Annotated in this window: 51 protein-coding genes and 2 pseudogenes (2 of these 53 cut by a window edge); 24 read left to right on the top strand and 29 right to left on the bottom strand. The window is 71.3% G+C overall.

The window, feature by feature from the left end; all coding sequences use genetic code 11:
- Positions 1-399, bottom strand: the start of a protein-coding gene (locus ACFWPQ_RS30200) for a hypothetical protein (RefSeq protein ID WP_384041522.1). Its footprint begins 435 nt before the window's first position; 399 of the gene's 834 nt are visible here — the first part of the coding sequence; it begins with the start codon at positions 397-399; its stop codon lies beyond the left edge, outside the window.
- A gap of 71 nt (positions 400-470) precedes the next feature.
- Complete coding sequence (locus ACFWPQ_RS30195) at positions 471-1,205, bottom strand: hypothetical protein (protein WP_384041520.1); 735 nt, start codon at positions 1,203-1,205, stop codon at positions 471-473.
- Positions 1,206-1,293: 88 nt separating this feature from the next.
- On the opposite strand from ACFWPQ_RS30195, the pseudogene ACFWPQ_RS30190 reads away from it, so the two are divergent.
- From ACFWPQ_RS30190 to ACFWPQ_RS30175, 4 genes and pseudogenes are all read left to right on the top strand, one after another.
- Positions 1,294-2,197: pseudogene (locus ACFWPQ_RS30190) on the top strand (LysR family transcriptional regulator).
- 91 nt (positions 2,198-2,288) lie between these two features.
- Positions 2,289-2,837 (top strand): PDZ domain-containing protein, encoded by a 549-nt coding sequence (locus tag ACFWPQ_RS30185; protein WP_384041517.1) that lies wholly within the window; start codon positions 2,289-2,291, stop codon positions 2,835-2,837.
- A gap of 220 nt (positions 2,838-3,057) precedes the next feature.
- On the top strand, positions 3,058-4,182 hold the full coding sequence (locus ACFWPQ_RS30180; protein WP_384041514.1) for an aminopeptidase P family protein: 1,125 nt from the start codon (positions 3,058-3,060) through the stop codon (positions 4,180-4,182).
- A gap of 62 nt (positions 4,183-4,244) precedes the next feature.
- The gene (locus ACFWPQ_RS30175; protein WP_384041511.1) at positions 4,245-5,192 is read left to right on the top strand and encodes an aminoglycoside phosphotransferase family protein; all 948 of its coding nucleotides are present in this window, start codon (positions 4,245-4,247) and stop codon (positions 5,190-5,192) included.
- A gap of 81 nt (positions 5,193-5,273) precedes the next feature.
- On the opposite strand, the gene treZ is transcribed toward ACFWPQ_RS30175, so the two are convergent.
- Positions 5,274-7,019 carry a malto-oligosyltrehalose trehalohydrolase gene (gene treZ, locus ACFWPQ_RS30170; RefSeq protein WP_384041508.1) on the bottom strand — a complete coding sequence of 582 codons (1,746 nt, stop codon included), beginning with the start codon at positions 7,017-7,019 and terminating at the stop codon, positions 5,274-5,276.
- A gap of 176 nt (positions 7,020-7,195) precedes the next feature.
- On the opposite strand from treZ, the gene ACFWPQ_RS30165 reads away from it, so the two are divergent.
- The 3 genes from ACFWPQ_RS30165 to ACFWPQ_RS30155 all read left to right on the top strand — a co-directional run bounded on the left by ACFWPQ_RS30165 (position 7,196) and on the right by ACFWPQ_RS30155 (position 9,697).
- Entirely contained in the window at positions 7,196-7,747 is a 552-nt protein-coding gene (locus ACFWPQ_RS30165; protein WP_361294852.1) for a DUF1707 and FHA domain-containing protein, read from the top strand.
- A gap of 145 nt (positions 7,748-7,892) precedes the next feature.
- Complete coding sequence (locus ACFWPQ_RS30160; RefSeq protein WP_384041695.1) at positions 7,893-9,281, top strand: M14 family zinc carboxypeptidase; 1,389 nt, start codon at positions 7,893-7,895, stop codon at positions 9,279-9,281.
- Positions 9,278-9,697, top strand: coding sequence for a subtilase-type protease inhibitor (locus tag ACFWPQ_RS30155; protein ID WP_384041504.1), 420 nt, complete (start codon positions 9,278-9,280; stop codon positions 9,695-9,697). The genes ACFWPQ_RS30160 and ACFWPQ_RS30155 overlap by 4 nt, the downstream gene beginning before the upstream one ends.
- Positions 9,698-9,760: 63 nt before the next feature.
- Here ACFWPQ_RS30155 and ACFWPQ_RS30150 read toward each other — a convergent pair whose 3' ends face one another.
- From ACFWPQ_RS30150 to glgX, 3 genes are all read right to left on the bottom strand, one after another.
- Positions 9,761-11,020, bottom strand: a complete 1,260-nt coding sequence (locus ACFWPQ_RS30150) for a M14 family zinc carboxypeptidase (protein WP_384041692.1) — start codon at positions 11,018-11,020, stop codon at positions 9,761-9,763.
- A gap of 274 nt (positions 11,021-11,294) precedes the next feature.
- Complete coding sequence (treY, locus tag ACFWPQ_RS30145) at positions 11,295-13,646, bottom strand: malto-oligosyltrehalose synthase (protein ID WP_384041501.1); 2,352 nt, start codon at positions 13,644-13,646, stop codon at positions 11,295-11,297.
- Positions 13,647-13,741: 95 nt separating this feature from the next.
- Positions 13,742-15,850: a glycogen debranching protein GlgX gene (gene glgX, locus ACFWPQ_RS30140; RefSeq protein ID WP_384041498.1), complete on the bottom strand. Its 2,109-nt coding sequence runs from the start codon at positions 15,848-15,850 to the stop codon at positions 13,742-13,744.
- Positions 15,851-16,046: 196 nt separating this feature from the next.
- Here glgX and ACFWPQ_RS30135 point away from each other — a divergent pair, with 196 nt between their 5' ends.
- The 4 genes from ACFWPQ_RS30135 (at position 16,047) to ACFWPQ_RS30120 (ending at position 20,463) form a co-directional block, all read left to right on the top strand.
- Positions 16,047-16,862, top strand: coding sequence for a Tat pathway signal sequence domain protein (locus ACFWPQ_RS30135; protein ID WP_384041495.1), 816 nt, complete (start codon positions 16,047-16,049; stop codon positions 16,860-16,862).
- Positions 16,863-16,920: 58 nt separating this feature from the next.
- Positions 16,921-18,237, top strand: a complete 1,317-nt coding sequence (locus ACFWPQ_RS30130) for a copper amine oxidase (RefSeq protein WP_384041493.1) — start codon at positions 16,921-16,923, stop codon at positions 18,235-18,237.
- Between the two features lie 103 nt (positions 18,238-18,340).
- On the top strand, positions 18,341-19,582 hold the full coding sequence (locus ACFWPQ_RS30125; RefSeq protein ID WP_384041690.1) for an SAV2148 family HEPN domain-containing protein: 1,242 nt from the start codon (positions 18,341-18,343) through the stop codon (positions 19,580-19,582).
- A gap of 161 nt (positions 19,583-19,743) precedes the next feature.
- Complete coding sequence (locus ACFWPQ_RS30120; protein WP_384041490.1) at positions 19,744-20,463, top strand: 3'-5' exonuclease; 720 nt, start codon at positions 19,744-19,746, stop codon at positions 20,461-20,463.
- A gap of 84 nt (positions 20,464-20,547) precedes the next feature.
- On the opposite strand, the gene ACFWPQ_RS30115 is transcribed toward ACFWPQ_RS30120, so the two are convergent.
- A complete protein-coding gene (locus ACFWPQ_RS30115) occupies positions 20,548-21,411 on the bottom strand; it encodes a phosphotransferase enzyme family protein (RefSeq protein WP_384041488.1) in 864 nt (287 codons plus the stop codon).
- Positions 21,412-21,608: 197 nt separating this feature from the next.
- Between ACFWPQ_RS30115 and ACFWPQ_RS30110 the strand changes: the two genes are divergently transcribed.
- The 3 genes from ACFWPQ_RS30110 to ACFWPQ_RS30100 are packed head-to-tail and all read left to right on the top strand — an operon-like array spanning position 21,609 to position 24,630.
- Positions 21,609-22,523, top strand: coding sequence for a carbohydrate ABC transporter permease (locus ACFWPQ_RS30110; protein WP_384041687.1), 915 nt, complete (start codon positions 21,609-21,611; stop codon positions 22,521-22,523).
- Positions 22,520-23,353: a carbohydrate ABC transporter permease gene (locus tag ACFWPQ_RS30105; RefSeq protein ID WP_384041485.1), complete on the top strand. Its 834-nt coding sequence runs from the start codon at positions 22,520-22,522 to the stop codon at positions 23,351-23,353. Before ACFWPQ_RS30110 ends, ACFWPQ_RS30105 begins: the two co-directional genes overlap by 4 nt.
- Complete coding sequence (locus tag ACFWPQ_RS30100; RefSeq protein WP_384041482.1) at positions 23,353-24,630, top strand: ABC transporter substrate-binding protein; 1,278 nt, start codon at positions 23,353-23,355, stop codon at positions 24,628-24,630. Before ACFWPQ_RS30105 ends, ACFWPQ_RS30100 begins: the two co-directional genes overlap by 1 nt.
- 77 nt (positions 24,631-24,707) lie before the next feature.
- Here ACFWPQ_RS30100 and ACFWPQ_RS30095 read toward each other — a convergent pair whose 3' ends face one another.
- Positions 24,708-26,963 carry an MMPL family transporter gene (locus ACFWPQ_RS30095; RefSeq protein ID WP_384041479.1) on the bottom strand — a complete coding sequence of 752 codons (2,256 nt, stop codon included), beginning with the start codon at positions 26,961-26,963 and terminating at the stop codon, positions 24,708-24,710.
- A 384-nt stretch (positions 26,964-27,347) separates the two neighbouring features.
- Here ACFWPQ_RS30095 and ACFWPQ_RS30090 point away from each other — a divergent pair, with 384 nt between their 5' ends.
- The 4 genes and pseudogenes from ACFWPQ_RS30090 to ACFWPQ_RS30075 all read left to right on the top strand — a co-directional run bounded on the left by ACFWPQ_RS30090 (position 27,348) and on the right by ACFWPQ_RS30075 (position 30,237).
- A complete protein-coding gene (locus ACFWPQ_RS30090; protein WP_384041476.1) occupies positions 27,348-27,899 on the top strand; it encodes a DUF1697 domain-containing protein in 552 nt (183 codons plus the stop codon).
- Between the two features lie 71 nt (positions 27,900-27,970).
- On the top strand, positions 27,971-28,993 hold the full coding sequence (locus ACFWPQ_RS30085; protein ID WP_384041474.1) for a ketopantoate reductase family protein: 1,023 nt from the start codon (positions 27,971-27,973) through the stop codon (positions 28,991-28,993).
- A 129-nt stretch (positions 28,994-29,122) separates the two neighbouring features.
- Positions 29,123-29,308, top strand: a pseudogene (locus ACFWPQ_RS30080) (TIGR03086 family protein); the annotation flags it as partial.
- A gap of 395 nt (positions 29,309-29,703) precedes the next feature.
- Positions 29,704-30,237: an RICIN domain-containing protein gene (locus tag ACFWPQ_RS30075; RefSeq protein WP_384041471.1), complete on the top strand. Its 534-nt coding sequence runs from the start codon at positions 29,704-29,706 to the stop codon at positions 30,235-30,237.
- A 109-nt stretch (positions 30,238-30,346) separates the two neighbouring features.
- Here the strand turns inward: ACFWPQ_RS30075 and ACFWPQ_RS30070 are convergent, their stop codons facing one another.
- The 15 genes from ACFWPQ_RS30070 to ACFWPQ_RS30000 all read right to left on the bottom strand — a co-directional run bounded on the left by ACFWPQ_RS30070 (position 30,347) and on the right by ACFWPQ_RS30000 (position 45,467).
- Entirely contained in the window at positions 30,347-31,093 is a 747-nt protein-coding gene (locus ACFWPQ_RS30070) for a sirohydrochlorin chelatase (RefSeq protein ID WP_384041468.1), read from the bottom strand.
- A gap of 5 nt (positions 31,094-31,098) precedes the next feature.
- Positions 31,099-31,977 carry an ABC transporter permease gene (locus ACFWPQ_RS30065; RefSeq protein ID WP_384041465.1) on the bottom strand — a complete coding sequence of 293 codons (879 nt, stop codon included), beginning with the start codon at positions 31,975-31,977 and terminating at the stop codon, positions 31,099-31,101.
- Positions 31,964-32,767 carry an ABC transporter ATP-binding protein gene (locus ACFWPQ_RS30060; RefSeq protein ID WP_384041462.1) on the bottom strand — a complete coding sequence of 268 codons (804 nt, stop codon included), beginning with the start codon at positions 32,765-32,767 and terminating at the stop codon, positions 31,964-31,966. Before ACFWPQ_RS30060 ends, ACFWPQ_RS30065 begins: the two co-directional genes overlap by 14 nt.
- 10 nt (positions 32,768-32,777) lie before the next feature.
- The gene (locus tag ACFWPQ_RS30055) at positions 32,778-33,890 is read right to left on the bottom strand and encodes an aliphatic sulfonate ABC transporter substrate-binding protein (protein WP_384041459.1); all 1,113 of its coding nucleotides are present in this window, start codon (positions 33,888-33,890) and stop codon (positions 32,778-32,780) included.
- 231 nt (positions 33,891-34,121) lie between these two features.
- Complete coding sequence (locus tag ACFWPQ_RS30050; RefSeq protein ID WP_384041456.1) at positions 34,122-35,459, bottom strand: sulfate adenylyltransferase subunit 1; 1,338 nt, start codon at positions 35,457-35,459, stop codon at positions 34,122-34,124.
- Positions 35,460-35,461: 2 nt separating this feature from the next.
- On the bottom strand, positions 35,462-36,400 hold the full coding sequence (cysD, locus tag ACFWPQ_RS30045) for a sulfate adenylyltransferase subunit CysD (RefSeq protein WP_384041453.1): 939 nt from the start codon (positions 36,398-36,400) through the stop codon (positions 35,462-35,464).
- Positions 36,397-37,023, bottom strand: a complete 627-nt coding sequence (gene cysC / locus ACFWPQ_RS30040; protein ID WP_384041451.1) for an adenylyl-sulfate kinase — start codon at positions 37,021-37,023, stop codon at positions 36,397-36,399. Before cysC ends, cysD begins: the two co-directional genes overlap by 4 nt.
- Complete coding sequence (locus tag ACFWPQ_RS30035) at positions 37,020-37,730, bottom strand: phosphoadenylyl-sulfate reductase (protein ID WP_384041449.1); 711 nt, start codon at positions 37,728-37,730, stop codon at positions 37,020-37,022. Before ACFWPQ_RS30035 ends, cysC begins: the two co-directional genes overlap by 4 nt.
- Positions 37,727-37,906, bottom strand: coding sequence for a hypothetical protein (locus ACFWPQ_RS30030; RefSeq protein WP_384041447.1), 180 nt, complete (start codon positions 37,904-37,906; stop codon positions 37,727-37,729). The genes ACFWPQ_RS30035 and ACFWPQ_RS30030 overlap by 4 nt, the downstream gene beginning before the upstream one ends.
- Complete coding sequence (locus ACFWPQ_RS30025; protein WP_384041444.1) at positions 37,903-39,600, bottom strand: nitrite/sulfite reductase; 1,698 nt, start codon at positions 39,598-39,600, stop codon at positions 37,903-37,905. Before ACFWPQ_RS30025 ends, ACFWPQ_RS30030 begins: the two co-directional genes overlap by 4 nt.
- A gap of 127 nt (positions 39,601-39,727) precedes the next feature.
- Positions 39,728-39,811, bottom strand: coding sequence for a putative leader peptide (locus ACFWPQ_RS30020; protein ID WP_309500612.1), 84 nt, complete (start codon positions 39,809-39,811; stop codon positions 39,728-39,730).
- A 92-nt stretch (positions 39,812-39,903) separates the two neighbouring features.
- On the bottom strand, positions 39,904-40,494 hold the full coding sequence (locus tag ACFWPQ_RS30015) for a GNAT family N-acetyltransferase (protein ID WP_384041441.1): 591 nt from the start codon (positions 40,492-40,494) through the stop codon (positions 39,904-39,906).
- Between the two features lie 101 nt (positions 40,495-40,595).
- Positions 40,596-41,930, bottom strand: coding sequence for a hypothetical protein (locus ACFWPQ_RS30010; RefSeq protein ID WP_384041438.1), 1,335 nt, complete (start codon positions 41,928-41,930; stop codon positions 40,596-40,598).
- A gap of 184 nt (positions 41,931-42,114) precedes the next feature.
- Positions 42,115-43,392: a GAF domain-containing protein gene (locus ACFWPQ_RS30005; RefSeq protein ID WP_384041434.1), complete on the bottom strand. Its 1,278-nt coding sequence runs from the start codon at positions 43,390-43,392 to the stop codon at positions 42,115-42,117.
- Positions 43,393-43,829: 437 nt separating this feature from the next.
- Positions 43,830-45,467 carry an acyl-CoA dehydrogenase family protein gene (locus ACFWPQ_RS30000; RefSeq protein WP_384041431.1) on the bottom strand — a complete coding sequence of 546 codons (1,638 nt, stop codon included), beginning with the start codon at positions 45,465-45,467 and terminating at the stop codon, positions 43,830-43,832.
- A 127-nt stretch (positions 45,468-45,594) separates the two neighbouring features.
- On the opposite strand from ACFWPQ_RS30000, the gene ACFWPQ_RS29995 reads away from it, so the two are divergent.
- Together ACFWPQ_RS29995 and ACFWPQ_RS29990 are read left to right on the top strand one after the other, a co-directional pair.
- Positions 45,595-46,737 carry a YihY/virulence factor BrkB family protein gene (locus ACFWPQ_RS29995; RefSeq protein ID WP_384041428.1) on the top strand — a complete coding sequence of 381 codons (1,143 nt, stop codon included), beginning with the start codon at positions 45,595-45,597 and terminating at the stop codon, positions 46,735-46,737.
- Positions 46,738-46,923: 186 nt separating this feature from the next.
- Complete coding sequence (locus tag ACFWPQ_RS29990) at positions 46,924-47,598, top strand: helix-turn-helix domain-containing protein (protein WP_384041425.1); 675 nt, start codon at positions 46,924-46,926, stop codon at positions 47,596-47,598.
- Here the strand turns inward: ACFWPQ_RS29990 and ACFWPQ_RS29985 are convergent.
- On the bottom strand, positions 47,584-47,982 hold the full coding sequence (locus ACFWPQ_RS29985; RefSeq protein WP_384041422.1) for a VOC family protein: 399 nt from the start codon (positions 47,980-47,982) through the stop codon (positions 47,584-47,586). The two genes, ACFWPQ_RS29990 and ACFWPQ_RS29985, sit on opposite strands and share 15 nt — an antisense overlap.
- Before the next feature lie 117 nt (positions 47,983-48,099).
- Here ACFWPQ_RS29985 and ACFWPQ_RS29980 point away from each other — a divergent pair, with 117 nt between their 5' ends.
- The 3 genes from ACFWPQ_RS29980 to ACFWPQ_RS29970 all read left to right on the top strand — a co-directional run bounded on the left by ACFWPQ_RS29980 (position 48,100) and on the right by ACFWPQ_RS29970 (position 50,070).
- Positions 48,100-48,687, top strand: coding sequence for a membrane lipoprotein (locus tag ACFWPQ_RS29980; RefSeq protein ID WP_384041419.1), 588 nt, complete (start codon positions 48,100-48,102; stop codon positions 48,685-48,687).
- Positions 48,688-48,961: 274 nt separating this feature from the next.
- Complete coding sequence (locus ACFWPQ_RS29975; RefSeq protein WP_384041416.1) at positions 48,962-49,828, top strand: oxaloacetate decarboxylase; 867 nt, start codon at positions 48,962-48,964, stop codon at positions 49,826-49,828.
- The gene (locus ACFWPQ_RS29970) at positions 49,825-50,070 is read left to right on the top strand and encodes a hypothetical protein (protein WP_217546969.1); all 246 of its coding nucleotides are present in this window, start codon (positions 49,825-49,827) and stop codon (positions 50,068-50,070) included. The genes ACFWPQ_RS29975 and ACFWPQ_RS29970 overlap by 4 nt, the downstream gene beginning before the upstream one ends.
- Positions 50,071-50,138: 68 nt before the next feature.
- Here the strand turns inward: ACFWPQ_RS29970 and ACFWPQ_RS29965 are convergent, their stop codons facing one another.
- Positions 50,139-51,011 (bottom strand): nucleosidase, encoded by an 873-nt coding sequence (locus tag ACFWPQ_RS29965; protein ID WP_384041413.1) that lies wholly within the window; start codon positions 51,009-51,011, stop codon positions 50,139-50,141.
- Positions 51,012-51,190: 179 nt separating this feature from the next.
- Between ACFWPQ_RS29965 and ACFWPQ_RS29960 the strand changes: the two genes are divergently transcribed.
- Entirely contained in the window at positions 51,191-53,353 is a 2,163-nt protein-coding gene (locus ACFWPQ_RS29960; RefSeq protein ID WP_384041410.1) for a tetratricopeptide repeat protein, read from the top strand.
- On the opposite strand, the gene ACFWPQ_RS29955 is transcribed toward ACFWPQ_RS29960, so the two are convergent.
- The 4 genes from ACFWPQ_RS29955 to ACFWPQ_RS29940 form a co-directional block, all read right to left on the bottom strand.
- Entirely contained in the window at positions 53,342-54,328 is a 987-nt protein-coding gene (locus ACFWPQ_RS29955) for a hypothetical protein (protein WP_384041407.1), read from the bottom strand. The two genes, ACFWPQ_RS29960 and ACFWPQ_RS29955, sit on opposite strands and share 12 nt — an antisense overlap.
- The gene (locus ACFWPQ_RS29950) at positions 54,249-55,121 is read right to left on the bottom strand and encodes a 5'-methylthioadenosine/S-adenosylhomocysteine nucleosidase (RefSeq protein ID WP_384041404.1); all 873 of its coding nucleotides are present in this window, start codon (positions 55,119-55,121) and stop codon (positions 54,249-54,251) included. The genes ACFWPQ_RS29955 and ACFWPQ_RS29950 overlap by 80 nt, the downstream gene beginning before the upstream one ends.
- A 260-nt stretch (positions 55,122-55,381) precedes the next feature.
- Positions 55,382-55,588: a hypothetical protein gene (locus tag ACFWPQ_RS29945; RefSeq protein WP_384041401.1), complete on the bottom strand. Its 207-nt coding sequence runs from the start codon at positions 55,586-55,588 to the stop codon at positions 55,382-55,384.
- A 30-nt stretch (positions 55,589-55,618) separates the two neighbouring features.
- A protein-coding gene (locus tag ACFWPQ_RS29940) for a LacI family DNA-binding transcriptional regulator (RefSeq protein ID WP_384041398.1) crosses the window boundary here: on the bottom strand, positions 55,619-55,868 show its 3' end. 815 nt of this gene lie beyond the right edge of the window; only the last 250 of its 1,065 coding nucleotides appear in the window; its start codon lies beyond the right edge, outside the window — the gene reads right to left on this strand; it ends in the stop codon at positions 55,619-55,621.

Genomic DNA, 55,868 nt, shown 5'->3' with positions numbered 1-55,868 from the left:
TTCGGCGCGCTCGGCGTCGATGCCGTGGTACTCCCGCATCTCGTCCTCTGTCTCGGCCACGCTCGCGAGGATCTTCTCCTCGCCGTCCGCCGGGGACAGGGACAGGTGGTCGCGCCAGCCCGGGAGGCCGATCAGGACCTCCAGCGCCTCGTCCACGGACGAGCCTATGATCCCGGCCGAGCCCTCCGAGTCCGCGTACAGCAACGAGCCGTCCGCGCACACGAAATAGGTGCCGCCGGTGTCGCAGCCCGCCACCGCCTCCAGAGAGCCGCCGGAGGCGAGACGGACCGGCTCGACATGGCCGTCGGCGGCCCGGGCCAGGTCGAAGTTGAAGGGAAACGCCGCCAGTTCGGCCAGGCGGCGGTGCTGCCGAAGCAGCCGCAGGCAGTGATCGGTCATGTCACAGAACGTAACAGCCGCCACTGACAACGGCCTCCGGCCCCGGGCGGGGAACCGCACGGCCCGCGGCCTCACACCGACGCGCGCACCCGCTCCGCGGCATGGGCGACCGCCGCCCGGGCCAGCGCCCGGACCACCGGATGCGGACGCGAGCCGTCACCGGACAGCTCCGGCTGGAAGAGCGTGGCCAGGAAGAAGGGATGGCCGGGCAGTTCGGCGACGCGGACATGGCCGTCCTCGTCGTGTCCCGACAGCCGCAGCCCGTGCGCGCGCAGGGTGTCGAGGTGGCGGGTGGGGCCGTACGAGCAGAAATAACGCTCGACGGTGCGCCCCGAGCCGATCGCCGACTCGGCCAGCGTGCCCGGCTCGACGTGCACCGCGGCCTCGTGACCCACCAGCGAACAGGCCAGCGGCTCGATGAGGAGGTCCTCGGCGTCGGGGTCGTTCTCGGCGTGCGCGACCCAGGTCAGGCCGCACACGTTGCGGGCGTACTCCAGGAGCGCGTGCTGGAAGCCCCCGCAGGTGCCCAGGAAGGGGATGCCCTCCTCACGGGCGGTGCGGATCGCCCGCAGCACGCCCGCCTCGCTGCGGTACGGGCTGCCCGGCGGCACCCACACCGCGTCGAAGCCCCGCACCGCGTCGGCGTCCTCGGCGTCCTCGGAGGGGATCCAGTAGGCGTCGAGCACCAGGCGGTCGCGCTGGGCGAGCGCGTCCAGCAGGAGCGGGATCCGGGTGTGCGACACGACGTTGGGGGAGCGGTCCCCGACCAGGGCGAGCGTGGCGGTCCCAGCTGCGGAGTTCGTCATGGGGTTCATCCTGGGCGCCCGCTCCGGTTCACGTCCAACGATGATTGGCGGACTCTCGATAAGCAACACTGATGCGATCCTGTGCGGCATGGACCCGCACCTCCTGCGCACGTACGTCACCGTGGCCCGCCTCGCCTCCTTCTCCGAGGCCGCGCGCCGGCTGGGCTACACCCAGTCCGCGGTCTCCCAGCACATCGCCGCCCTCGAACAGGACCTCGGCGCGCCCCTGCTCACCCGGCGTCCGGTGGCCCCGACGGCCGCCGGGTGGGGGTCCCCCCACGCCGTTTAGGCAGTGGGGGAGGCTCCTGGAACACGCCGCCCCGCTGCTGCTGCGCCTGGACGCGGCCCGCGCGGACGTCGTCCGGATGGCCGCCGCGCCCGTGCCGGGCCTGATCCTCGCCGCCACCCCGACCGCACTCGGCCCCGCCGTCCTCGCCGCGCTTCCCGCCGCCGACGTCACCCTGCGCGTCCTGCCCCGCGACGGGATCCCGGCCGCCGTGGCCACCGGCACCGCCGACCTCGGCCTGCTCGACGGCCTCGCCGCCCCCAGCGACCCCCTGCGGCTGCCCGACGTGGCCCCCCTGAGCACGCACGGCGTGGGCGAGGAGCCCGTGGCCGTGCTGCTCCCCGTCGGCCACCCCCTCGCCCGCCGCCCCGGCCTGCGCCTCGCCGACCTCGCGGACGCGCGCTGGCTCGACGCCCCCGACGCCGCCCCGCCCCTCGCCCAGCTGCGCACCGCGACCGGCGGCGGCGCCTTCCGCCCGGCCCTGCGCTACGACGGCTCCGACGTCCGCACCCTCACCGCCCTCACCGCCGCCGGCCACGGCCTCACCCTGCTGCCCCTGCGCACGGCCACCGGCGTCCCCGGCACGGTCGCCGTCCCCGTCACCGCGCCACGCCTCGTCCACCGGGTGGAACTGTTGTACGGCGGGACACCCACGGGAGCGGCGGCGGACCTGGTCGCAAGCCTTCGCCACGGTGCCCGGGACTGAGGCTTCCCGCGGTTGACCCAGGGTCAGTCTCACTCGTTCGTGTCTCGTCGCGCCCGCGTGCGCCGGGTAGTGCTCGGGGTGGAGGCGAACCATGGAACAGACCGCATTGCGTCCCAAGCCGATCCCCGGTCAGGAACGCGGGGACAGCCCCCCACCCGACCCGTCCCGGCGCCCGCACGCGGCGCGCCGCCGCGGCCGCCGGACCAGGACCCTGCTGTTCGGATCGTTCGTCGGCACGGTCCTGGTGCTCTCCGGGGTCGGACTGGGCACGGTGGGCGCCAGCGTGATCGGCATGAGCAAGCTGGCCGAACTGCGACAACAGGCCCCGTCGGCGACACCGAGCCCCGCACCATCGGCCACACCCTCGCCGACGGCCGCCGTGACCCTGGGCGTGGAGGCCGTGGACGCCGAGAAGGTGGGCGCACTGGTGGTGGGCGTCCATCTGCCGGGGCCGGGCTATACGGCGGGGCTGGTGCGCGGCGACGTCCTGCTCCAGCTCGGCGACACCCGGATCGACAGCGCGGCCGACCTGGTCCGTGCCGTGGCCCACGCCCGGCCGGGGAAGGAGGCCAAGCTCACGGTGCGGCACGCGAGCGGGGGATATCAGCAGCTGACTGTGGTGCCGGGTGTGGTGACCTGAGAGAAGGCCCACCGGAAGCGCCCCTGAGAGGGGCGCGGGGCTGTGTACATGTGCGGCTCCGCCGCGCGGGCGCGACCAGCCGCAGCCCACCCGCACCGGCGCCACGACCGCACCCCACAACGGCCCCACCGCCCAAACCGGCTCGCGCGGCCACGCCGCACCCGGCAGGATGCATGCCGAGGCCCGTACAGCCGCCTCACCCGCGCAAGGAGGCCACTGGATGACCGGCACCGCCGCCCCCTTCACCGCCGCCGACTACAAGTCCCGCATGACGCGCGCAGCGCACACCGCGGCGGACGCCGGCCTCGCCGGACTCCTGATCGCCCCCGGCCCCGACATGGTGTGGCTCACCGGCTACACCCCCACCGCGGTCACCGAACGGCTCACGCTCCTCGTCCTGGCCCCCGGCAGGGACCCCGTCCTGATCGTCCCGACCCTCGAGGCCCCCGACGCCGAGAAGGCCGACGGCGCGGCCGTGCTGTCCCTGCGGGACTGGACCGACGGCACCGACCCCTACGCGGTGACCGCCGACCTGCTCGACAAGTCCGGCCGCTTCGGTATCAGCGACAACGCGTGGGCCATGCACCTCCTGGGCCTGCAGAAGACACTCCCCGACACGTCCTACGCCTCCCTCACCGACGCCCTGCCCATGCTCCGCGCCGTGAAGGACGCGGCCGAGCTCGAACTCCTCGCGGCCGCCGGAGCGGCCGCCGATGCAACGTTCGAGGAGATCCGCAAGGTTCCCTTCGCCGGCCGCCGCGAGTCCGACGTCGGCCACGACCTGGCCGACCTGCTGCGCCGCTTCGGCCACGAGCAGGTCGACTTCACCATCGTCGGCTCCGGCCCCAACGGCGCCAACCCGCACCACGAGGTCGGCGACCGGGTCGTCCAGGACGGCGACATGGTCGTCCTCGACTTCGGCGGCCTCAAGGACGGCTACGGCTCCGACACCACCCGCACCGTGCACGTGGGCCCGCCGACCGCGGAGGAGCGCGAGGTGCACGACATCGTGCGCGCCGCCCAGGAGGCCGGCTTCCGGGCCGTCCGCCCCGGCGTGGCCTGCCAGGAGGTCGACCGGGCCGCCCGCGCGGTCATCGCCGACGCCGGGTACGGCGAGTTCTTCATCCACCGGACCGGCCACGGCATCGGCGTCACCACGCACGAGCCGCCGTACATGATCGAGGGCGAGCAGCAGCCGCTCGTGCCCGGGATGTGCTTCTCCGTGGAGCCCGGCATCTATCTGCCCGGCCGCTTCGGGGTGCGCATCGAGGACATCGTGACGGTGACCGAGGACGGTGGCCGTCGTTTCAACAACACCACCCGCGAGATGGTCGTCGTGGGCTGACCGACCCGGCCCGGAACCACCAGCTCGCCCCTACCCCACCCCGAACGGCAACGGCGCGATCCATGACCCAGGCACCGACTCCCACCGCGGACACCGTCCGCCGACTGGTCCGTTCGCTGCTCAAGGAGGGCGCGGGCGGCACCTCGGGCCTCGACGTCCGGCCCGTCGCGGCGGGCGGGGCGCACTCCACCTGGTGGGTCGGCACCCGCCATGTGCTGCGCCTCGCCCCCGACCGGGACGCCGCCGCCCGCCAGCGCCGCGAACTGCGCCTGCGCGACCTGGTCCGGCCGCACCTGCCCGTCGCCGTCCCGGCCAGCGTCGCGCACGGCGAGTGGGCCCCGGGGCTGACGTACACGCTGGACACCGTGATCCCCGGGGGTACGGCCGAGGAGCACGACGTCTCCGCGGTCGGCGAGGCGGATCTGGCCGGGCTGCTCACCGGGCTGCGCGAGGTGCCCGTGCGGCAGGCCGAGACGCTCGGCGTGCCGCGCACCCCGCCGCGGTCCCTGGAGGCGCTGCGCCGCATGGCCGTGCCCGCCGCCGAACGCCTCGCCGCCGCCGACGAGTTCGACCCCGCCCGGCTGCTCCAGCTGACCCCGCCGGGCGCCGCCCAGCTCGCCGCCCAGCCCGGTACCGCGGTGCTGGCCCACCACGACCTCCTGGGCGAGCACCTGGTGGTCAGCGCCGACGGCAGGGTGCGGGGCGTCCTCGACTGGACCGGCACGGCGGTGGGCGACCCCGCCGAGGACATCGCCGGGCTCGCCCTCGCGGTCGGCTCCGGCGCGGCCGTCCGGGCGGCCACCCTCGCCGGCTACGGCGCCCGCCCCTGCCTGCGCGGCCTGTGGCTGGCCCGCTGCGACACCGTGATCCGCCTCGCCGACCGCCTCGAAGGCCGTGACGACAGCCCTCTGCCGCTGCTGCGCACCCGGCTCCGGCGCGCCTGGGAGGCGATCCTGCTGGAGCGGGTGACGGAACTGCGCGAGGACACCGAGGACGACGAGGAGCTTTAGCGGAGGTGACGCGCGGGCGGTGCGGAGCCGAGGCGGGCGCGGCGCTCCGACGGTAGCGAGCTGTGGCGGAACGGCCGGTGCTCAGGCCTGGGTCAGGACCACGCACGACTCGCCCGGCACCCGCAGCACCCCGTCCGCGTCCGGTGCCGCCACGGTGTCCCACGCGGCCAGGACCTCCACCTTCCCGGTGCCGAGCGGGATCGCGGCCGGTTCGCCGCCCAGGTTCACCGCCACCCGCACGTCCCCGCGCCGGAACGCCAGCCAGCGTGCCGTCTCGTCGTAGGCCACCTTGGTGTCGGCGAGATCGGGATCGGTGAGGTCCGGCTGCTCGTGGCGCAGCGCGATCAGCCGGCGGTACCAGGCCAGCACGCGCGCGTGCGGCTCGCGTTCCGGTTCCGACCAGTCCAGACAGGACCGCTCCCGGGTCGCCGGGTCCTGCGGATCGGGCACGTCCTCCTCGGCCCACCCGTGCGCCGCGAACTCCCGCCGCCTGCCGCGCCGTACGGCCTCCGCCAGATCCGGGTCCGTGTGGTCGGTGAAGAACTGCCAGGGGGAGCCGGCCGCCCACTCCTCGCCCATGAACAGCATCGGCGTGAAGGGCGCGGTCAGGGCCAGGGTGGCGGCACAGGCCAGCAGGCCGGGGGAGAGGGTCGCCGAAAGCCGGTCGCCCTGGGCGCGGTTGCCGATCTGGTCGTGGGTCTGGGTGTAGCCGAGCAGCCGGTGCCCGGCCACCCGCGCGCGGTCCAGCGGGCGGCCGTGCCGGCGGCCGCGGAAGCTGGAGTACGTGCCGTCGTGGAAGTAGCCGCCGGTGAGCGTCTTGGCGAGGGCGGCGCACGGGGTGCGGGCGAAGTCGGCGTAGTAGCCCTGGGACTCGCCGGTCAGCGCGGCGTGCAGGGCGTGGTGGAAGTCGTCGTTCCACTGCGCGTCCAGGCCGAACCCGTGCTCCGCGCGCGGGGTGATGACCCGCGGGTCGTTCAGGTCGGACTCGCCGACCAGGAACAGCGGCCGGCCCGACTCGGCCGCCAGGGCGGCCACGGCCGCCGCCAGCTCCTCCAGGAAGTGGCACGCGCGCGTGTCCCGCAACGTGTGCACCGCGTCCAGGCGCAGCCCGTCGATCCGGTAGTCCCGCAGCCAGGCCAGCGCGCTGCCCAGCAGGTACGCGCGCACCTCGTCCGACCCGGGCGCGTCCAGGTTCACGGCGGAACCCCAGGGCGTCTGGTGCGTCTCCGTGAAGTACGGCCCGAACGCGGGCAGGTAGTTGCCGGACGGGCCGAGGTGGTTGTGCACGACGTCCAGCACGACGCCCAGGCCGAGTTCATGGGCCCGGTCGACAAACCGTTTCAGCGACTCGGGGCCGCCGTACGGCTCGTGCACCGCCCACAGCGACACCCCCTCGTACCCCCAGCCGTGCCGGCCGGGGAACGGGCACAGCGGCATCAACTCCACGTGCGTGACGCCCAGTTCGCGCAGGTGGTCGAGGCGGGCGGCGGCCGCGTCCAGGGTGCCCTCCGGGGTGTAGGTGCCCACGTGCAGCTCGTAGAGCACCGCGCCCGGGAGCGCCCGCCCCTGCCACGCGGTACGCCACTCGTGGCGCCCGTGGTCGACGACCGCGCTGAGGCCGTCCGGGCCGTCCGGCTGGCGGCGCGAGCGCGGGTCGGGCAGCACGGGGCCGTCGTCCAGGGCGAACCCGTACCGGGTGCCGTCCTCGGCGTCCGCCTCCGCGGCCCACCAGCCGGGCCGCTCCCGGTCGCGCTCCAACGCGCGCGTGGTGCCGTCGCAATGGAGCGTCACACGGTCTGCCTGCGGTGCCCACACCTCGAACTGCACGGACGGTCCCCTTCGTCTGGCTCCTCGTGAGGTAGTCCGTCCATCGTGCCGTGAAAAGAGATCAATCCGCTTTGAATCCCGGCTTTGCGGAACGGGTGTCGCCATACGTACGCGCGCGTGACGGCCGTTTCCCCGTTTTCTGGACACCCGGGGTTCACTGACTCAGAATCGGCAGCGTGACGTCGTCCTTCGAGTTCCACACCTACCCCGCGCGGCTGTCCGACGCGGAGCGTGACAAGGCGCTGAGCGTGCTGCGTGACGGCGTCGCCATGGGACGGCTGTCGCACGACACGTTCGTGCGCCGCATGGAGCTGGCGCTCGCCGCCCGCCGCGCCGACGAACTCGCCGCGCTCACCGCCGACCTGCCCCAGGAGAGCCGCTTCGCGCGCGTGCTCTTCGGCACCGTCGAGGCCGTCTCCGGCTTCACCGTACGGCTGCGCCGGGCCTGGCAGGCCGAGCGGCTGCCCAAGCTGCTGCTGCCGCACCCGGGCAACGGTCATCCGCTGCGCATCGGCCGCGACCCCGCCAACGGGCTGCGGCTCAACCACGAGACCGTCTCCCGGGTGCACGCCGAACTCCGCCACCAGGGCGGCCTGTGGATCCTGCGGGACCTCGGCTCCACCAACGGCACGACCGTGAACGGCCGCCGGGTGACCGGTGCCGCCGTCGTCCGCGAGGGCGACCAGGTCGGCTTCGGCCGGATGGCCTTCCGGCTCTCGAGCGACTGAGCCCCGGGCAGGGCCTCCGTCACCTGAACCCCGGGCCGGGCCCCGCTACCTGGACTGTCCTGGGCGATGGCCGAAAAGTGTTTGTCCGTCGCGGTGTTGACGTACCCCCCAAGTCGTGACTGACTGTGCGTACGCCATGCACACCATGTGCATCGACGGCGCCGCATTGTGGAGGTGTGACCTGCCGCCCCTCCTCCGCTATCCGTCCGTGGACGAGCTCGCCTCGCGGGCGGCCGCACTGGTCGCCGACCGCCCCCGGGACGCCCGGCTGCGCAGGGCGGGTGTCTCCCGCGCGGGTACCCCGATATGGCTGCTTTCGATCGGTCACGGCGCCCGGCACGTCCTCGTCGTCGCAGGCCCGCACGCCAACGAACCCGTCGGCGGTGCCACCGTGCTGCGCCTGGCCGACCGGGTCCTCGCCGATCCGAGGCTGACCGAGGACGCCGACGTCACCTGGAACCTGCTGCTGTGCCTGGACCCCGACGGCTCACGCCGCAACGAGGGCTGGCTGGCCGGGCCGTACACCCTGGGCCACTACTTCCGGAACTTCTTCCGGCCCGGCTTCCTGGAGCAGCCCGAGTGGCTGCCCGACGGGGCGGACGCCGCCGCGCTGCCCGAGACCCGGGCGCTGCTCGACGTCCAGGACGAGCTGCGGCCCTTCCTGCAGTGCTCGCTGCACGGCGTCGACGTCGGCGGCGGCTTCGTCGAGCTGACCCGCGACCTGCCGGGCCTCCACCGGCGCCTCGCGCACACCGCGACTCGGCTCGGCATCCCCCGCGAACTCGGCGCCTACGACACCCTGTACTGGCCCACCCTGGGCCCGGCCGTCTACCGCGTCCCGCCGCCCCGCCGGGGCGACCTGGCCGCCGCCCTCACCGAGGCCGCCGTCGAGTCCACCTGGTTCCACCCGTACCGGCACGGCACCGTCACCGCCATCGTCGAGGCGCCCATGTGGGGCGTGGCCGCCGTCCAGGACGGCACGCCGCCCGCCGACCGGGACGCGGCGCTGCGCGCCGTCAGCCGGACCCTGCGGCGCGACACCGACCTCCTGGACGGCGTCCTGGCCCGGGTCCGGCCGCAGCTGTCCGCGGCGCCGGACGCGGCCCGGCTGCTCGCGCCGGTCGACGACTACCTGCTGGTCTGCCCCGGCCTCGCCGACGCCTGGGACCCCGACACGGACACCGGCAGCGCCCGCCCGCTGCCCCCGCTCAGCTCCGCCCACCTGGCCGCCCTGCGCATCGCCGGGCGCCGGCTCGCCCTGCGCACCGCTGGGCTGCTGCACCAGCTCCTGCGCAGCACCGGCCACGACCCCGCCGCCGCCCTGCCCGACCTGGACCGGCTGATCGACACCTGGTGCGCGGACTACCACGACAGCCTCGGCGCGCGCTGGATCCCGGTCGCACGCCAGGCCGAGTACCAGACACGCGTGGTCCTGAGCGCCTTCGAACTGGCGCATCGCCACACGCGCGGGCTTGCCCGATCGGGTGAGCCGGGCTGGGGGACCGAGCCCGCCGTGCCGATGCACGGGGAATGACGTATCTCAGCAAAGCGACAGCGGCCGGCGGTGCCCTGCTGGCGGCCGCCGCCCTTCTCGCCGCCGGACCGGCCCAGGCCGCGCCGGGCGGCGCGGCGCGTGACGGCGACTACCTGTACCTGACCGTCACCAAGGGCGACAGCCACTCCAGCGACACGCGCGGCACGCTGCTGCTGTGCGACCCGCCCCAGGGGCACTCCCGCGCGGCCGAGGCCTGCGCCGAACTCGACGCGGTGGGCGGTGACATCGCGCGCGTCACCCCGGCCAAGGACGCGATGTGCCCGATGATCTACGCCCCGGTGACCGCCCAGGCGCGCGGGCAGTGGAGCGGCCGGCCCATCGAGTACCGGGAGACGTTCTCGAACTCCTGCCAGCTGGCGGCCCGGACGGGCCCGGTCTTCGCCCTCGACGGCTGACCGGCCGGCCCCGCGGGCGGCGTGCGGCCCGCGGGGCGGCACGCGCGGGGCCGGCCCCGGATCTCACGCCGCCTGCTCACGCGCGTGCTGCGCGGCCGCCAGCACCGTCCTGGACTGGTGCTCCACCTGGCGCTCCAGCGGCACCCAGCGGGCCCGGAAACGCTCGCCGTAGGCCTCGCACCAGGAGGCCACCAGCTCCTCCAGCCGTGGCGCCGCGCGGTCGTCCGCCTCCCGCAGCACCCGCAGCAGCATCGACGCGGCCCGCAGCGGCAGCCGCCGCCCGAAGGCGTCCACGCTGCCGACGTACGCCATCGTGGTGTCGACCGGCGGCCGCTGGATCCAGTCCTCGGCCAGCCCGGGGATCAGCCCCAGCGCCCAGCGGGCCGCCCGCAGCAGAGGCCCGTCCAGGCCGCTCAGGCCGTCCAGCCGGGGCAGCACCTCGGCCAGCACCCGCTCCACCTCCCGCGAGTCCCGCAGCAGCCGGCGCGCCAGCCGGCGCATCGCCGCCGCCGGCGCCGGGTGCGGCGCCGGGTCGTCGACCAGGTCGCTCGCCCACATCGGCACCTCGACGACGGCCGTCAGACCGCCGTAGCGGTGCGCGTGGTACCAGGTGCTGTGCCGTGCGTCGTCCGGCATGCTCGGGTACGCCACCCCCGTCTCCGGGCCGGGCATCACCCGCACCCCGGGCCCCGAGGCCGGCCAGCCCGCGGCGTCCGAGGCACCCGTCTCCACCGGGATGTGCAGCTCCGCCGCGGACTTGGCGAACGGCTCGGCGAGCCCCGGCACGTCCCTGGTCAGCTGCACCCAGCTGCCGCCCAGGTCGGTGCCGTGCAGCGTCACCTGGAGGTAGGGGCGCAGCTCGTCGATCACCCCGAGCAGGGCCACGGTCTCGGGCGGCAGCCGGTCCGGCGGCAGCACCGACGGCGACCACTCCGGCTGCTCCGGGCCCGCCGGCCGGTAGAAGCCGAGGTGGTAGTCGAACAGGCTGCGCGGGGCCGGGGTGACGTGCAGGCTCGCCCCGTCCGGGTCCGCGCAGAGCAGGAAGTGCCAGGAGTTCTCGGCCCGCAGGTCCCGCTCGTGCAGCACCCGTTCGGCCAGTAGCTGGAGGGTGCCGCCCCCCGTCGGTTCGTTGGCGTGCGCGCCCGCGACCACCAGGACCGCCCGCCGGGCGTGCCCGACGGACAGCAGGTGCAGCGGTCTGCCCGCGCGGGAGAGGCCGATCTGCCGCAACGTGCACAGGCCGGGCCGGTGAGCGGCCAACGCCCGGGCGGTTGCGACGAGTTCGGGAACACTGGGGTAACGCAGCTCCGGCAGGAGACTCACCCCCGACTTGTCCGCCCGGCTTCGCATTCCCCAGTCCCGCACGGCATAGGTGAACTGTCAAGAACCTCCCGGGGGAGGCTCCAGGGGGCGCCCGGAGGCGTGTGCGGACGGCCGGCGGGACGGTGGGCGCCGGTCGGGGGTGCGAAGCCATTACGGGGCGCGGAACGGCTCCGCGCGCCGATAACCGACGCGGTGCGCGCCCGGCGAGTTTCAGCAAACCGGCGGATCGGCCGCATATTCACTCGTACGAGTGAATTTTGTCGTCAATGGCCGGTCAGTTCCCGTCTCCCACCCGCTCCAGCAGCGCCACCGGCAGCCTGCCGAACAGCTCGCCCACGCGCGCGTGACCCGTGAACTCCCGCCCCGGCGCCAGCACGTCGGCCCACCGCCCCGGCGGCAGCGGCAGGACCGTGTCCCGCCAGCCGCCCGCCGCGGCCAGCCGCAGCGACAGCCGGGTCACCGCCGTGACCACCTCCCCGGAACGCGCGAACGCGAGACAGTGCGCCGCGGCCGGCCCCTCGGCGATCAGCGGCGCGTACGTCGCCGTGTCCCCGAAGACGTCCGGGCGCCGGGTCCGCAGCCGGAGCGCCGCCGCCGTCACCGCGTCCTTCTCGCCCGGGTGTTCCGGCGGGAAGGAGACCGGCCGCCGGTTGTCCGGGTCCACCAGCGCCCGGTACTCGCCCTCCGTCCCCTGGTAGACGTCCGGCACCCCCGGCATCGTCAGGTGGACCAGGGCCGTGCCCAGCACGTTCGCCCGGACGTGCGGCCCCAGCGAGGCCCGGAAGGCCGCCACGCGCTCTCCTGGCACCCCGCACGGCCCCGCCCCGACGAACGAGACCACCGCCTCCTCGTACGGCGGCTCCTGCTCCGTCCAGCTCGTGTACAGGCCGGCCTCCCGCACATGCTTCACCAGCGACCCCCGCACCCGCTCCGGGGCCGCCGGACCGAGCCCGAACACCGTCTGCCAGGCCGCCCAGGCCAGCTGCGCGTCCGGCACCCCCTCCCCGTCCAGGGTCACCTCGGTGAGCACGTCCGCCCAGCGCTCCGGACACTCCGTCAGCACCGCCAGCGCCGCCCGCACATCGGCGCTGCGCTTGGTGTCGTGCGTCGTCACCACCGTCCCGGTCAGCGGCCAGTCGCGCTGCACGCGCGCGCAGTACGCGTGAAAGGCGTCGGGGGAGACGCCCGGGCTGCCCGGGTCCCCGCCCACCTCGGTCGCCGACAGCAGCGGCACATAGCGGTAGAACGCCGTGTCCTCCACGGACTTGGCCCGCAGCGCCGAGGCGGTCTGCGCGAACCGCGTCCGGAACTCCGCGAACCCCGGCCCGTCCCCCGCCACCAGCAGCCCGCGCACCACGTCCACGGCGCCGCCCTCGGCGGGCACCACGAAGGCCCGCCGGGCCTCCTCGGCGGCCTCCTCGGTGACCACGGTGGACACGTCACCGGAGGCGTACGGCCGGTACACCCGCATCCGCACCAGGAGCTCCTGCAGCGCGGTGCGCAGCGCCCAGGGCGCCCGGTCGCGCAGGGCGGGATCCGGCGAGGTCGCGCACGCGCGCGTGGCGACCCGCGTCAGCCGGTCCGTCTCGGCCGCCAGCTCGTGCGTGATCACCTTGTAGGCCGCCCGCCGCACCGTGGTCGCCCAGTCGCCGCCCCGGTCCGTCTGCGGGGCCGCGAACCTCCGGTACTGGCCCAGGAGTTCACCGGCGCCCGCGGGATCCGTGAACAGGCCGTCCACGTGCCGCAGGGCGTCGTACCCGGTGGTCCCCGCGACCGGCCAGCCGGCCGGCAGCTGCTCGCCGTCGGCCAGGATCTTCTCCACGACCGTCCAGCGCCCGCCGGTCGCCTCGTGCAGCCGCGCGAGATAGCCGTCGGGGTCGGCGAGCCCGTCGGGATGGTCCACGCGCAGCCCGTCCAGCACGCCCTCGTGCAGCAGCTGGAGGATCTTGCCGTGGGTGGCCTCGAACACCTCCGGGTCCTCCACCCGCACCCCGATCAGCTCCGAGATGCTGAAGAACCGCCGGTAGTTCAGCTCGGTACGGGCCAGCCGCCACCACACCGGGCGGTACCACTGGGCGTCCAGCAACTCCGGCAGCGGCAGGTCCGCGGTGCCGTCGCGGAGCGGGAAGGCGTGCTCGTGGTAGCGCAGGACGTCCCCGTCGACCGTCAGCTGCCCGAGCACCTCACCGACCGGCCCGCCCAGCACCGGCACGAGCAGCTGGCCGCCCTGCGCCTCCCAGTCGATGTCGAACCAGCGCGCGTACGGCGACTTCGGGCCCTCCCGCAGCACCTCCCACAAGGCGTGGTTGTGGCGGGGGGACATGGCCATGTGGTTCGGCACGATGTCGACGACCAGGCCGAGACCGTGCGACCGCGCGGTGGCCGCGAGTGCGCGGAGCCCGTCCTCGCCGCCGAGTTCCTCCCGCACGCGCGCGTGGTCGACGACGTCGTAGCCGTGCGTGGAGCCGGGGACGGCCTCCAGGACGGGGGAGAGGTGGAGGTGGGAGATGCCGAGCGAGGCCAAGTACGGCACGGCCGCGGAAGCCGCCGAGAAGGGGAAGCTGGGCTGGAGCTGGAGTCGGTAGGTGGCTGTCGGCACGGTGAGGGCAGTTCGCTCGGCTGTCATGCGGACGTATGTACCCGTCTCGTCGGTTTTTGTGTCACAGCGCGGGCCCGGTGGGGGTTGCTCGCGCAGTTCCCCGCGCCCCTGAAGGGGCGCGTCTAAGCGGGCCTCTTCAGAACGGTCAGGCTCCGGCCCACCAACGTCAGACGTTCGCCCCCGTCCACCTTCGGCCCGGCCGACACCGGCTCCGCCAGCGCCGTGTCGACCACCACCTCCCACTGCCGCCCGTGGTTCACCGGTACCAGGAACTCCAGGGGGCCCGGCGAGGCGTTGAACATCAGCAGGAAGGAGTCGTCGGCGATCCGCTGTCCCCTTGTGCCCGGTTCCGAGATCGCGTTGCCGTTGAGGAAGACCGTGAGGGCCGACGCCTGGGCCGAGTCCCAGTCCCGCTGGGCCATCTCGTGGCCCTCGGGGGTGAACCAGGCGATGTCGGAGAGCTCGTCGTGGGTGCCCTCCACCGGGCGGCCGTGGAAGAAGCGGCGGCGCCGGAAGACCGGGTGCTCCTTGCGCAGCCGCGCCATCGCACGCGTGAAGGCCAGCAGGTCGCTGTCGTCGTCGGGGGCCGGCCAGTCCACCCAGGACACCTCGTTGTCCTGGCAGTACGCGTTGTTGTTGCCCTGCTGGGTGCGCGCGAACTCGTCGCCGTGGCTGATCATCGGCACGCCCTGGGACAGCATCAGCGTGGCGACGAAGTTCCGCATCTGCCGTTCGCGCAGTTCGAGGATCCCGGGGTCGTCGGTATGGCCCTCGACCCCGCAGTTCCACGAGCGGTTGTGGCTCTCGCCGTCGCGGTTGTCCTCGCCGTTGGCCTGGTTGTGCTTGTCGTTGTACGAGACGAGGTCGTGCAGCGTGAAGCCGTCGTGGCAGGTGACGAAGTTGATGGAGGCCAGCGGGCGGCGGCCGTCGTCCTGGTAGAGGTCGGAGGAGCCGGTCAGCCGGGACGCGAACTCCGCCAGTGCGCGGGGCTCGCCGCGCCACAGGTCGCGCACGGTGTCCCGGTACTTGCCGTTCCACTCGGTCCACAGCGGCGGGAAGTTGCCCACCTGGTAGCCGCCCTCGCCCACGTCCCACGGCTCGGCGATCAGCTTCACCTGGGAGACGATCGGGTCCTGCTGCACCAGGTCGAAGAACGACGAAAGCCGGTCCACCTCGTGGAACTGCCGGGCCAGGGTCGCCGCGAGGTCGAAGCGGAAGCCGTCGACGTGCATCTCGGTGACCCAGTACCGCAGCGAGTCCATGATCATCTGGAGGACGTGCGGGGACCGCATCAGCAGCGAGTTGCCGGTGCCGGTGGTGTCCATGTAGTAGCGCGGGTCGTCCGTCAGGCGGTAGTACGACTGGTTGTCCAGGCCGCGGAAGGACAGGGTCGGGCCGAGGTGGTTGCCCTCGGCGGTGTGGTTGTAGACCACGTCGAGGATCACCTCGATCCCGGCCTCGTGCAGCGCCCGGACCGCCGACTTGAACTCCAGGACCTGCTGGCCGCGGTCGCCCCAGGAGGCGTACGCGTTGTGCGGGGCGAAGAAGCCGATGGTGTTGTAGCCCCAGTAGTTGTTCAGGTCCATGTCGACCAGCCGGTGGTCGTTCACGAACTGGTGGACCGGCATCAGCTCCAGGGCCGTGACGCCCAGCGCCGTCAGATGGTCGATGACGGCCGGGTGGGCCAGGCCCGCGTACGTGCCGCGCAGCTCCTCCGGCAGGCCCGGGTGGCGCATGGTGAGGCCCTTCACATGGGCCTCGTAGATCACGGTGTGGTGGTACTCGGTGCGCGGCCGCCGGTCGTCGCCCCAGTCGAAGTACGGGTTGATCACCACCGACGTCATGGTGTGCGGTGCCGAGTCCAGGTCGTTGCGCTTGTCGGGGTCGCCGAAGTGGTAGCCGTACACCTCCTCGCCCCAGTGCACCGAACCGCCGATCGCCTTCGCGTACGGGTCGAGCAGCAGCTTCGCCGAGTTGCAGCGCTGCCCGCGCCCGGGGTCGTACGGGCCGTGCACCCGGAAGCCGTAGCGCTGTCCCGGCATCACGCCCGGCAGGTACGCGTGCCGGACGAAGGCGTCGCTCTCCCGCAGTTCCACCGCCGTCTCGGAGCCGTCGTCGTGCAGCAGACACAGCTCCACTCGGTCCGCGTCCTCGGTGAAGACCGCGAAGTTGGTCCCGGCGCCGTCGTACGTGGCGCCGAGCGGATATGCCTCTCCAGGCCAGACCTGCATGAAGTCGACTCTTCCAGGTGCGTCCTGCGCCCGGGGGCGCCTTGGTCATGAGTCTGCCCGAAAGTAATGGAACCCCTTGTGACTTACGTCCCTCTTACTCGGCGACCAGTGCACACAGTGACCGATGTGGTGATGTGTGCCGAACCAGTGGGGCAGACACGTACTCCCTGTGACCAAGGGGGAGTAAGGGGAAGATGTGCGCAAGATAGTGCATCGCCATCTGGGCAAAGTGGTGGCCGGTGCGGGACTGGCGGTAGCGGGGACCGCCGTGATGGTCGGGATCACCCTCCCGGGTACGGCAGGGGCGAACGAGTCGGGAGGGAGCGACGGGAGCGGCGTGGTCGCCGCCCAGCAGGGCGGCCAGGGCCAGGACGCCGTCGAGCCGGGCGTGGTGGAACAGGCTCCGGCCGAGGGGAAGAAGGGCACGGGCAGCGACCCGCTGACCGACGACGAGACCAAGCGCGTCGAACAACTCGCTCTGACCAAGCAGATGTTCAGCGCCGGGGAGAACGTCGAGGGCCGGCGCGGCCCGGAGCGGCTCAGCGTCGATCTCGCCGAGCCCGACGCGAACGAACTGGACAGCCCGAACGCGCCGCGCCGCGCGGACGTGACGTTCTACGACTACCGGGACGACACCCTCGTCACCCGGACTGTGAACCTCGACACCGGCAAGGTCGAGCAGACCACCAGCCGCACGGGCGTCCAGCCGCCGCTCAGTCACGACGAGAACGTCGAGGCGCTCAAGCTGCTGGTCGCCGACCCGCTCGGGGCCGGCCTGAAGGCGGACTTCAAGGACGCCACCGGTAGCGAGCTGACCGACCCGGAGCAGCAGCTGCTGCTCAACAGCGCGGTCTACCGCGCCACTCCGGGCGCACAGCCGGCCGCGCTCGACAAGTGCGGTGAACACCGCTGCGTGCGGCTCTTCCCGAAGGTCAAGAACGGCCCGTGGATCGACGCCAGGTCGCTCATCGTCGACCTGAGCGCACGCAAGGTCGTGAAGCTCGGCGGCTGAGCCGGCTCCTTCGTTCACCCTTCCACCCTGCATCTCCCGTACCAGGAGTCACTTCGTCATGCACCCGAACAGAATCCGCCGTGCCCGCAGGACGGCCGCCGTCGGGCTGTCCGCGGCCGCGCTGGCCGCCGGCGTGACCACCGCGGCCGGACCCGCCGTCGCCCAGCCGAAGCGGGCCGGCGCGGCCGCCGCCGACTGCTCCGCCGCCTACCGCATCGAGCAGAAGCTCTCCACCGGCACCACCTGGCGGATGTGCTGGCGCTACGACAGCAAGGCCGGGCTGGTCCTGGAGCACATCTCCTACCAGCCCAAGGGCGAGTCCGCCCCCATCAAGGTGCTCTCCAGCGCCCGCCTCGCCCAGATCGACGTCCCCTACGACGACGGCAGCGTCGAGTACGACGACCTGACCGGCTTCGGCTTCGCCCAGGGCCTGGTGCCGCTCGACTCGGCCGAGTGCCCCGGCGGCACCATCAAGACCGTCAAGGTCCCCGACGCCTGGGACCCGGCCCACCCGAACGTCAACGGCCTGTGCACGACCACCCGTTCGCGCGGCCACGCGTACCGGATGCAGGCCGACACCGGCAACCGGGTGTACCAGCAGCAGGGCAAGGACCTGCTGATCTACACCGTCAACAAGGTCGGCTGGTACGAGTACATGACCGAGTGGCGGTTCCAGGACGACGGCACGATCAACATGAACGTCGGCGCCACCGGCAGTCTCTCGCCGGGCGACTACGACGCCGGGGACGGCCGCGGCTGGCCGATCGGCAAGGGCGCCCACGCCTATGCCACCAGCCACAGCCACAACGTCTTCTGGAAGCTGGACTTCGACCTCGACGGCTCCTCCAAGAGCCGCGTCGAGCAGTACGACTCGAAGGTCAGCGCCCCCGTGCACGGCCAGGAGGCGCCCAGCAACAAGACCACCCGGACCGACGTCACCAAGGAACTCGCCGGCGACGCCAAGAACATGCGCTGGTGGCGGGTGGTCAGCACGGCCGGCAAGAACAAGGACGGGCACGCGCGGTCGTACGAGATCGTCCAGAGCGCCAGCAACAAGTACCCGGGCCACCCGTTCACTTCGCACGACGTCTACTTCACCCAGTACGACAAGTGCGAGCAGTTCGCCAGCAACAACCCGGGCTGCGCGAGCGATCACCCCAAGACCGTCGACAAGTTCGTGAACGGGCAGACCCTCACCAACCCCGTGGTCTGGGTGAACGTCGGTTTCCACCACATCGCGCGCGACGAGGACCAGCAGCCGATGCCGGTCCACTGGCAGGGCTTCTCCATCGCCCCGCGTGACGTCACCGCTATGAATCCGCTCACTCCGGCCGCCCTTGCTGATCAGAACGGACAGCCCGGAAACGGTAGTTGAGAAACGACCTGGGCATCCGGCTGCACCGCCGACCACTCCCGGAGTACCCTTCCTTGATCGTTGGCACAGGGAGAGCTCGGGGGAGCGGAAGGCGGTGCACGGGGTGGGCTCGGGAGGCCTGGAGCTGCCCCCTGGTGACGAGGGTCACGAGGGGAACTCCACAGACGTCCCGCCCGGCGCGGTGTCCCTGGCCCGGCCGATGGACGCCACGGGCTCCATCGGGCCGGAGCTGGAGTGGGACGCCGACGCCTGGCTGGAGGTGCGTACGCGCGCCCAGCGGGCGGGCCGGGCCTACATCTGGCTGAACCTCGTCGAACAGCGGATGCGAGCGGTGGTGGCCGCCGTGCTGCGGCCCATCTACGAACCCGTCCACGGCGACGAGTGGGTGATCGCCGCGGCCGGCCCGGCCGGCCAGGAGTGGGTCCAGCGGGCGGCCGCGGTCCGCGAGGTCAGCCGCCGCAAGGGGTACCTGCTCGACCTCGCCGACGACAACGTGCTCAGCTTCCTCACCCTGCCGCAGCTGCGCGAGCTGATGGTGCAGCACTGGCCCTGCTTCGAGCCGTACTTCGACGAGCGCCGGGACGTCGAGCTCGCCCTGGACGAGCTGGAGGTGACCCGCAACATCGTCTCCCGCAACCGGGCGCTGTCCGGGGCCGTCCTCGACCAGGCCGAGCGCGCCTCCGCCCGGCTCCTGGAGATGCTCGGCGCGGGCGGCGACGTGCCCTCGGCGCGCCGGCTGCCGGTGGACGCGGTGGAGGACCTCGTCGGCGACCGCTACGCGGACGTCGTGGCCGTCCACCCCGACCGGGTCCGCCTCATGCGCCAGTTCCCGGCCGAGGACCTCTTCGGCGGCGCCCGCCGCCTGGACGCCATCGGCATCGGCCTCAACCTGCTCGTGCAGAACTTCTCCGGCCGCCGGCTGATCCGCCTCGCCGAGACCGGCTGCCGGGTCCGGCTCCTCTTCCTCAACCCCGCCTCCAGCGCCGTCAAGCGCCGCGAACGCGAACTCGGGATGAAACGGGGCGAACTGGGCCGCTCGGTCGAGATGAACATCCTCCACATGCGCCGGGTCCGCTCCCGGCTGCGCGACCCGGGCGCCTTCGAGATCCAGGTGTACGACGACACCCCCCGCTTCTCCGCCTACCTGGTGGACGGCGACGGCGCCGACGGCGTCGCGGTCGTCCAGTCCTATCTGCGCGGGGCGCGCGGAATGGAGTCGCCGGTGCTGGTGCTCCGCAACGGCGGCAAGGTGGTCAAGTCGGACGATGCCGTGGAAACGGGCCTCTTCCCGACGTACCGCGAGGAGTTCGAGATGGCTTGGGCGGATTCGCGCCCCGTGTCCTGACGCGTGTCCCGGCATGTATCCCGGCGGGTGTCCCAGCCTGTGTCCTGGCGGGTGTGCGGCGGTGACGCGCCGCCAAGCGGAACGCGGTCCTCTGATTGTCAGTGGGGCATGCGAGGGTGGAGACCACTGGGGGAAAGCACCACCAAGAAGGGGGGCCGCCCATGGGCTGGCACCAGGAGCTCCTGATCGGCTTCGACCTGGAGACGACGGGTACGGATCCGCGCGAGGCACGGATCGTCACGGGGGCCGTGATCGAGGTCAGGGCCGGGCAGGAACTGGGCCGCCGCGAGTGGCTGGCGGATCCGGGCGTGGAGATCCCGGCCGACGCGGTCGCGGTGCACGGCATCAGCAACGAACGGGCGGCGGCGGAGGGCAGGCCGGCCGACCAGGTCGCCGACGCCCTCGCGGACGTCCTCACGGGCTACTGGAAGACCGGCGTCCCGGTCGTCGCCTACAACGCGACCTTCGACCTCACCCTGCTCTCGGCGGAACTCCGCCGGCACGGACTCCCGTCCCTCTCCGACCGCCTCGGCGGTCTCGCCCCCGGGCCGGTCGTCGACCCGTACACCATCGACCGCTGGGTCGACCGCTACCGCCGCGGCAAGCGGAACCTGGAAGCGGTCTGCGCCGAGTACGGCATCACCCTCGCCGCCGCCCACAACGCCTCTGCCGACGCCCTCGCGGCGGCGCGGCTGGCCGGCGCGATAGCCGAGCGCCACCCGAAGATCGCGGCGCTGGGGCCGGCGGAGCTGCACCGGCGGCAGGTGGAGTGGTATGCGGAGTGGGCGGCCGACTTCCAGAGCTTTCTGCGCCGCAAGGGGGACGCCGACGCGGTGGTGGACGGGGCGTGGCCGCTGCGGGAGCTGGCCGAAGTGGTCTGAGTGCGGACCGGTGGGGGCTGGTCGCGCCCGCGCGGCGGAGCCGCAAATTGACACGGCTCCGCGCCCCTGAAGGGGCGCTACGGCTCAGAAGGGATACCACCGCACCGACTCGTCGCCGTCCCGTAGCGACGCCACCCGGCGTTCGAACTCCGCCAGCGCCTTCGGGTTGGTCGGTGCGTGCTGGGCGACCCACGCACAGCTCGCCGTCTCCCGGGCCCCGCGCAGCACGGAGCACCCCTCCCACTCGCGTACGTCCCACCCGTAGGCCGTGACGAACGAGTCGTAGGCGTCGGCGGGCATCCCGTACCGGTCCCGGGACAGCGCCATCACCACCAGGTCGTGCTCGCGCAGGTCCGAGGAGAAGGTCTCCAGGTCGACCAGGACCGGCCCGTCCGGGCCGACGTGCACATTGCGCGGCAGCGCGTCCCCGTGGATCGGTCCCGGCGTCAGATGGGGCGTCAGCGCGGCCGCGGCCGCCGCGAAGCCGTCGCGGCGCTCCCGCAGATATGCCGCGTCGGCGGGGGCGATCGCGTCGCCGGCCAGCCGCAGCCAGCGCTCCACACCCCCCAGCAGCTCGCGGGGTGGCAACCCGAAGGGAGGTGAGGGCAGTGCGTGGACGATCCGCAGCAGTTCGGCCAGATCCCGCGGCTCGGCCGGCCGCACCGGGTCCGGCAGCCGGTGCCACACCGTCACCGGGTGGCCCTCGACGAGCAGCGCCTTCGGCTCGGCCGCCCGCACGGCCGGCACGTCCGCCTCCGCCAGCCACCCGGCGATCTCCAGCTCCCGCCGGGCCCGGTCGAGGAGCTCACTGTCCCGGCCGACCTTCACCACCAGGTCGTCGGCGGCGAACACCGCGTTCTCGCCCAGGGCCAGGAGCGAGGCGTCGGCCGCCGCACCGGGCAGCACATCCGCCGCGGCCAGTACGTCCCGCGCCCTTGCCTCGTCCATCGTCCGCCTCCGTGTCCGTCGCCGACGCCCGCGCGCCCGCGGCTGTGCGGGTGCACACGGCGCCGACTTTCCGTCGCCAGGCGGCCAGTTTCGCATCCACGGAGGTCGGAACGGGTGCGCGGTGCCTTGACGAGACCTCCGGCCTTCACGACCATGTCCAGGCCTGACCGGGCCGCGCAAAGGGGGATGACGTGGCATTGGCGACGAACGTGGCGAACGGGAGGCGACCGGCCGCCTCCTTCGTGACCGACCGCGGCGCCTGGTTCCTGGTCCTGCCCGCCCTGATCCCGATCCTCGTGCTGAGCGTCGGCCCGCTGCTCTACGGGATCCTGCTGGCGTTCACCGACGCCCAGTCGGGCCGGACCGCGGCGACGCAGTGGATCGGCGGTCTCAACTTCCGGGACCTGTTGCACGACACCCTCTTCTGGGAGTCGTTCCGGATCGGTCTGGTGTGGGCGGTCGGGGTGACCGTGCCCCAGTTCCTGCTCGCGCTCGGCCTCGCCCTCCTGCTCGACCAGGAGTTACGGCTGCGCTGGCTGGCCCGCGCCCTCGCGATCGTCCCGTGGGCGATGCCCGAGGTCGTCGTCGGCATCATCTGGCGGCTGGTCTACAACCCGGACGCGGGCGTCCTCAACGAGACCCTGCGCGACTTCGGCCTCGGCGACGGCCGGGACTGGCTGAGCGGCCTCGGCACCGCCCTGCCCGCCGTGATCGTCGTCGGCGTCTGGGCCGGGATGCCGCAGACCACCGTCGCTCTGCTCGCCGGACTCCAGAACACCCCGCGCGAACTGCACGAGGCGGCGGCCGTGGACGGCGCGGGCGCCTGGCGACGCTTCCGGACGGTCACCTGGCCCGCCCTGAGACCGATCGCCCTGGCCATCACCGCGCTCAACCTGATCTGGAACTTCAACTCCTTCGCCCTGGTCTACGTCCTCACCAACGGCGGACCCGGCGGCAAGACCCGGCTGCCGATGCTCTTCGCCTACGAAGAGGCCTTCCGCTACGGCCAGTTCGGGTATGCGGCCGCGATGGGGTGCGTGATGGTCGCACTGATCGCGGTGCTCCTCGCCGTCTTCCTGGCGGGGCGGCTGCGCGGAGGCGAGGACGCGTGAGGACTCGACCCGCGGCGCGCGCCGGCCAGTACGCGGCCCTGCTCGCCTACCTCGTCTTCCTGGCCTTCCCGCTCCTGTGGCTGCTCTCCACGGCCTTCAAGTCACCGACCGAGCTGGGCAGTCTGCACCCCACCTGGATCCCCCGGCACCCGACCCTGGCCAACTTCCGCCAGGCCTTCGACGAACAGCCCCTGCTCCGCGCCGGCCTCAACTCCCTGCTCGCCGCGCTGGGCGCCGCGCTCATCGCCGTACTCCTCGCGACCCCGATGGCGTACGTCATGGCCCGGCGCCGTACCGCGCTGTCCCGGGCGGCGACCGGATGGGTGGTGGTCAGCCAGGCCTTCCCGTTCGTCCTGGTGATCATCCCGCTGTTCCTGGTGTTGAAGAACCTGCGGCTGATCGACTCCCTGTTCGGGCTGGTGATGGTGTACGTGGTGTGGGCGCTGCCGTTCGCGCTGTGGATGCTCGTCGGGTACGTCCGGGCGGTGCCCGTCGAACTGGAGGAGGCGGCGGCCGTGGACGGGGCCGGGCGGCTGCGGACGCTGGTGTCGGTGACGGCACCGCTGCTGGCGCCCGGGATCGTCGCGACCGGGCTGTTCGCCTTCGTCACCGCGTGGAACGAGTTCTTCTTCGCGCTGGTGCTGCTGAAGACACCGGAGAAACAGACCCTGCCGGTCGTCCTCACCCATTTCATCGGCGCGGAGGGCGTGGCCGACCTGGGCCCGCTGGCGGCGGCCGCCTTCCTCGCCACCCTGCCCTCGCTGGTCGTCTTCGCGCTGGTGCAGCGGCGGATCACGGGCGGGATGCTCGCCGGGGCGGTGAAGAGCTGATGCGCACCAGGATCGGCACGGCGGTCGTCGTCCTCCTCCTGCTGCTCGCGGGCTGTACCTCCGCATCCCGCACCGGCGGCCCGATCACCCTCCGTTTCCAGTCCCTCGCCTGGCAGGACGAGTCGGTCACCGCCAACAAGGAGCTGGTGAAGGAGTGGAACGCCACCCATCAGGACGTCAAGGTCGAGTACGTCCAGGGAAGTTGGGACAGCGTCCACGACCAGCTGCTCACCTCCTTCGAGGGCGGTGAGGCACCGGACATCATCCACGACGCCTCCGACGACCTCGCGGACTTCGCCTACGGCGGCTACCTCGCCGACCTGAGCGATCTGCTGTCCGCCCGACTCAAGTCCGACATACCGCAGCGCAGTTGGCAGACGGCGACCTTCGGGAACGGTGTCTACGGCGTGCCCTTCCTCCAGGAGCCGCGCGTCCTGATCGCCAACAGGACCTGGCTCGCCGAGGCCGGTGTGCGCATACCCACCCCCGAACACCCCTGGACGTGGGCCGAGTTCCGGCAGATCACCGAACAGCTCAGCGGCGGCGGCAAGTACGGTGTCGCCTGGCCGCTCAAGGAGCCCGTCTCCGCCACGCTCAACCTGTCGCTGTCGGCGGGCGGGCAGCTCTTCCACCGGGGCGCCGACGGCAAGGTGACCGTGCGCTTCGGGGCCGCCGACCAGGTCGTGCCGCGCACGATCCACGACCAGGTCGACATGGACCACAGCGCACCCGGCTCCACCCTGGGCAGCGGCGGCTCGGACACCCTGCCGGGCTTCTTCGCGGGCAAGTACGCGATGGTCCCGCTCGGCTTCTCCTACCGTCAGCAGATCGTGCAGCAGGCCCCCAAGGGCTTCGCGTGGGAGGTGCTGCCCGCCCCGGCCGGCGCCGACGGCCTCGCCCAGGGTGTCAGCCCGCAGACGCTGTCCATCGCCCAGGACAGCCCGCACAAGAAGGAGGCGGCCGAGTTCGTCGACTTCCTGCTCCGGCCCAGGAACATGGTCCGGCTCGCCCTCGGCGACTGGATGCTGCCCACCGGCACGCAGGCCCTGGCCGATCCGGCCCTGCACACCGCCACGTACGGCTGGGCCACCGGGACCGCGCTCGCCTCACACCTCAGCCCGGCTCCCGCCCAGACGGTCCGCGGCTACCCCGAGTGGAAGGACAAGGTGGCCACCCCAGCCCTCCAGGAGTACTACAGCGGCGCCATCGGCCTCACCGCACTCCGCCAACGCCTGGAGAAGGACGGCAATCTGGTGCTGGCCCGCTACCAGCGCTGAGACCAGAAGGGGACAGGACCCGTTGGCTCCCCCGGAGACCAACGGACCCTGTGTCAGAGGGTGGTGCACCGCGCGGTTCAGACGCGCAGCCGCTCCTCCTCGCCCCGCGTCACCGGCGCCACCGCCTCCGGCGACTCGTCGTGCGTCAGGTCCGGCAGCCACCGCAGCCAGCTCGGCAGGTACCAGTTGCGCTCGCCGAGCAGGGCCATCACCGCCGGGAGCAGCACGCCCCGGATGATCGTCGCGTCGATGAGGACCGCGGCCGCCAGGCCCACGCCCATCTGCTTCATGGACTGCATGGACAGCGTGCCGAAGATCGCGAACACGGCGACCATGATGACGGCGGCGCTGGTGACGACCCCGGCCGTGGTGACCACGCCGTGCTGGATCGCGTCCTTGGTGGACCGGCCGCGCAGCCGGGCCTCACGGATCCGGGAGACCACGAACACGTGGTAGTCCATGGACAGGCCGAACAGGATCACGAAGAGGAACAGCGGCAGCCAGGTGACGATCGCGCCGACGCCCTGGGCGCCCACCAGCGAGGCGCCCCAGCCGTGCTGGAAGACGGCGACGAGGATGCCGTAGGCGGCGCCCACCGAGAGCAGGTTGAGCAGGATCGAGGTGATCGCGACCGTCAGCGAGCGGAACGACAGCAGCATCAGGAGGAAGGCGAAGACGACGACGAAGGCGAAGACCGGGACCACCGAGCCGAGCAGCTGGTCGTTGAAGTCCTGGTTGCCCGCGACGTTTCCGGTGATCGGCGCCTGCACGCCGTCGACCTTGCCGAGAGTGGCCGGCCGTACCTCGTCGCGCAGCTTCTGCAGGCTCTGGCCGGCCTTGTCCATGTCGGAGCCGCCGACCAGCGGTACGGAGATCAGGGCGACGTTCTGGGCGTCGTGCAGTTTGATGTCGACCGGGCCGCGCGAGGCGCCGGAGCTGATCGCCCGGTCCTTGAAGTCGGTCAGCGCCTGCCGGACCTCGGGGGCGTTGATGTCCTTCGCCTTGACGACCACCTCGGCCGGTTCGGAGCCGCCCGGGAAGGCCTGGTTGACGCGGTCGTAGGTCTGCACGATCGGCAGCGAGTTCCCGAACTCCTGGTCCAGGGTGAGCTGCGAGGTCTTCATGCCGAGGGCGGGCGCGGTGACCGCGAGCAGCGCGCCGACCGCGACGAGCACGGAGACCAGCGGCTTGGCGAGCACGCCCCGCAGCACGGCCGTCCAGAAGCGGCTCTCGGAGGGCCCGTGGGCCCGCTTGCGGCGCAGGAAGGGGAGACGGCCCTTCTCGACCCGGTGGCCCAGCAGGGAGAGCAGGGCGGGCAGGACGGTCACGGAGCCGACCATGGCGACCGCGACGACCATCAGGGAGGCGAGGCCCATCGCCTCGAACTCGGCGAGGCCGGTGAAGAGCATGCCCGCCATCGCCACGCACACCGTGACACCGGAGACGATGATCGCCCGGCCGCTGGTGGCGGCGGCGATCCGGAGCGCGGCACCCGCGTCCCGGCCGGCCTCCCGCTCCTCGCGCTCCCGGCGCAGGTAGAAGAGGCAGTAGTCGACACCGACGGCCATGCCGACCAGCAGCATCACGGAGTTGGCGGTGTCGCTCATCGGCTGCAGGTGGCTGACCAGCCCCATCAGGCCCATCGTCGCCATGATCGCGGTGATCGCCAGACCCACCGGCAGCAGTGCGGCGACCAGGGCGCCGAAGGCGATCAGCAGGATGCCGAAGGCCACCGGCACCGCGGAGTACTCGGCCCGCTGGAAGTCCTTGCCGAAGGCGTCGTCGTACTGCTTGTTCATGCTGGCGCCGCCGATCTCCTCGATCCGCAGCGTGCCGTGCGTCTTCTGGACCCCGGCCACCGCGTCCAGGACCGGCTGGACCCGGTCGCCGGCGGTCTCGGAGTCACCGCGCATGTCGAACTGGACCAGTACGCTGCGGCCGTCCTTCGAGATCGTCCCGGCGGTGTAGGGCGAGGTGACGTCCGTGACCCTGCCGGTGCCGTCGACGGCCTTCATGACCTCCGTGACGGCGGCCCTGAAGGCGGCGTCCGTGGCCTTCACCGACGGGTCCTTCGACTGGACCAGGACCGTCTCGCTCGCCGGTTCCTTGATGCCCGCGTCGTCGATGATCTTCGCCGCGGTGTGGGTCTCGCCCTTCAGCTGGTCGCTCTCGTCGACGTCGACCCGGCCGGCCGCCGAGCCGAGCCCCATCGCCAGGACGACGAACAGCACCCATATACCGACGGCGGCCCAGCGGTGCCGGGCGCTCCAGCCGCCGGCCCGGGCGGCCAGCCCCCGCACCCGCGTCTCTCCGTTGCCCTTGACGGGATCCATGACGGAAATGCCCCCTCGTGTGCGGTGACGACCCCCCGGTCGCCACGAGCTCTTCACGACTTCCTTCGTTCGATTCGAAGGTATGGGGCCGATAAGACCGACTCCTCGTGCTGTCCGGTGAAGTACGGCGGCCGCCTCTCGTCGCCGAGGAGGATGTCGGGCCCTTACATCTATCCACCCATCTCGGGGGTGATGATCAGGGCTGTCCCTTCCGACGACGGGGATCCTCTTTGTGATTGCGAAACCTTGTTGAACAAGTCACAGGTGCGTGTAGGAGTTGCTCCGGGCCGGTCCGATCGGCCAGAGTTTCGGGCAACCCGGGTTGCCCGGCACGGCCGTCGTGCCCACCCCCACGGGGCACGACGGCCGTTCTAAGGTGTTCGAATGACGACGTATGCGGCACTGCTGCGCGGGATCAACGTGGGCGGCAACAAGAAGCTCCCGATGGCCGAACTGCGCGCACTGATGACCGGCCTCGGGTACGGCTCCGTCCAGACCTACCTGCAGAGCGGGCAGGCCGCCTTCACCGCCGCCCACGGTGACGCCGAGTCCCTCGCGGCGGAGCTGGCCAAGGCGATCGAGGAGCGGTTCGGCTTCTCGGTCGACGTGCTCGTCCGCGACCACGCCTACCTGAAGGCGGTCGTCGAGGCCTGTCCCTTCCCGGCCGCCGAGCTGGCCGCCAAGCAGCTCCACGTCACCTACCTCTCCGAGCCGGTGGCCCCGGAGCGCTACGCGGACATCGACCCCGCCGCCCACCTCCCCGAGGAGTTCCGGCTGGGCGACCGCGCGCTGTACCTCCATGTTCCGGACGGCCTCGGCCGCTCCAAGCTCGCCGAGGCGCTGTCCCGGCCCCGGATCCACAAGGGGCTGATCGCCACGACCCGGAACTGGAACACCGTCGTCAAGCTGGTGGAGCTCACGGCCGGGGAGGCGTGACCCCGGACCGGGAGGCCTGACCCCGGACCCTGGCCCAGGGGCGGGACCGACGCCTGTGCGAGGCTCGTCCCATGCGCTACATCATCATCGGAGCAGGTGCCGTCGGCGGTGCGATCGGCGGCCGGCTGGCCGGCGCGGGACACGAGGTCGTCCTGGTGGCGCGGGGCGCGCACCACACGGCGCTGCGGGACGGCGGGCTGCGGCTGAAGGTGCCGGACGGCGAGTACACGTACCGGCTGCAGGCCGTCACCGGGCCCGGGGAGCTGGGCGAGCTGCGGGCGGACGACGTACTCCTCCTCGCCGTCAAGACACAGGACACCGTGACCGCCCTGGGGAGCTGGGGGCCGGCACCGGTCGCGGGCGGCGGCACGGCGGCGGAGCGGCTGCCCCTGTTCTGCGCCCAGAACGGCGTGGAGGGCCAGCGCCTCGCCCTGCGCGTCTTCCGGCACGTCTACGGGGTCTGCGTCTGGCTGCCGTCGACCTTCGTCGAACCGGGCGTCGTCTCCGCCGGCGGCGCCCCGCTCACCGGCATGCTGCACCTGGGCCGGCACCCGCACGGCACCGACGCGACCGCCCGGCTGGTCGCCGCCGACCTCGAGAAGTCGCACTTCGAGGCGCCGGTCGTGCCCGACGTGGCGCGCTGGCAGTACGCCAAACTGCTGTCCAACCTGGGCAACGCGCTGGAGGCCGTCGCCGGGCCCGTCGCCGACGACGCGGCCATGACCCTGTTCGAGCGGGTGCGGGCCGAGGGCGCGGCCGTACTCGACGCCGCCGGGATCGCGTACGCGAGCGTCGAGGAGCAGCGGGCGCTGCGGGGCCACAAGGTGGACCTGGTCCCGCTGGCGGGCGCCCCGCGCGGCGGCGGTTCCTCGTGGCAGTCCCTCAGCCGCGGCACCGGCACCATCGAGGCCGACTACCTCAACGGCGAGATAGCCCTGCTGGGCCGCCTGCACGGCGTGCCGACCCCGCTCAACGACCTGCTCCAGCAACTGGCCAACACGTTCGCGCGCGAGCGCCGGGATCCGGGCTCGCTGCCGGTCGGGGACCTGGTGCGGCTGGCCGCCGGGGCTGTCGCGTTTGTTCAAGAGGTCTGACCGGCCGATTCCTGACCTGGGACGATGACGTAAGACGACCTGAAGCTCGTGCACATGTACACGACCGGATGTGCCGCCGAGGCGGCGCGTGTCGCCCTTGGCGTCACGGCGGCACAGCTCGGCAGCCGCACCGGCCTGCGGTACCGCGTCTCCGACGACACGGCTCGCTTCGTCGTCGACGTGGTCGAGCGGCACGGCGAGGTCTGCCGGCAGTACGACGGCTTCGCCGACCCGGTGCCGGAGCCGGATGACGCCCCGGTCTTCGACCGCCCGCTGGCCTCATGCGGGCGGGACCCCGGGCCCGCCCGGGGCTGACCGGCATGACCTTGACCAACTGGCCGCAAATGAAGAGTCGTTGGGTGGCTTAACCGGTAAAGCCCCTGGTGTGACACGTCCGCCTGGTATGGCGCAGAAGTTAGAGCAGGCCGCGACAGCGACGCGCGCGAGAGCCCCGTCGCAGGCCGGCCGTTCGCGGTCCGACGTCACAGGGGAGCGCCGGACCGCGAACGCACCCGGCGTCATTGATGATGCACATATCCACATGGATTTCACAGCAGTCGTGCGATTTGCTCCGCGAAGCTCTGAAGAAGCTCAAAAAATGCCGTGTCCGCATCACCCGCCGCAAATTTGGCTTGCTCCCTAGGTGATCTTCCTGATACATATTTCGAGGTCGTCATCCACAGAAAAACCGGGGGTTTTGTCGAATGTATGTGAAGCGTCTCGCCGTGTTTGCGGCCACCCTGTCACTCGGTGTCGTCGGAAGCCTTGCCGCGGCGGGGGAGGCATCGGCCAACGCCTCCTACTGGCGTACGATCCATTTCACGCACGGTAAGAAGATCTGCCTGGCCATCCAGTCGAAGGCCAGCACGAGCAAGGGTAAGCGCGAGCAGATCCAGAAGTGCAACGACGGCACGGCCCAGGTCTGGCGGATGGACTTCGCCAAGTACAACGGTACGGTCGTGGCTACGTTGCATCCGGCCTCGGACACCGGGAAGTGCCTCGACGGCGCCAAGACGGAGAAGACCGGCAGTGAATGGCTGTTGCATGCCACGAAGTGCGGCAGTTCGACCACTCAGAAGTGGAAGTACGTCACTTCGGACACGTCGGCCTACTGGGGTGCGCAGAATTACAAGACCGGTCTTTGCATCGCACCGCACAACAAGAGCAACAAGGTCGGCACCTGGATCGTGACGGCCAAGTGCAACAGCAAGACCAGCGGCGGGCAGATCCTCCAGAGCAAGTAGGAAGATCCCCGCATTCGGGGAGGAAGCCCGTACGTTCCGGTGCGTTGAATTTATGGATTCAACGCACCGGAATTCTTCTTTCCGGCAGACTCCGAAGAATCGCTGTTGCTCACGCGCTCATGCTCGGCAGCACCAGCAGCTTCTCCGAGGCCTCGTCGTGCCGTTCGAGCAGCACACGTGCCACTTCCGGCGTCGGCCCCAGGACGTCGGCCAGTACGTCTGCCTGCGCCGCGCCTCGCGCGATGCGGTCGGGCAGGAAGCCCGGAGCGAGGACGTACGGGGCCACCGCGACCCGGGCGCAGCCCAGCTCCCTGAGCTCGCGTACCGCGTCCTCGGTGCGGGGGAGGGCCGCGGAGGCGAACGCAGGCCGCACGGCGTACCAGCCGGTGCGCCGCCACTCCCGCGCGATGTCTGCGATCACTGCGATCGCCTCCGGGTCGGTGGACCCCGCAGAGGCCAGCACGACCCCGGTCGAGGACTTGTCCGCGGGGGGTAGCCCGGCCTCGTACAGGCGCCGCTCCAGGGCCGACAGGAGCAGCGGGGACGGGCCGAGCACGTCCGCCTGCCGGATCCGCAGCCGCGGCGGCGCACCCTGTAGTACGGCCGGGATGTCCGCCTTCGCGTGGAAGGCGCGGGTCAACAGCAACGGCAGGGCCACGACGTCACGGACACCCTCCGCCGCCAGGGACTCCAGTACCCCGTGCACGGACGGGATGTTGAAGTCGAGGAAGCCCGTCTCCACGCGCAGCCCGGGCCGCAGCGACCGTACCCTGCGCACCAGGGCGTGGACGGTCGCCGCATGCCGCGGATCACGGCTGCCGTGGGCGATGACGAGGAGAACGGGCTTCGTACGCATGGACCTCAGCTCTTCACCAGCAGACCACGGCTGCGCAGCACCCACCGCTCCAGCGGACTGAAGATCAGCAGGTCGATCGCGATGCCGACGAACAGGATGAGCAGGATGGCGAGGAAGACCGTCGCCATGTCGCTGTTGGTACGGCCCACCTCCAGCAACTGCCCGAGACCCATGCCCATGTCCGGCGACTGGGCGATGATCTCGGCGGCCATCAGCGAACGCCAGGAGAAGGCCCACCCCTGCTTCAGGCCGGCCACATAGCCGGGCAGTGCCGCCGGCATCACGATGTGCCAGGTGCCGCGCAGACCCGTCGCACCCAGGGTGCGGCCCGCGCGCAGGAACAGCGGGGGGATCTGGTCGACACCTGACACCAGACCGTTGGCGATCGAGGGGACCGCGCCGAGCAGGATCACCGTGAACATCACCGAGTTGTTCAGGCCCAGCCAGATCACCGCGGGCGCGACCCAGGCGACCGAAGGCAGCGACTGGAGCCCGGAGAGGATCGGGCCGAACGCCGCGCGCACGAACTTCACCCGCGCCACCAGCAGGCCCAGCGGCGTGCCGATGGCCAGCGCGAGCAGGAAGCCGAGCAGACCGCGGGAGACGCTGCCCCAGATGTAGCTGAGCAAAGTCCCCTTGACCCACTGGTCCTCGACCGCGCCCCAGACGTCGGCGGGGGAGGGCAGCTTCGACGGGTTATCGACGACCGGGTAGAGCAGGCTCCAGGCCACCAGCACCACGGCGATGGCGACGATGGGCGGAAGGATCTTGTTCTTGAAGGTCTCCGCGAACGGCGTACGGCCGGTGGCCGTGGTCTCCAGCGCGTCGAGACCCGCCTCCACGCTTCCGGCGTCCTGCGCCGGCGTTGTCTCAGTGCTGGCCATGACGGCGGATCTCCCCACGCAGTACGTCGGTTATCTCAAGGGACAGTTCGGCAACCGGCGCGTCCTCGATGCGGCGTGGCTGCGGGATGCCGACTGTCCACTCGCGCGCGATCCGTCCCGGGCGGGACGACAGCAGGATCACCCGCTGGGCGAGCCGCACCGCCTCACGCACGTTGTGCGTGACGAAGAGGACGGACAGGCCGGTCTCCGCCCAGATCCGGGTCAGTTCGTCGTGCAGCACGTCTCGCGTGATGGCGTCCAGGGCCGCGAACGGCTCGTCCATCAGTAGCAGACTGCTTTCCTGAGCGAGCGCCCGGGCCAGTGCCACGCGTTGCCGCATACCGCCCGACAGCTCGTGGACGCGCTTGCCGTACGCACCCTTCAGTCGGACGAGTTCGAGCAGTTCCTCGGTCTTGCCCCGCCGGTCGTTCTTCGGAACTCCCCTGAGCTTGAGGGCGAGTTCGATGTTCTTGCCCGCGGTCAGCCATGGGAAGAGCGCGTGCTCCTGGAACATCAGGGCCGGGCGGCCGTCCGTGGCGATGGAGCCGACGGTCGGCTGGTCCAGGCCCGCCACCAGGTTCAGCAGGGTGGACTTGCCGCAGCCCGAGGCCCCCAGGAGGGTGACGAACTCGCCGGGCGCGACATCGAGGCTGATGTCGTCCAGGACGAGCTGCTGCCCGCCCGGTCCTGCGAAGGACTTCGAGACATGCTCAAGGCGAGCGGCGTACTCCACCGACTCTTCCGCCTTGGCGAGGGTCGTTGCCATGGTCGTCACCTCCTGGGAACTCATCGGGCGTGGATCAGCTGGCGCCGAGACCGGCGTCGTCGACCGTGCTCTCGCCCTCGGCCTTGAGGACCTTGTTGAGGATCGTGAGGTCGTAGATGCCCTTCAGATCGGGCTTCTCCAGCAGACCGGCCTTGACCGCGTGGTCCGCCTCGGTGTTGAGGGTGGAGGCCAGCGGGTCGTCGGTGAACTGGATCGACTTCCAGGCAGGATCCAGGACGTTCGCCGGGAGCGCCTTGCCGGAGTCAGCCTCGAGCTGCTTGTTGGCGACCGCCTTCGCCTTGTCGGAGTTGGCGTTGATCCACTTGTTGGCCTCGACCGAGGCCTTCAGCACCGCCTCGACGGCCTTCGGGTGCTCCTTCAGGAAGTCGGCCCGCACGATGATGTTCGTGATCACGAACTTCTTGTCCGGCCACAGCGACGCCTCGTCGAGGAGTACCTTGCCCCCCTCGGCGACCAGCTTGGACGCGGTCGGCTCCGGCACCCAGGCACCGTCGATGGCGCCGGACGCGTAGGCGTCCGGGGTGATCTTGTTGTCGGTGCGGACCACCGACACATCACCCTTGCCGGTGTTCGCGTCGACCTTCCAGCCCTGGTCGGCGATCCAGTTGAGGAACGCCACGTCCTGCGTGTTGCCCAGCTGCGGCGTCGCGATCTTCTTGCCCTTGACGTCCGCCAGCGTCTTGATCTTCTTCGGGTTGACGACGAGCTTCACACCGCCGGACGCCGAACCACCGATGATCTTCAGGCCCTTGCCGTTCGACTTGACGTATCCGTTGATCGAGGGAGAGGGGCCGATCCAGCCGATGTCGATGGAGCCCGAGTTGAGAGCCTCGATCTCCGAGGGGCCCGCATTGAAGATCTGGTACGCGGCCTTGGTGGCGCCCAGCTCCTTCTGGAACAGGCCCTGCTGACGGGCGACCAGCGCGGTGCCGTGGGTCAGGTTGCCGAAATAGCCGATCTTGACGGAGTCGAGACCTTCGATCTTCGACGAGCCGGCGGCGACCTTCTCCTTGGCGTTGTCGGTCGTGGACTTGGACCCGTAGCCGCAAGCGGCGAGCGTGAGAAGCGGAAGTGCGGCTACCACGGCGATGCCGCGGCGAAGGAGCGTTGAGCGGTTGACAGGCACGGGAGGCTTTCCTCTCGTTGGCCCGGCGGTCACGGTCTTTCAGGTCGTGGCCGGGAGGTCGGCAGGTCTTCGTCGCATCCGGGACGTCGGGTGGGGGGCCGGGGCGCGCAGGCAGTGCGCGTACGTCTTCACGCACATCGCGCCACCCCGCCCTGCCCGCTCCCGAGGTCGCCGCTGCCGACGCGGCCGCCCTCCTTCGCGAACGTCGCGTAGACGTCGGTCATCGTCATGTCAGAAGTCCCAGCCGTCGTCTTCGGTCTCGTCCTTGACCGGCTCGGGGGAGGCGAACGACTCGCCGACCATGCCCGCGGTGAGCGTGGTGCCGTCGGCGGGGTCGATCAGGATGAACGAGCCGGTGCGGCGCGAGTCGGCGTAGGAGTCGACCGGCAGCGGCTCGGCGGTACGGATCTTCACCCGGCCGATGTCGTTGGCGACGAGCTGCCCCGGGTGCGGGTGCAGGGACAGGTCGTCGAGCGTGAGACGGGACGGGATGTCCTTGACGACCGCCTTGACCGTGCGGGTGCCGTGCTTGAGCAGCACCCGGTGGCCGACGGTCAGCGGCTGGTCGGCGACGTGGCAGACGGTCGCCTCGACGTCCTGGGTGGTCGCCGGGGCGTCCTTCGTCGGCACGATCAGGTCGCCGCGCGAGACGTCGATGTCGTCCGCGAGCAGGATGGTCACCGACTGGGTGGTCCACGCCGTGTCGACCGGCTTGCCGAGCAGGTCGATGCCGGAGATCGTCGTCGTACGGCCGGACGGCAGGACCGTGACCGCCTCGCCGACGTGGAAGGTGCCGGCCGCGATCTGGCCGGCGTAACCGCGGTAGTCCGGGTGCTCGGCGGTCTGCGGGCGGATCACGTACTGCACGGGCAGCCGCGCGTGGCAGTGGCTCAGGTCGTGGGCGACCGGGACGGTCTCCAGGTGCTCAAGGACGGTGGGGCCGCCGTACCAGTCCATGTTCGCGGACGGCTCCACGACGTTGTCGCCGACGAGCGCCGAGATCGGGATCGCGGTGACCTCGGGGACGCCCAGCTCGGTCGCGTACGCCGTGAACTCCTCGGCGATCCCCGCGAAGATCGACTCCTGGTAGCCGACCAGGTCCATCTTGTTCACGGCCAGCACGACGTGCGGGACGCGCAGCAGGGCGGCGATCGCGGCGTGCCGGCGGGTCTGCTCGACGACGCCGTTGCGGGCGTCGACCAGGACCACGGTCAGCTCGGCGGTGGAGGCACCCGTCACCATGTTGCGGGTGTACTGCACGTGGCCCGGGGTGTCGGCGAGGATGAACCGGCGCTTCGGGGTGGCGAAGTAGCGGTACGCCACGTCGATGGTGATGCCCTGCTCGCGTTCGGCGCGCAGCCCGTCGGTGAGGAGGGCGAGGTCGGGGGCGTCCTGGCCGCGGCTGGCGGAGGCGCGCTCGACGGCCTCCAGCTGGTCGGTGAGGACCGACTTGGAGTCGTGCAGCAGCCGTCCGACGAGGGTGGACTTGCCGTCGTCGACGGAGCCGGCGGTGGCGAACCGCAGCAGGGTCGTCTCGGTGAGGCCGAGTTCCGTGGTGCTGGTGCTCATGCTTAGAAGTACCCCTCGCGCTTGCGGTCTTCCATCGCGGCCTCGGAGAGCTTGTCGTCGGCCCGGGTGGCGCCGCGCTCGGTGAGCCGGGAGGCGGCGATCTCGGCGATCACGGCGTCCAGCGAGTCGGCGCCGGAGTCGACGGCGCCGGTGCAGGACATGTCGCCGACGGTCCGGTAGCGCACCTGGCGCTTCTCGACCGTCTCGCCGTCCTTCGGGCCGCCCCACTCGCCGGCGGTCAGCCACATGCCGCCGCGCTGGAACACCTCGCGCTCGTGCGCGAAGTAGATCTGCGGCAGCTCGATGCCCTCGCGGGCGATGTACTGCCAGACGTCCAGCTCGGTCCAGTTGGAGAGCGGGAACACGCGGACGTGCTCGCCGGGGGCGTGCCGGCCGTTGTAGAGGTTCCACAGCTCGGGGCGCTGGCGGCGCGGGTCCCACTGCGAGAACTCGTCGCGCAGCGAGAACACCCGCTCCTTGGCGCGGGCCTTCTCCTCGTCGCGGCGGCCGCCACCGAAGACCGCGTCGAAGCGCTCGCTCTGGATCTTCTCCGTCAGCGGCAGCGTCTGGAGCGGGTTGCGGACGCCGTCCGGCCGCTCGCGCAGTACGCCGCGGTCGATGTAGTCCTGGACGGAGGCCACGTGCAGGCGCAGTCCGTGCTGCTCGACCGTGCGGTCGCGGTAGGCGAGGACCTCGGGGAAGTTGTGTCCGGTGTCCACGTGCAGCAGCGAGAACGGGATCGCGGCCGGGGCGAAGGCCTTGAGCGCCAGGTGCAGCATGACGATGGAGTCCTTGCCGCCGGAGAACAGGATCACCGGCCGCTCGAACTCGCCCGCCACCTCGCGGAAGATGTGGACCGCCTCGGACTCCAGCGCGTCCAGGTGGGACAGGGCGTACGGGGTGCCCGTGCCCTCCCCGTGAGCCGCCACGGTCGTCGTCATGCCAGTCCTTTCCCGCTCAGCAGGGCGTGCACGGACGCCGCCGACTCCTGCACGCTCTGGTGCTGCGACTCGATCCGCAGATCGGGCGTCTCGGGCTCCTCGTACGGGTCGTCGACGCCGGTCAGCCCGGTCAGTTCACCCGCGGCCTGCTTGGCGTACAGACCCTTCACGTCGCGTACGGAGCACACCTCGACCGGGGTCGCCACGTGCACCTCGACGTACGCGGTGCCGTTCTCGTCGTGGCGCCCCCGCACCGCGTCGCGGCTGTCCGCGTAGGGGGCGATCACCGGGACGAGCGCCTTGACGCCGTTGCGGGCCAGCAGCTCGGCGACGAAGCCGATGCGCTGCACGTTGGTGTGCCGGTCCTCGCGGCTGAAGCCGAGGCCCGCCGAGATGAACTCGCGGATCTCGTCGCCGTCGAGCACCTCGACGAGGTGGCCCTCCTCGCGCAGCCGGGCGGCCAGCTCGTACGCGATGGTGGTCTTGCCGGCACTCGGCAGACCCGTGAGCCAGACGGTGGCTCCGGTCGTCACGTCGTTCTCCTGGTTCGTCGATGGGGTCGTCTGGGTCTGAGTCGTCTGGGTCCGGGGCGTCTGGGTCGTCGAAAGCCCGTTGGCCGTCATCCGTGCAGTCCGCACTCGGTCTTGGCCCGCCCCGCCCAGCGCCCGGCGCGTGCGTCCTCGCCCTCCAGCACCCGGCGGGTGCAGGGCGCGCAGCCGACGGACGTGTAGCCGTCCATCAGCAGCGGGTTGGTCAGGACACCGTGTTCGGCGACGTAGTCGTCCACGTCGTCCTGGGTCCAGCGGGCGATCGGGGAGATCTTGACCTTCTGCCGATTCTCGTCCCAGCCGACGACCGGGGTGTTCGCCCGGGTCTCGGACTCGTCGCGGCGCAGCCCGGTCGCCCAGGCCGTGTACTTCGTCAGACCCCGCTCCAGGGGCAGGACCTTGCGGAGCCTGCAGCACAGGTCGGGGTCGCGGTCGTGCAGCCTGGGGCCGTACTCGGCGTCCTGCTCGGCGACGGTCTGGCGCGGGGTGAGGGTGATGACGTTGACGTCCATCACGGCCTCGACCGCGTCCCGGGTGCCGATGGTCTCCGGGAAGTGGTAGCCGGTGTCGAGGAAGACGACGTCGACGCCCTTCTGGACGCGGGACGCCAGATGGGCCACCACCGCGTCCTCCATGGAGGAGGTCACGCAGAAGCCCCTGCCGAAGGTGTCCACCGCCCACTGGAGGATCTCCAGGGCGGAGGCGTTCTCCAGGTCGCGGCCGGCCTGCTCGGCCAGCGCCTTCAGTTCGTCGGTCGTCCGGTCTTCCTGAGCCGTGGTCATATCCGTTCCCCTCCAGCTTCGGAGTGCTTCAGCCCCCGGGCGAGCAGCCCGAGGAACTTCAGCTGGAATGCGCGATTGCAGGCCGCGCATTCCCAGGCGCCGTGGCCCTGCTCGTTCGGACGCAGGTCCTCGTCGCCGCAGTAGGGGCAGTAGAAGGGGGCGGCCCGCTCGCTCATGAGAGGGCCTCCTCACTGGCGCGGGACGCCCAGACGGCGAACCGCTCGCCGTCCTCGCGCTCCGCCTGGAAGCGCCGGAGCACCCGCTCGACGTAGTCCGGCAGCTCCTCCGAGGTCACCTTGAGACCGCGGACCTTGCGGCCGAACCCGGCCTCCAGGCCGAGCGCGCCGCCCAGGTGCACCTGGAAGCCCTCGACCTGCTCGCCCGCGTCGTTCAGGACCAGCTGGCCCTTGAGACCGATGTCCGCGACCTGGATACGGGCGCAGGCGTTCGGACAGCCGTTGATGTTGATGGTGAGCGGCTCGCCGAAGTCCGGCAGCCGGCGCTCCAGCTCGTCGATGAGCGAGGCGCCGCGCGCCTTGGTCTCGACGATGGCGAGCTTGCAGTACTCGATGCCGGTGCAGGCCATGGTGCCGCGCCGGAACGGGGACGGCTTGGCGGTCAGGTCGAGCGCCTCCAGGGCCTCGACCAGCGACTCGACCTGGTCCTCCGTGACATCGAGGACGATCATCTTCTGCTCGGCGGTGGTACGGACCCGCCCGGAGCCGTGCGCCTCCGCCAGGTCCGCGATCTTCGCCAGGGTGGCGCCGTCCACGCGGCCGACGCGCGGGGCGAACCCGACGTAGAAGTTGCCGTCCTTCTGGCGGTGCGCACCGACGTGGTCGCGCCAGCGCTCGACGGGCTGCGCCGGGGCCGGCCCGTCGACGAGCTTCCGCTTCAGGTACTCGTCCTCCAGCACCTGACGGAACTTCTCCGCGCCCCAGTCGGCCACCAGGAACTTCAGCCGGGCGCGGGTGCGCAGCCGCCGGTAGCCGTAGTCGCGGAAGATCGAGATGACGCCCTCGTAGACGTCGGGCACCTCGTCCAGCGGGACCCAGGCACCGAGCCGGACGCCGATCTTGGGGTTGGTGGACAGGCCGCCGCCGACCCACAGGTCGAAGCCCGGGCCGTGCTCGGGGTGGTCCACGCCGACGAACGCGATGTCGTTGATCTCGTGCGCCACGTCGAGCAGCGGCGAGCCGGAGATCGCGGACTTGAACTTGCGGGGCAGGTTCGAGAAGGCCTTGTTGCCGATGACCCGGCGCTGGATCTCGTCGATGGCCGGGGTGCCGTCGACGATCTCGTCGGCGGCGATGCCGGCGACCGGTGAGCCGAGGATCACCCGGGGCGTGTCACCGCAGGCCTCCGTGGTGGACAGGCCGACGGCCTCCAGCCGCTGCCAGATCTCGGGCACGTCCTCGATCCGGATCCAGTGGTACTGCACGTTCTGCCGGTCGGTGAGGTCCGCGGTGCCGCGCGCGAACTCCTGCGAGATCTCCCCGATCACCCGCAGCTGCTGCGTGGTGAGCCGGCCGCCGTCGATCCGCACCCGCAGCATGAAGTACTCGTCGTCCAGCTCCTCCGGCTCCAGGATGGCGGTCTTGCCGCCGTCGATGCCGGGCTTGCGCTGCGTGTACAGGCCCCACCAGCGCATACGTCCACGCAGGTCGTTGGGGTCGATCGAGTCGAAGCCGCGCTTGGAGTAGATCGTCTCAATGCGTGTCCGCACATTGAGACCGTCGTCGTCCTTCTTGAACTGCTCGTTGCCGTTGAGCGGGGTGAAGTGCCCCATGGCCCACTGACCCTCGCCGCGGTGACGGCTCACCTTGCGGCGGGGCGCGGAGGCGGCAGGGTTCTGCGGGGTGGCGGCCATGGTGATATACGTCCTTCAGACAGCGGGGAAGCGGCTCTGAACTGCGCCTACGGGCGCACGAGGGCATGTCTGCGCGGCACTGCGCAAGGGGGAGGTCCGGACAAGGGAACGCGGCGGTGCTGTGCTCTCAGCCCGCCGGACAGATGGCGCTGGACATGCGGCCGAGGTCGACGTGCCGCCGACTCACCAAGGCAATCCCAGTTCCAGACATGACGGAAGCGTGTCACGCGGATCTCCGGCCAGTCCACCATCGTCCGCGATTCGGACGGATCTATTCTGAATAGTGAGACGGAGTGTTCTGGGTCACGCCCCGTTCCGCGCCGTGGTGTGCGCCCCGGGCCACGGTCCGGGCGCCGAGACGTCCGGTTCCTCCGCACTCTTCGTGTCGAAGAGCCGGAACCCCCGCCGCTGATAGTTCGCCATCGCGTGCTCGCCGTCCAGACTGCAGGTGTGCACCCACACCCGCTTCGTCGGCGGCCGCCCGTCCCACCGCTCCGCGAGGTCCCAGGCCCGCGCGGTGCCGTACGAGAGCAGATGACCGCCGATGCGGCGGCCCCGGAACGCCGGTATCAGACCGAAGTAGGTGATCTCCACGACTCCGTCGTCCTGCGGGTCGAGCTCGATGTAGCCCGCCGGGGTGCCCCGGTCGTATGCGACCCAGGTCTCCGCGCCCGGCCGCTCCAGGTACTGCTGCCAGCGGGCGTGGCTCCAGCCCAGCCGGTCGGTCCAGCGGATGTCACCGCCGACCGAGGCGTACAGGAAGCGGCTGAACTCGGGGGAGGGGACCTCGGAGCGGACGACCTCGACCGTGTCGCCGTCCGGGACGGCGGCGGGCAGGAGGTCGGCCGGGGAGGTCTGCTCCAGGGACCAGGTGGTCACGACGATGCTGCTCATGGGGCCAGGCAATCATCCCGGCCCCGGACATGTCGACAGCCGCCGCCGGAGCGACGCGCCGACGGCCGGTCCGGCGGCGGCTGCCGACGCGCCGGCGGCCGTTATCCGAGCGACGCGTCGATCGAGCGCAGCGGGACCGAGAACAGCATGCGGTTGGTGACCGACCACACCTCGCCCGTGTCCGGCGCGTAGGAGAGCGAGCCGGTGTCCTCGCCCCAGCAGCGGTGCGAGGCGTCCGAGCCGCAGCCGGCCGCACGGGCACCCTTGGCGTCCTGCCGCCACAGACTGCCGTGCCCGTCCATGGCGCCGGGCAGATGACCCACGTACCACTCGGAGTCCGTCGCGCCCGGCGGCCGGTACGACAGGACGCCCCGGATCTCCGAGGCCCCGGTCCGGTACGCCTCGACCGCGTCGGCCCGGCCGAAGGTGTCCGTGGTGAGCAGTCCGTCGCGCTTCGGGCTCTCGTCGAACGCGTACCGCCACAGCCGGGCGTGCTGATCGCTGCCGACGGGCGTCCACTCGCCGAGGACCAGGCTGTCCGGGGCCGTCCCCCGGTCCACGGAGAGCGCGCTCGGACAGGGCGCGCCGGTCCGGGAGCAGGCCCCGGCGGAGTAGCGGTACGAGCCCACGGCGGGCATCACGTACCGGAAGCCGTCGGCCGACCAGCCGCCGGACACCCGGCCGACCGCGTCGGTCAGCACCGAGGTGCGCTGGATGCGGTTGAGGTCGTAGACGTAGAGCGCGTCGGCGCTGCCCTCGGTGGTGGTGACCAGGAGCTTGTCCTCGTACCAGGCCATCCCGGAGATCTGCGAGGTCAGGCCCCGGTAGGTGCTGCCGTCGGCGCTGGGCACGGTCAGCAGGACCCAGGAGTAGGAGGGGTGGGCGGGGTCGTTCGCGTTGATCACCGCGACCCTGGCCAGGCCCCGGGAGGCGGCGGGGCCGGTGGTGGTGCTGTGCGTCCAGCCGGCCAGGACGACCCGGTTGGCGCCCCACAGGCCGTCGTCGTCGGCCTCCGAGGAGGTGGTCACCGAGGCCGGCTGCCAGTCGTCGGTGAGGGTGTCGGTGGGGTCCCAGCAGTACGCCTCGGTGGTGGCCGGGGTGACCGGCAGCGAGTCCCGGTCGTCGGAGTCGCAGTCGGCCGCCTCGCGCAGGGTGTGGTCGGCCTCGGCCAGCACGTCGGCGACCCCGACCGTGCCGCCCATCGCGGAGGCGAGCCGGTCCAGTGAGCGGCGCGGTACGAGGTGTTCCTGGAGCTGCAGCGGAGCGATGTCGGTGGTGGAGGTCAGTGGCTTGAGCGCGCCGGGGTCCTCGGCGACCGTGGCCTGCGAGGCGCTGACGATCGTGGCCGTCGCGGTGAGCGCCAGCGCGGTCCCGGCCAGGGCGGCGCGCAGGGCCGCGCCCCGTCTGCGCCGTCGGTGTCTGCCGCGATGCTTCATGTGTCCTCCCGAGGCGGGCCAACTGCGCCTCATGGTCCGAGCGTTGACCAAGGAGCAGGTGGGGAGGCCCGTACCGGGATGCTACGGCAGCCGGAGTCGCCGTGCCTCGAAGACCCCGCAAATATGCGGAAGATACCTCCTCCGATGCCCCGGATGCGTTAAATAAGTCCGGGAGCGAGGACCCTCATCCGGGCCGGAGTCCCGGCGTCCGGCCCGCCGCCACGACCGGCGCGGTCGAGTACGGCAGCAGGTCGCGCGGATCGTCGGGGAGCAGCACCTCGATCTCGGCGTCGTCGCGGAAGCGGTACGGCCGGTGTTCGAGAAGTGCCCCGAGATACCGCCGGATCCTGGACATCTCAGCGCGTACGGTCACGGTCCGCGAGGCGTCCCCGAAGACGTCCTCGGCCAGCCCGGCCGCACTGCGCCCGGCGCGCCGCACCGCCAGCAGATACAGCAACTCGGCATGCCGGGGACTGAGTTCACGGGACCACGAGCTCGCACCGCCGCCGACCGTCACGGAGGGCCGGCGCGGCCTGGCCAGGTCGAGCACGAGCCGGCCCCCGCCCACCGGCGCCGGGTCGTCCACCGCCCGCAGCAACCAGCCCCCGGCCAGCGGCTCCACCGCGCACAGCCCGAGCGCGGGCAGCCACCGGCGGCCCGGCGACAGTGACTTGGGCAGTGAGAGCCGCCGCGGATACGGCATGCCGGTGACCGCCGCGGTCCAGCCGTCGGCGTCCACCACCACCGCCCGCCCGCCGAGCCGGGCCAGCACCGGCGCCGCGACCGCCCGCAGCCGCTCCAGCGCGTCCAGGTGCAACTCCCGCAGCCGGGCCTCGGCGAGCTTCGCCACCGAGTTCACCCAGGCCAGGGTGGCCGGATGCATCGTCTCCAGCGGGCCGCTGACGTCCACCACGCCGAGCAGGCTGCCGTCCCGGGGGTCCGTGATCGGGGCGCCGGAACACGTCCAGGAGACGTGCGAGCGGACGAAGTGCTCGGCGGCGAACACCTGCACGGGCCTGCGCTCCACCGCCGGGGTGCCGACCCCGTTGGTCCCGACGACGTCTTCCCGCCAGTCGGCGCCGAGTTCGAAGCCCAGCCCGTCCGCCTTGCGCAGCACCGGCGACGAACCCTCCCGCCACAGCACCCGGCCGTCGGCATCCGCCACCACCATGATGTGCTGGGCGACGTCCGCGACCGAAAGCAGCCCCTCGCGCAGCACCGGCAGCACGTCCTTGAGCGGTGACTCCTCGCGTCTGCGCCGGACTTCCTCGGCGGACAGCAGCCCCGAACGGAAGTCGTGGTCCGGGTCGACGCCGCTGCGCAGCATCCGTCCCCAGGACTGTTCGATCACCGGCCGGGGCGAGACCCGCCCACGCTGTCCGGCGAGTCTGGCCTCGCGCACCTCGTTCAGTACCCGCGCCGCCTGCGCCGCGTCCTTCGCGGCGAGTCGCGCCACGTCCATCGGCGGGTTCCCCACAGAGGTCCTCCCGGATACGCCTCGAAAAAGGCATCGATGAGTCGCTGTCAAGCCGTCCGGGCGGCGGTTTCCGGTCCGACTGCGCGTCTTATACTGCCGTTTTCCGGTGCCGGAGGCACACAGTCCGCACACAGTCACCGATATGTTGCAACCCCTTGCAACCCTGGTGAACGGGCCGGGGGTGGCCGAAACTTGAGCCGACGCCACGGCGTCGGAGGCCTGACATGGGCCGAAGAGGTGGGGGTGGTGCCGTGTCGGCGCAGCACCACCCCTGCCGCCCGGCGGGGGGCCGTTCGCAGCAGGGGGTGCGCTCCCAGGTGCGTTGGCGGCTGACGGTTGTGGGGGGTTGCTCGCGCCCGCGCGGCGGTAGCCGCATATCGAATACAGCCCCGCGCCCCTTCAGGCAGGGCAGCTTCCGTGTCTCAAGAAGTCACCCGGGCTCGGTCCACCACCGCGGTGAGGTCCAGGGTGCTTGGCAGGGTGCCGAAGCTTGAACCCCAGTTGTTGCCCAGCCTCGACGCGCAGAAGGCGTCTGCCACCTCCGGCGGTGCGAAGCGGACCAGCAGTGAACCCTGGAGGACTGTTGCCAGGCGTTCCACCAGGCGTCTGGCTCGGGCCTCCATGCCCTCCAGGTCGGCCAGTTCGGAGAAGAGGTCCTTGACCGCGCGGTCCAGGCGGTGGTCGGCGCCGTGGGCCCGGCCGATCTCCTGGAGGTAGGCGTCCAGTGCGCCCGGTTCGCGGTGCAGGGCGCGGAGCGCGTCCAGGGCCTGGATGTTGCCGGCGCCCTCCCAGACGGAGTTGAGCGGGGACTCGCGGACCAGCCGGGGCAGCCCCGACTCCTCCACGTAGCCGTTGCCGCCGAGGCACTCCGCGACCTCCACGACGAGGGGTGCGCAGCGCTTGGTCACCCAGTACTTGGCGGCCGGCAGGGCCAGCCTGAGCAGGGCCCGTTCGGCCTCGCCGCCGTCGTCGTAGGCGGCGGCCAGCCGCAGCGCGAGGGTGGTCGCGGCCTCCGACTCGATCGCGAGGTCGGCCAGCACGTTGCGCATCAGCGGCTTGTCGGCCAGCGGCCCGCCGAACGCCTCGCGGTGCGTGGCGTGGTGCACGGCCTGCGCCACCGCCTGCCGCATCAGCCCCGCCGAGCCCAGCACACAGTCCAGCCGGGTCGCGGCGACCATCTCGATGATGGTCCGCACCCCGCGCCCCTCCTCGCCCACCCGTCGCGCCCAGGTCCCGTCGAACTCGACCTCGCCCGACGCGTTGGACCGGTTGCCGAGCTTGTCCTTGAGCCGCTGGAGGAGGAAGACGTTGCGGGTGCCGTCCGCCAGGACGCGCGGCACGAGGAGACAGGTGAGGCCGGCCGGCGCCTGGGCCAGCACCAGGAAGCCGTCCGACATGGGTGCCGAGCAGAACCACTTGTGTCCGGTGAGGGTGTACGTCCCGGCCTCGGCGAGCGGGGCGGCGGTGGTCGTGTTCGCCCGTACGTCGCTGCCGCCCTGCTTCTCCGTCATGCCCATGCCGAACAGGGCGCCGGCCTTCCGCGCCGCGGGCCGCAGCTCGCGGTCGTAGACCGTGGACGTCAGCAGCGGCTCCCACACGGCGGCCAGCTCCGGGTCGGTGCGCAGCGCGGGCACCGCCGCGTTGGTCATCGACAGCGGGCAGCAGTTGCCGGCCTCGACCTGGGTCCAGACCAGGAAGGCGGCGGCCCGCCGGACGTGCCCGGACGGCCGTACCCAGCCGGTGGTCAGGCCCGCGCCGACGCCCTTGCCGAGCAGCCGGTGCCAGGCGGGATGGAACTCGACCTCGTCGATCCGGTGGCCGTAGCGGTCGTGGGTGCGCAGCCGCGGCGGATGCTCGTTCGCCTGTGTCCCCCACTCCTGCACCTGCGCCGAACCGGCCGAGGCGCCGATCTCCGAGAGCTCGGTGCGCACCACGCCGAGCAGCTCGGGGTCGGTGTGCCGGTCGACGGCCTCGACGAGGGCCCGGTCGGCGGTGAAGAGGTCGTATCCGGCCAGCGGAGGCGGCTGGTTGCTCACGGTATGCGTGGTGTTGCCTGCCATGTCTGCGAACCTACCCGGGGCGGCGGCGGTGGTCTCCAGCGTGACACAACGGCCCCGCCCACCGCGTCCGCCCCGGCCGGGGCCCCGTGAGGTGAGGACGGCCCCGGACGGCGGATACCGTTAGGGCGTGCAGCCAGCAAGCGATACTCCCGAGCGGCCCTCCGGCCGGCTCCACCGGGCCAGAGCCCTCTACCGGAACGTCTCCAAGCGCAGGACGGCCTGGCTGCTGATCAAGGACACCACCAATTCCTGCATCGAGTACCGCATCCTCGGCCTGGCCGCCGAGGCCGCCTTCTTCACCCTGCTGTCGGTCCCCCCGCTGCTGCTCAGCCTCATCGGACTGCTCGGCTACGTCGACGCCTGGACCGGCGCCCACACCATCGCGAGCCTGGAGGCCAACCTCCTGGACGCCTCCCGCACGGTCCTGTCCGACAAGGGCGTGAAGGAGATCGCCGAGCCGATCCTGCACGACGTGGTACGCGGCGGCCGCCCCGACGTCATCTCCATCGGCTTCCTGTTCGCCCTGTGGTCGGGCTCCCGCGCGGTGAACGTCTTCATCGACACGATCACGGTGATGTACGGCCTCGACGGCGTCCGGGGCATCGTGAAGACCCGGATCGTCTCCTTCCTGCTCTTCATCGCCGCGCTGCTGATCGGCTCGGTGGCGCTGCCGCTGATGGTGGCCGGACCGGACGCGGTGGTCGGGGTCGTGCCCTGGTCGGAGACGCTCGTACAGGTCCTGTACTGGCCGGTCGTGATCGTCCTGTCCGTCGTCTTCCTGACCACGCTGTACCACGTCTCCGTGCCGGTGCGCTCGCCGTGGGTCGAGGACGTCCCCGGTGCCCTGGTCGCCCTGGCCATGTGGGTCCTCGGCAGCTTCCTGCTGCGTATCTACCTGACCCACACGATCGAGGGCGCGACGATCTACGGCTCGCTCGCCGCGTCCGTCGCGGTGCTCCTGTGGATCGGCGTCTCGGCCTTCGCCGTGCTGGTCGGCGCCGCCGTGAACGCCGCGATCGACCGGGTCTGGCCGGCCGCCGCGACGGCCGCGGCGCGCGCGGCCAACGAGCGGCTGCGGGAGGCCCAGGTCGCCGAGTACGTGGCCCGCGCGGCCGCGGCGCGGGAGGCCGACCCGGGGGACCCCGACGACCCCGACATGCCGTCGGAGTTCCCCGAGCGCTGGTCCCGGTTCCTGCCGCCGGAGGACGTCACGGCGCGGTTGCGTACGCATGTGAAGAGCAGCCATCCGCCTCATAAGCCGGAGGCTTGAGGGCCGAGGCGGTTTCACCGTCGGGGTGCGGTTTTCGGCGGGGTGCGGGTTATGGGTGGTTGCTCGCGCAGTTCCTCCCCCAGCCTTCGGCCGGGGGCACCCCCAGCGCCCCTTACGGGGCGCGAGCTGGCCGGCATGTCGAACGGTGCCCCTTGCCCCTGAAGGGGCGCGTCTAGGCTGGCGTGTGTGTACAAGGAGTGGGCGTCTCGGGTCTCCGGTGCCGTTGTCTGGGTGAACCGGCCCGACGAGGGTGGGGCCGGGCGCGTGCTGCCCGACGGGTGCATGGACCTGCTCTGGCACGACGGGCGGCTGCTGGTCGCCGGGCCCGATACGCGTGCTTACGTCACCGAGGGCGCCCGGGGGGTGTGGGTGGGCCTTCGTTTCTATCCCGGTACCGCGCCCGCCCTGCTCGGTGTGCCGGCGTACGCGCTGCTCGATCAGCGGGTCGAGCTGAGTGACCTGTGGCCGGCCGCCGACGTGCGGCGGCTGCGGGACCGGGTCGCGGGTGCCGGTGATCCGGCCGGCGCGCTGGAGGAGATCGCCCTGGAACGGGCGCTGCCCTGCGACCCGTCGCTGCGGCGGCTGGTCGAAGCCCTGGGCGCGGGGCGCCCCGTCGCCGCCGTCGCCGACGAACTCGGCCTCGGCGCACGTCAGTTGCATCGCCGTAGCCGAGCCGCCTTCGGCTACGGGCCCAAGACGCTGGCCCGGGTGCTGCGGCTGCAGCGGGCGCTCGCGTTCGCCCGGGCCGGGGTGCCGCTCGCGGAGACGGCGGTCCGGGCGGGGTACGCGGACCAGCCTCATCTCGCGCGGGACGTACGGGAGCTGGCGGGTCTGCCGCTGACCGGGCTACTCGGCGGGTAGCGGGGCGAACAGGTCGACGCCGTTGCCGTCGGGGTCGTGCACCGTGGCGTACCGCTGACCCCAGAACGCGTCCCACGGCTTGAGTTCGCCGTGGTGGCCGGCGCCCACCAGGTCGTCGTAGAGGGCGTCCACCTCGGCGGGCGAGTCGCAGCGGAAGGCGAGTGCCGTCCGGCCGCCGCCGGCCGGCGGGTGCCAGGCCGGGTGGAAGGAACGGATCGTCTCCTCCGTGTCCAGGGCGAGGGTGAGGCCGCCCGGCAACTCGGCCTCGACGTGCGGCTGTTCCTCGGCGCCGGGCGGGAAGACCAGGCCGAGGCGGCGGTAGAAGGCGAGGGACGCGGCCAGGTCGGAGGTGACGAGGCCGATCACGGCGAATCGTGGAGTCATGCCGTCACCGTAGGCGGATTCCGGGCGTCGGTCTTGAAGGAATCGGACGCACCGGCCTCCTCCGGACGGGAGGAAAACCGGTCCCCCTGTGGAACGCCTGTGCGGCACGATGGGCGCATGATCCGTGCCGTGCGCGTCCTGCCGCCCCTGCTCCTCGCCGCCGCCCTGCTCACCGGCTGCGGTACCGAGAAGGCGGGCTCCGCAGACTCCGGCGCTCCCGCGGGCGCCGGCACCGCCCCCACGGACGCCGGCACCGCCCCCGCCGACCAGGCCGAACTGGCCGCCAAGGCCAAGGCGTTGGGGATGGCCCCGGAGCTGGTCTACGTCACCGACGCACCGGGCTTCACCCTCGCCCAGCAGTCCGTCGGCGTACAGGGCGACGACGGCTTCTCCGCCGCGTACACGGACCGGACCGGCGCCGTCATCCACCTCTACACCGACCACCTGCGCTACGCCGGGCAGCACGAGTACGAGGTGGTGGAGAAGGACTGCGTGGTGTGGCTGGAGGGCGAGGGCGGGGTCTCCGGCGCGGTGCTGGGCAAGGCGCTGCGCGCCGTCCACCGCCCCACCGCCGGTGAACTCGACACCCTGCTGCCCACCCTCGACCCGGCCTTCACCGACGGCGAACCGGTGCAGCGCGGCGACCTGCCGACCAACGGGGACGGCGGCCCGCCCGACAACAGCGTGCCGACGCCGGGCCTGTGAGCCGAACGGGTGTTCTGTACAGCCCGCGGTCACGCCCGGGAGAAGTACCGGGATTCCGGCTTCCAGGCCCACCTGTACGGGGGTGTCGCCTGGGCCGCACGGCTGGTCCAGTGACGTTTCTCCGGTGAACCGGATCCGCCATTGGGGTGAGTAAAGGTCGCGCACGGAGATAGTCACGTGCGTACCTAGAGATGCTCTTGTCTTGGCAAAGGGCGTCGAGACGCGGGAGCCGAGCTGTGCCCCCGCGCCACCCACCCACAGGAGGAGCCGGACCTTGACTTACGGGAAAAAGCTGCGCGAACAGATCGCCGGGCCGGGGACCACCCCGCTGATCGGTGTGTACGACATGTACTCGGCGTCGATCGCCGCCAAGCACTACGACGGGATGTTCGTCTCCGGCTTCGGCTTCGCCGCCTCGTACTACGGCCTGCCCGACATCGGATTCATCGCCTGGCCCGACATGGTGGCCTTCGTCCAGCGGCTGCGGGGTGCGTTCCCGCACCACCACCTCCTCGTCGACATCGACGACGGGTACGTCGACTCCGAAGTCGCCTGCCACGTCGTCGAGGGGCTGGAGCGGATCGGTGCCTCCGGGGTGATCCTGGAGGACCAGAAACGGCCGCGCCGCTGCGGGCACGCCGACGGCAAGCAGGTGCTGCCTCTGGAGGAGTACCTGGACAAGCTGGAGAAGGTCCTGGAGACCCGCCAGGACCTGGTCGTCGTGGCCCGCACGGACGCCACCGACGAGCACGACATCCTGCACCGCGCGGAGCGGCTCGCCGCCACCGCCGCCGACGTGATCCTGGTCGACGGGGTGCGCAGCGAGGAGTGGATCCGCCGGATCCGCAAGGTCGTCGGCGACAAGCCGCTGCTCTTCAACCAGATCGCCGGCGGCAAGTCGCCCCGCCTCTCGCTCACCGAGCTGGACGACCTCGGCGTCGACGTCGCGATCTACTCCACGCCCTGTCTGTTCGCCGCGCACGAGGCGATGGACTCGGCGCTGAGCGAACTGAAGTCCGCGGACGGCCGGCTGCCGCAGGTCGACGCGGCCAGTGGCATCGGCGTCAAGGCCTCCACCACCCTGCTGGAGCGGAACATCGCCCGGGAGCGGCTCGACGAGCCAGAGGGCGTGGGCGTGTGACGCGGTTGCGGACCGCCGCGGCCCTCACGGCGGCGCTGCTCGGCGCGGCCGTGGCCCCCGCGCACGCGGCCGGCAGCCTGATCACCGTGCTGGACAACTCCAACGCGGACTCCATCCTGGAGGTGGACCGCACGGCGAACATCCAGGCCGGCAGAGGCACGGCGGGCAGCGACCACGACGGCAGCGCCGTGGACGCGATCCAGGCGCTGCTCGGGGAGCCGCGCCAGGACGACGACGACTGAGCACCACGACTGAGGCTGCGAGGGCGGCCGGACCCAGGTCCGGCCGCCCTCAGGCGTGCCGGCGGTGCTCAGTGCTCGTTCAGGTCCCGTCGGCCGAAGTTCACGTCGTCCCCGTGCGGTCGCTCGGCCGTGACCTTCCCCGCGACCGGTCCGAAGAACGTGCTGCCACGGAAGTCGATGTGGTCGCCGCCGTAGTGCGCTTCGTCCACGCTCTGATCCGGCAGTGGATCAAATTTCCGTAGCACGGCTACGGCGACCTCCGCCGCCCGGGCGGCCGCATACTGCTGGGCCCCACCGTGGATTTCGAAGTCCTTGGCCGTGTTCGCCACGTCGCTGATGCCACGGATGGTCAGAGTTTCCACTCCAGCGGTCAGATGCCCGGCATGAGCCATGCCGGCGCCTTCCATTTCGATGGCGGCCGCGTCGTTGTAGTGACGTTTCAACTGCGAAAGGAGCGAGGACTGTTGGCTGTTGATGACGACGTCCCCGGCCGCGATCGCCTTGAAGAAGACCCTGGGGGTGTCGTGCAGGGCGTATCGCGCGGCCTGCAGCATCCGGTGTGAGGGATGCCAGGACTGAGGGCGTGCGTAGAAGCCTTCGGGCGTCAACTTCCCACCCCGGAATGCGTAGACGCGGGTTGCCACCACCACGTCACCGATACGCAGGCCCTCCTCGAGCCCGCCCGCGATACCGACGAACAGAAGAGCATCGGGGTGGAGCGCGTGAACGATGTCATTGACAAGCGGGGCGAACGGCGCGCCGAACTCGCCGGATTCCGCCAGAGCCACTTGCCAGCCGCTGCCGGGCAGAGCGCCCACTTCTATGCGCAGACCATGGTCTCCTGCAATTCGATCCCGTAGGTTCGGCAGATGTGATCGCATCGACTCGTACTCCGCGGGGACGGTGGTGATGACCGCCGCCAGAGGATTCCTGCCCGGCACTTGACCACCCCCACCCGTAAGCCGCCGCACCTGTCAGCCCGGCGGGTCCATGCTTAGCACTGTAGTGGGACTTCGCTCCGGCGGCTGCGGTTTCCGTAGGCGGGATCGGGCGGACGGGGTGCGCGAGCAGTCTGCCCGGCATTACCGTGGGGCCGGATTTCGCGGTACGGGGGACAAGCATGGAACCGGACCAGGAGGCACTGCTGGTAGCACTGTCCGACGGGGCCGCCGGCCCGCTCGGACAGGACTTAGCCCGTGCCTTGGCGCCGTATCTCACCGCGGCTGAGCACGCCGGTCCGCCGGCCGTTCCAGCCGCGCTGCGTGATCGGTTGCGCACGCTGTTTTCAACAGACCCGGGCGCTGCCCAGGCCGTCGCCGCGGCCATGGAGAGCCGGACACCCAGGCACGGAACCCGCGTCAGGGGAGACCACATCGACTTCGAGGGACTGTTCCTCGGCGATGCGGTCGGCTCGGTACTTCATCAGCATTTCCACGGTGTGCCGGCGCCCGCGGCTCTTCCCCCGGCCGCGGTCGGCTCCCTTCCTCCCGCGACTCCCAGCTTCACCGGGCGCAAAAAGCTGCTGAAGGAACTGGAGGGGTTCTTGTGCCCGAGTTCCGGGCCGTCGCGGCCCGGAGCTGTCACGGCAACCGTGCTGGCCGGCATGGCGGGGGTGGGCAAGACCGCACTCGCGACGGAAGCGGCCCACGCTGCCAACGACAGGGGCTGGTTTCCCGGCGGCGTGCTCTTCATCGACCTGCACGGCCACGACAACACGAGCATCACCGCCGAGCAAGCACTTGGCACACTTCTGGAGGATCTCGGCACACCTGCCGAGCAGCTCACCACCGAGGAGGAGCGGGTCAAGCACTACCGCAGCCAACTGGCACGCTGGCCCGATCGCGTGCTGATAGTCGCGGACAACGCCGCGTCTCCGGAGCAGGTCCGCCCCCTGCTTCCCGCGGACTCCCGGCACCGCATCCTCATCACGTCCCGGACCGCGATTCCTCAACTCAACGCCCGTCACCTGCCATTGAGGCAACTGACTTCCAAGGCCGCAGTCGCTCTGCTGGACCAGGTGCTGCGGCTGGCCGACGGCATGGACCATCGGATCACCGCGGAAGCCGCGGCTGCCGTCGAACTCGCTGCCCTTTGCGGCCACTTGCCTCTCGCTCTGCAGATCGCGGCAGCACATCTCGTCTGGGATCCAGACAAGCCGGTCGCCGAGTCGGTGCACGAACTACGTGACCAGGAGACGCGCCTGTCCTACCTCGACGACGGAGAGCGCAGCGTGCGCGCGGCCTTCGACCTCTCGTACCAGCGGCTGAATCCCGAACAAGCCAGGATGTTAAGGCTGTTGGCCGAGGCTCCGGGACCGGAGACAGGCACTGAGGTACTGGCCGCGCTGCTCGGGGCTGCACCACCACCGGTCACGCTCGCTGTACTGGAGCGTGCTTACCTTGTCGACCGGGGCAGCAGCCGTACCCAGTGGCGGCTGCACGACTTGGTCCGGGTGTTCGCCACGCAGGTGTCCGCCGACGACCCTTCCTGCCTCGCGGAGCGCGAGACAGCGAGGGATCGCGTGCTCGACCACTATGTGGAGCGGGCCGACGAAGCCGACGACCGCTTGCGCGGACTGGGTTTCGGTGCTTGTTTCAATGACATCGAGGAGGCGCTGGCCTGGCTCGATCAGGAGCGGCTCGGGCTGCTGGCCGCCGTCCAATGGGGTGAGGACAGCAGGCTTACAGCACGTGCCCTCGATCTCGCCCTGTACCTCACCGAATACCTGAGACGACGTGGTCTGTTCGAGGAGATCGTGACGGTGAGCACCCTGGCACACCGGTTCGCGGCGCGCTCCGACGACCCGTTGCGGGAGGCAACGGCCTGGCACAACCTCGGGGACGCCCTGCAGAGCGCGGGCCGGCCCGCAGCGGCTGTCGGGGCCTACAACCAGGCCCGTGACCTGCACCGAGCCAGGGGCGACAAGGTGGGGGAGGCCATCCAGTGGAACAATCTGGCGATCGCCGAGACTCGTCTGGGCAGGCTCGGACCGGCCGTCGAATCCTTCGCCCGGGCCGGTGACCTACGTAGGCTGGCCGGTGACCGGCACGGGGAAGCGATGACATGGAACAACCTGGCCATCGTGCTGGACGAGGCAGGCCGGAATGACGACGCGTTCAGGGCCTTCTCGCAGGCGGCCCGACTTCTGAGCGAAGTCGGTGACTGGGCACGAGGTGCCGAGACGTACCGCAACCTCGGGAGGGCTCTCGAAGCGGCGGGCCGCGCCGAGGAGGCGATGGAGGCGTACGCCCAGGCACGTGCGCTCTCCCCGTCAGGGCGTTGAGTCCTCGCCGCGGACGTACTTTCCCGTGGTGGGGGCCTTGAACACGCTGTTGCGGAAGTCGATGTGGTCGCCGTAGTGGATCACCGGGGATCCGTCTGCCGTACCTGCCGATGCCTTGACTGCGGAACTCCAGGGTGCGAGTTCGGCAAGGATCGCGAGGGCAGCCGCGGTCGTCGTTTCGACGACTTCTTCGTAAAGCCCGGACACGTCCTGTTTGTTGGGTGGCACGGTGAAAGTAATGCCCCGGATCGTCAGAACCTCCGGCGCGTTGCTGAACGGGCCGACAAGGGGCGGGGCGCAGGCGACTCCGGTACTCCTCAGTTCGACCGCGACCGCGTCCCGATACGTCTCCAGAGCATCCTGCTCCGCCGCCAGGCAGTCACCAGAACGGCGTGCCTCGGTCGCACGTTCGTCGGGAACGGCGACGACGGGCCTAAAGTGCACACCGGTTTCGCTTTCGCACCAATGCGATCCCTCGCGCAGCGCCATCCTGGCGGCCTGTTCCAATCGGTGTGAGGCAAGCTGAGGAAGCGAGGCGGCTGTTGTGTGCCGGTCGTGTCGGTAGACCTTGGTGGCGACCACCACATCACCCAGGCGAATGAACTCCTTGCCTCCCGCGGCGCCGAGAAAGAGCAGGACCTGCGGATGCAGCCAGGTGGCAGCCTGTCTGATGATCTCGGTGGCCGCGTCGTTGCCCGTACCCATGTCCGCGACTGCGACTTCCCATTGGGTGCCCGCAAGGAAGCCGGTGTCGAATCTGGTTCCTGAAGGGTGCTCGCGCCGTCGTACGTCGGCGAGCCGCTTGCGCACAGATGCGTACCACCGCGGATGGGAGGTGAGCACGGCAACGGTGGGATACGGGCCAGGCGTCTGTGCCACGGGAATCTCGCTGCCGTCAATTCTGTCGGGGTGGGTTCTGGTACACGATCTTGCCGACGACGGGCGCGTAGTTGATGTTGTTCCGGTGATCGACATGGTCACCGCTGTATACGGCGGTCGGCTCCGGTGTGGTCTCGTGAGCCGCCGCTGTGCCACCTTGTCGGGCAGGGTCCAACGGCGGCAGATCACGCAGGATGGCGAACGCGGCCTCGGCGGCGCGCGCCGCGGCGCGCAGTTGGGAGCCGGAGGCGTCGGCCCTCGCTTTGCGGCCGTTCGCAAGGTCGCTGATTCCGCGGATGACGGCCGCGTCCACCCGGTTGCTGAGGTGAGCCGCGTGTGCGACGCCGTTGCCCTCCATCTCGATCGCCACTGCGTCCTCGTAGTGGTTCTTGAGGTGCTTCGCAACTGCCGAGACTTCGCTGTCAAGAAGCACGTCTCCGGCGGCGATCGGCTTGAAGTGAGCTGTGGTGCCCAGAACGTGACGCGCCGCCTGGTCCAGGCGTTGGCTGCTGCGCCAGGAGTCCGGACGCACTTTGAATCCCTCCGTCGTGTCCCGGCCACCGTGGTAGGCGTACACCTTGGTGGCGAACACGACGTCGCCGAGTTTGACTTTCTTCTTCTTGAGAGAGCCGGCCACACCGACGAAGAGCAGGGCCTGGGGACGCAGCCAGCTGATGGCCCGTTCCGTGAGCACGGCCGCGTTCACGGCGCCCTCTCCCATCTGTACGAGGGCCACCTGCCAGGGCGTGTCGTCGAGTGGGCCGATGGCAGCCCACGTGCCGGCGTCATGCTCGATCGTCCGGAGTGAGCCGAGATGGGCCCGGACGGCCTCGTACTCCAGCGGGAGCGCGGTCAGGACGACGACGGTGGGAGGCGATGTGTGGGGCACAGGACCGGCCTCGCTTCGGTGAGAGGTTCTCAGGAGACAGACGGTAGGACATCCCTGGGGCGGAAGCACTCCTTCCGGCAGATTTCAGCTCGTATGCATCAGCGGAAATACGTCCGCTGCGATCATTGAAATGGCCCCTTGGAGCAACGGAGTTCAAGTCGATCGCGCCGTCGGTCTCGGAACGGGGTGCGACCCTGCCAGATCGAGGCACGCGAGCGCGTCCCGACCGGGCAGGGTGCCATGTGGTCCGAAAGTGGTTCTCAGTCCTCGCCGAGGTCGGGTCGGCCGTTCTCGTCCAGTTCCACGTCCTCCTTCGGGTCGTGCTCGTCGGCCGCCGGTACGGCCACCGTGGCGTGGTGCCGGGCCGGGGCAAGGGTCAGGGTCGTGGCCCGGGCGGTGCCCAGGGCCGTGGTCACGGCGGCTACGGCCAGGGCACAGGCCGCCGCGGTGCGCAGGGTGGGATTCATGCCCTGGAAACGATCTTGAGGTGGGTGCGGTCACCCTCGTAGGTCCGAACGGGCAGGCGGGGCCGCCGTACTGGCCCGCACCACCAGCCTGGTCGACAGCTCCGTCCGGGTGCCCTCCGGACGGTCCCCGTGCATCAGCCGTACCAGCAGCCGCAGCGCCGTCGCCGCCATCTCCGACAGGGGCTGGCGGATCGTGGTCAACGCGGGGGTCCCCCAGCGCGCCTCGGGCAGATCGTCGAAGCCGACCACGCTGATGTCCGACGGCACCCGCAGCCCGCGT

It is taken from the genome of Streptomyces sp. NPDC058464, from assembly GCF_042721035.1.
Taxonomy (GTDB): domain Bacteria; phylum Actinomycetota; class Actinomycetes; order Streptomycetales; family Streptomycetaceae; genus Streptomyces.
Note: the sequence above shows the minus strand (reverse complement) of the source record. Positions and strands in the feature narration are given on the sequence as shown.

Excerpts from the sequence above, each read along its gene's own strand:
- ACFWPQ_RS30035 (WP_384041449.1), bottom strand. The coding sequence starts at position 37,730 with ATGACCACGGCTCAGGAAGACCGGACGACCGACGAACTGAAGGCGCTG.
- ACFWPQ_RS30185 (WP_384041517.1), top strand. The coding sequence starts at position 2,289 with ATGGAACAGACCGCATTGCGTCCCAAGCCGATCCCCGGTCAGGAACGC.
- ACFWPQ_RS30095 (WP_384041479.1), bottom strand. The coding sequence starts at position 26,963 with ATGGATCCCGTCAAGGGCAACGGAGAGACGCGGGTGCGGGGGCTGGCC.
- ACFWPQ_RS30160 (WP_384041695.1), top strand. The coding sequence starts at position 7,893 with ATGTGCATCGACGGCGCCGCATTGTGGAGGTGTGACCTGCCGCCCCTC.
- ACFWPQ_RS30015 (WP_384041441.1), bottom strand. The coding sequence starts at position 40,494 with ATGAGCAGCATCGTCGTGACCACCTGGTCCCTGGAGCAGACCTCCCCG.
- ACFWPQ_RS30025 (WP_384041444.1), bottom strand. The coding sequence starts at position 39,600 with ATGGCCGCCACCCCGCAGAACCCTGCCGCCTCCGCGCCCCGCCGCAAG.
- glgX (WP_384041498.1), bottom strand. The coding sequence starts at position 15,850 with ATGCAGGTCTGGCCTGGAGAGGCATATCCGCTCGGCGCCACGTACGAC.
- ACFWPQ_RS30195 (WP_384041520.1), bottom strand. The coding sequence starts at position 1,205 with ATGACGAACTCCGCAGCTGGGACCGCCACGCTCGCCCTGGTCGGGGAC.
- ACFWPQ_RS30175 (WP_384041511.1), top strand. The coding sequence starts at position 4,245 with ATGACCCAGGCACCGACTCCCACCGCGGACACCGTCCGCCGACTGGTC.
- ACFWPQ_RS29985 (WP_384041422.1), bottom strand. The coding sequence starts at position 47,982 with ATGACTCCACGATTCGCCGTGATCGGCCTCGTCACCTCCGACCTGGCC.
- treY (WP_384041501.1), bottom strand. The coding sequence starts at position 13,646 with ATGACAGCCGAGCGAACTGCCCTCACCGTGCCGACAGCCACCTACCGA.
- ACFWPQ_RS29960 (WP_384041410.1), top strand. The coding sequence starts at position 51,191 with ATGGAACCGGACCAGGAGGCACTGCTGGTAGCACTGTCCGACGGGGCC.
- ACFWPQ_RS30090 (WP_384041476.1), top strand. The coding sequence starts at position 27,348 with ATGACGACGTATGCGGCACTGCTGCGCGGGATCAACGTGGGCGGCAAC.
- ACFWPQ_RS30100 (WP_384041482.1), top strand. The coding sequence starts at position 23,353 with ATGCGCACCAGGATCGGCACGGCGGTCGTCGTCCTCCTCCTGCTGCTC.
- ACFWPQ_RS30005 (WP_384041434.1), bottom strand. The coding sequence starts at position 43,392 with ATGGACGTGGCGCGACTCGCCGCGAAGGACGCGGCGCAGGCGGCGCGG.
- ACFWPQ_RS30155 (WP_384041504.1), top strand. The coding sequence starts at position 9,278 with ATGACGTATCTCAGCAAAGCGACAGCGGCCGGCGGTGCCCTGCTGGCG.
- ACFWPQ_RS30130 (WP_384041493.1), top strand. The coding sequence starts at position 16,921 with ATGCACCCGAACAGAATCCGCCGTGCCCGCAGGACGGCCGCCGTCGGG.
- ACFWPQ_RS30065 (WP_384041465.1), bottom strand. The coding sequence starts at position 31,977 with ATGGCCAGCACTGAGACAACGCCGGCGCAGGACGCCGGAAGCGTGGAG.
- cysC (WP_384041451.1), bottom strand. The coding sequence starts at position 37,023 with ATGACGGCCAACGGGCTTTCGACGACCCAGACGCCCCGGACCCAGACG.
- ACFWPQ_RS30020 (WP_309500612.1), bottom strand. The coding sequence starts at position 39,811 with ATGTCTGGAACTGGGATTGCCTTGGTGAGTCGGCGGCACGTCGACCTC.
- ACFWPQ_RS30010 (WP_384041438.1), bottom strand. The coding sequence starts at position 41,930 with ATGAAGCATCGCGGCAGACACCGACGGCGCAGACGGGGCGCGGCCCTG.
- ACFWPQ_RS30115 (WP_384041488.1), bottom strand. The coding sequence starts at position 21,411 with ATGGACGAGGCAAGGGCGCGGGACGTACTGGCCGCGGCGGATGTGCTG.
- ACFWPQ_RS30180 (WP_384041514.1), top strand. The coding sequence starts at position 3,058 with ATGACCGGCACCGCCGCCCCCTTCACCGCCGCCGACTACAAGTCCCGC.
- ACFWPQ_RS30085 (WP_384041474.1), top strand. The coding sequence starts at position 27,971 with ATGCGCTACATCATCATCGGAGCAGGTGCCGTCGGCGGTGCGATCGGC.
- ACFWPQ_RS30060 (WP_384041462.1), bottom strand. The coding sequence starts at position 32,767 with ATGAGTTCCCAGGAGGTGACGACCATGGCAACGACCCTCGCCAAGGCG.
- ACFWPQ_RS30120 (WP_384041490.1), top strand. The coding sequence starts at position 19,744 with ATGGGCTGGCACCAGGAGCTCCTGATCGGCTTCGACCTGGAGACGACG.
- ACFWPQ_RS30000 (WP_384041431.1), bottom strand. The coding sequence starts at position 45,467 with ATGGCAGGCAACACCACGCATACCGTGAGCAACCAGCCGCCTCCGCTG.
- cysD (WP_384041453.1), bottom strand. The coding sequence starts at position 36,400 with ATGACGACGACCGTGGCGGCTCACGGGGAGGGCACGGGCACCCCGTAC.
- ACFWPQ_RS29980 (WP_384041419.1), top strand. The coding sequence starts at position 48,100 with ATGATCCGTGCCGTGCGCGTCCTGCCGCCCCTGCTCCTCGCCGCCGCC.
- ACFWPQ_RS29955 (WP_384041407.1), bottom strand. The coding sequence starts at position 54,328 with ATGTCGATCACCGGAACAACATCAACTACGCGCCCGTCGTCGGCAAGA.
- ACFWPQ_RS30030 (WP_384041447.1), bottom strand. The coding sequence starts at position 37,906 with ATGAGCGAGCGGGCCGCCCCCTTCTACTGCCCCTACTGCGGCGACGAG.
- ACFWPQ_RS30070 (WP_384041468.1), bottom strand. The coding sequence starts at position 31,093 with ATGCGTACGAAGCCCGTTCTCCTCGTCATCGCCCACGGCAGCCGTGAT.
- ACFWPQ_RS29945 (WP_384041401.1), bottom strand. The coding sequence starts at position 55,588 with ATGAATCCCACCCTGCGCACCGCGGCGGCCTGTGCCCTGGCCGTAGCC.
- ACFWPQ_RS30050 (WP_384041456.1), bottom strand. The coding sequence starts at position 35,459 with ATGAGCACCAGCACCACGGAACTCGGCCTCACCGAGACGACCCTGCTG.